The sequence below is a fragment of the Pseudomonas sp. UBA6753 genome (assembly GCF_002453565.1).
Classification (GTDB): Bacteria; Pseudomonadota; Gammaproteobacteria; order Pseudomonadales; family Pseudomonadaceae; genus Aquipseudomonas; species Aquipseudomonas putida_Z.
This window is the reverse complement of record NZ_DKHD01000033.1, coordinates 56,791-99,888: the sequence shown is the minus strand read 5'-3', so window position 1 is coordinate 99,888 and position 43,098 is coordinate 56,791. Positions and strand designations below refer to the sequence as shown.

37 protein-coding genes and 1 tRNA gene (1 of these 38 only partly in view) are annotated in these 43,098 nt (G+C 64.0%); 15 read left to right on the top strand and 23 right to left on the bottom strand.

Features of this window, described 5'->3' with window-relative positions; genetic code table 11:
• Window positions 1-82: 82 nt before the first annotated feature.
• The 5 genes from B2790_RS14265 to B2790_RS14245 form a co-directional block, all read right to left on the bottom strand.
• On the bottom strand, window positions 83-2,518 hold the full coding sequence (locus tag B2790_RS14265; protein ID WP_286919039.1) for a TonB-dependent siderophore receptor: 2,436 nt from the start codon (window positions 2,516-2,518) through the stop codon (window positions 83-85).
• A 220-nt stretch (window positions 2,519-2,738) separates the two neighbouring features.
• Complete coding sequence (locus tag B2790_RS14260; protein WP_025337419.1) at window positions 2,739-3,695, bottom strand: FecR domain-containing protein; 957 nt, start codon at window positions 3,693-3,695, stop codon at window positions 2,739-2,741.
• Window positions 3,692-4,210 carry an RNA polymerase sigma factor gene (locus B2790_RS14255; RefSeq protein ID WP_286919038.1) on the bottom strand — a complete coding sequence of 173 codons (519 nt, stop codon included), beginning with the start codon at window positions 4,208-4,210 and terminating at the stop codon, window positions 3,692-3,694. Before B2790_RS14255 ends, B2790_RS14260 begins: the two co-directional genes overlap by 4 nt.
• A gap of 227 nt (window positions 4,211-4,437) precedes the next feature.
• Entirely contained in the window at window positions 4,438-5,148 is a 711-nt protein-coding gene (locus B2790_RS14250; RefSeq protein ID WP_075044380.1) for a 3'-5' exonuclease, read from the bottom strand.
• Window positions 5,145-7,082: a DUF294 nucleotidyltransferase-like domain-containing protein gene (locus B2790_RS14245; RefSeq protein ID WP_286919037.1), complete on the bottom strand. Its 1,938-nt coding sequence runs from the start codon at window positions 7,080-7,082 to the stop codon at window positions 5,145-5,147. Before B2790_RS14245 ends, B2790_RS14250 begins: the two co-directional genes overlap by 4 nt.
• Before the next feature lie 116 nt (window positions 7,083-7,198).
• Between B2790_RS14245 and B2790_RS14240 the strand changes: the two genes are divergently transcribed.
• Window positions 7,199-7,738, top strand: coding sequence for a response regulator (locus B2790_RS14240; RefSeq protein WP_286919036.1), 540 nt, complete (start codon window positions 7,199-7,201; stop codon window positions 7,736-7,738).
• 139 nt (window positions 7,739-7,877) lie between these two features.
• Here B2790_RS14240 and B2790_RS14235 read toward each other — a convergent pair whose 3' ends face one another.
• The gene (locus B2790_RS14235; protein ID WP_286919035.1) at window positions 7,878-10,055 is read right to left on the bottom strand and encodes a malate synthase G; all 2,178 of its coding nucleotides are present in this window, start codon (window positions 10,053-10,055) and stop codon (window positions 7,878-7,880) included.
• Between the two features lie 451 nt (window positions 10,056-10,506).
• On the opposite strand from B2790_RS14235, the gene B2790_RS14230 reads away from it, so the two are divergent.
• Entirely contained in the window at window positions 10,507-11,025 is a 519-nt protein-coding gene (locus B2790_RS14230) for a glycine cleavage system protein R (protein ID WP_286100891.1), read from the top strand.
• Window positions 11,026-11,374: 349 nt separating this feature from the next.
• On the opposite strand, the gene rarD is transcribed toward B2790_RS14230, so the two are convergent.
• The 4 genes from rarD to B2790_RS14210 all read right to left on the bottom strand — a co-directional run bounded on the left by rarD (window position 11,375) and on the right by B2790_RS14210 (window position 15,034).
• The gene (gene rarD, locus B2790_RS14225) at window positions 11,375-12,262 is read right to left on the bottom strand and encodes an EamA family transporter RarD (protein WP_286919034.1); all 888 of its coding nucleotides are present in this window, start codon (window positions 12,260-12,262) and stop codon (window positions 11,375-11,377) included.
• Window positions 12,263-12,326: 64 nt separating this feature from the next.
• A complete protein-coding gene (locus B2790_RS14220; RefSeq protein ID WP_075044386.1) occupies window positions 12,327-13,301 on the bottom strand; it encodes a serine/threonine protein kinase in 975 nt (324 codons plus the stop codon).
• A 155-nt stretch (window positions 13,302-13,456) separates the two neighbouring features.
• Window positions 13,457-14,221, bottom strand: coding sequence for a TOBE domain-containing protein (locus B2790_RS14215; RefSeq protein WP_286919033.1), 765 nt, complete (start codon window positions 14,219-14,221; stop codon window positions 13,457-13,459).
• A gap of 81 nt (window positions 14,222-14,302) precedes the next feature.
• A complete protein-coding gene (locus B2790_RS14210; RefSeq protein WP_286919032.1) occupies window positions 14,303-15,034 on the bottom strand; it encodes a ComF family protein in 732 nt (243 codons plus the stop codon).
• Window positions 15,035-15,123: 89 nt separating this feature from the next.
• On the opposite strand from B2790_RS14210, the gene bioB reads away from it, so the two are divergent.
• The 9 genes from bioB to B2790_RS14165 all read left to right on the top strand — a co-directional run bounded on the left by bioB (window position 15,124) and on the right by B2790_RS14165 (window position 25,687).
• Window positions 15,124-16,182: a biotin synthase BioB gene (gene bioB / locus B2790_RS14205; protein WP_013970556.1), complete on the top strand. Its 1,059-nt coding sequence runs from the start codon at window positions 15,124-15,126 to the stop codon at window positions 16,180-16,182.
• A gap of 1 nt (window position 16,183) precedes the next feature.
• Complete coding sequence (gene bioF / locus B2790_RS14200) at window positions 16,184-17,356, top strand: 8-amino-7-oxononanoate synthase (RefSeq protein ID WP_286919031.1); 1,173 nt, start codon at window positions 16,184-16,186, stop codon at window positions 17,354-17,356.
• Window positions 17,349-18,080: an alpha/beta fold hydrolase gene (locus B2790_RS14195; protein WP_054573687.1), complete on the top strand. Its 732-nt coding sequence runs from the start codon at window positions 17,349-17,351 to the stop codon at window positions 18,078-18,080. The genes bioF and B2790_RS14195 overlap by 8 nt, the downstream gene beginning before the upstream one ends.
• A complete protein-coding gene (bioC, locus tag B2790_RS14190) occupies window positions 18,073-18,891 on the top strand; it encodes a malonyl-ACP O-methyltransferase BioC (protein WP_075044392.1) in 819 nt (272 codons plus the stop codon). Before B2790_RS14195 ends, bioC begins: the two co-directional genes overlap by 8 nt.
• Before the next feature lie 10 nt (window positions 18,892-18,901).
• The gene (gene bioD / locus B2790_RS14185; RefSeq protein ID WP_286919030.1) at window positions 18,902-19,582 is read left to right on the top strand and encodes a dethiobiotin synthase; all 681 of its coding nucleotides are present in this window, start codon (window positions 18,902-18,904) and stop codon (window positions 19,580-19,582) included.
• 230 nt (window positions 19,583-19,812) lie between these two features.
• Complete coding sequence (locus tag B2790_RS14180; protein WP_003258614.1) at window positions 19,813-20,109, top strand: hypothetical protein; 297 nt, start codon at window positions 19,813-19,815, stop codon at window positions 20,107-20,109.
• A 290-nt stretch (window positions 20,110-20,399) separates the two neighbouring features.
• A complete protein-coding gene (locus B2790_RS14175; protein ID WP_137162829.1) occupies window positions 20,400-22,205 on the top strand; it encodes a phenylacyl-CoA dehydrogenase in 1,806 nt (601 codons plus the stop codon).
• 296 nt (window positions 22,206-22,501) lie between these two features.
• Window positions 22,502-23,785 (top strand): GGDEF domain-containing protein, encoded by a 1,284-nt coding sequence (locus tag B2790_RS14170; protein ID WP_025337436.1) that lies wholly within the window; start codon window positions 22,502-22,504, stop codon window positions 23,783-23,785.
• 123 nt (window positions 23,786-23,908) lie between these two features.
• A complete protein-coding gene (locus B2790_RS14165; protein ID WP_286919029.1) occupies window positions 23,909-25,687 on the top strand; it encodes an acyl-CoA dehydrogenase C-terminal domain-containing protein in 1,779 nt (592 codons plus the stop codon).
• Between the two features lie 377 nt (window positions 25,688-26,064).
• On the opposite strand, the gene B2790_RS14160 is transcribed toward B2790_RS14165, so the two are convergent.
• On the bottom strand, window positions 26,065-26,988 hold the full coding sequence (locus B2790_RS14160) for a LysR family transcriptional regulator (protein WP_004375209.1): 924 nt from the start codon (window positions 26,986-26,988) through the stop codon (window positions 26,065-26,067).
• Window positions 26,989-27,197: 209 nt separating this feature from the next.
• Between B2790_RS14160 and B2790_RS14155 the strand changes: the two genes are divergently transcribed.
• Together B2790_RS14155 and B2790_RS14150 are read left to right on the top strand one after the other, a co-directional pair.
• Window positions 27,198-28,478, top strand: a complete 1,281-nt coding sequence (locus B2790_RS14155) for an aspartate aminotransferase family protein (protein ID WP_085591364.1) — start codon at window positions 27,198-27,200, stop codon at window positions 28,476-28,478.
• Between the two features lie 153 nt (window positions 28,479-28,631).
• Window positions 28,632-28,790 carry a YqaE/Pmp3 family membrane protein gene (locus B2790_RS14150; protein ID WP_009681539.1) on the top strand — a complete coding sequence of 53 codons (159 nt, stop codon included), beginning with the start codon at window positions 28,632-28,634 and terminating at the stop codon, window positions 28,788-28,790.
• 123 nt (window positions 28,791-28,913) lie between these two features.
• Here the strand turns inward: B2790_RS14150 and B2790_RS14145 are convergent, their stop codons facing one another.
• The 9 genes from B2790_RS14145 to B2790_RS14105 form a co-directional block, all read right to left on the bottom strand.
• Window positions 28,914-30,737, bottom strand: a complete 1,824-nt coding sequence (locus B2790_RS14145) for a S9 family peptidase (protein ID WP_286919028.1) — start codon at window positions 30,735-30,737, stop codon at window positions 28,914-28,916.
• Window positions 30,703-31,863 (bottom strand): pyrroloquinoline quinone biosynthesis protein PqqE, encoded by a 1,161-nt coding sequence (gene pqqE / locus B2790_RS14140; RefSeq protein ID WP_084785119.1) that lies wholly within the window; start codon window positions 31,861-31,863, stop codon window positions 30,703-30,705. Before pqqE ends, B2790_RS14145 begins: the two co-directional genes overlap by 35 nt.
• A complete protein-coding gene (pqqD, locus tag B2790_RS14135) occupies window positions 31,835-32,110 on the bottom strand; it encodes a pyrroloquinoline quinone biosynthesis peptide chaperone PqqD (protein WP_004375207.1) in 276 nt (91 codons plus the stop codon). The genes pqqE and pqqD overlap by 29 nt, the downstream gene beginning before the upstream one ends.
• Window positions 32,107-32,862 (bottom strand): pyrroloquinoline-quinone synthase PqqC, encoded by a 756-nt coding sequence (gene pqqC / locus B2790_RS14130; RefSeq protein ID WP_003255592.1) that lies wholly within the window; start codon window positions 32,860-32,862, stop codon window positions 32,107-32,109. The genes pqqD and pqqC overlap by 4 nt, the downstream gene beginning before the upstream one ends.
• A 156-nt stretch (window positions 32,863-33,018) precedes the next feature.
• Complete coding sequence (gene pqqB, locus B2790_RS14125) at window positions 33,019-33,930, bottom strand: pyrroloquinoline quinone biosynthesis protein PqqB (protein WP_075044397.1); 912 nt, start codon at window positions 33,928-33,930, stop codon at window positions 33,019-33,021.
• Window positions 33,931-34,008: 78 nt separating this feature from the next.
• Window positions 34,009-34,080, bottom strand: coding sequence for a pyrroloquinoline quinone precursor peptide PqqA (gene pqqA, locus B2790_RS14120; protein ID WP_003243383.1), 72 nt, complete (start codon window positions 34,078-34,080; stop codon window positions 34,009-34,011).
• Between the two features lie 158 nt (window positions 34,081-34,238).
• Window positions 34,239-36,539 carry a pyrroloquinoline quinone biosynthesis protein PqqF gene (gene pqqF / locus B2790_RS14115; RefSeq protein WP_286919027.1) on the bottom strand — a complete coding sequence of 767 codons (2,301 nt, stop codon included), beginning with the start codon at window positions 36,537-36,539 and terminating at the stop codon, window positions 34,239-34,241.
• Between the two features lie 144 nt (window positions 36,540-36,683).
• Entirely contained in the window at window positions 36,684-37,478 is a 795-nt protein-coding gene (locus B2790_RS14110) for a carbon-nitrogen hydrolase family protein (RefSeq protein WP_286919026.1), read from the bottom strand.
• 14 nt (window positions 37,479-37,492) lie between these two features.
• A complete protein-coding gene (locus B2790_RS14105; protein ID WP_286919025.1) occupies window positions 37,493-39,175 on the bottom strand; it encodes a flavin monoamine oxidase family protein in 1,683 nt (560 codons plus the stop codon).
• Window positions 39,176-39,799: 624 nt separating this feature from the next.
• Between B2790_RS14105 and B2790_RS14100 the strand changes: the two genes are divergently transcribed.
• Window positions 39,800-40,090, top strand: coding sequence for a hypothetical protein (locus tag B2790_RS14100; RefSeq protein ID WP_286919024.1), 291 nt, complete (start codon window positions 39,800-39,802; stop codon window positions 40,088-40,090).
• Window positions 40,091-40,103: 13 nt separating this feature from the next.
• On the opposite strand, the gene B2790_RS14095 is transcribed toward B2790_RS14100, so the two are convergent.
• Window positions 40,104-40,565: an Lrp/AsnC family transcriptional regulator gene (locus B2790_RS14095; protein WP_015268712.1), complete on the bottom strand. Its 462-nt coding sequence runs from the start codon at window positions 40,563-40,565 to the stop codon at window positions 40,104-40,106.
• 534 nt (window positions 40,566-41,099) lie between these two features.
• Here B2790_RS14095 and nicB point away from each other — a divergent pair.
• Window positions 41,100-42,038 (top strand): 6-hydroxy-3-succinoylpyridine 3-monooxygenase, encoded by a 939-nt coding sequence (gene nicB / locus B2790_RS14090; RefSeq protein WP_286919023.1) that lies wholly within the window; start codon window positions 41,100-41,102, stop codon window positions 42,036-42,038.
• A 74-nt stretch (window positions 42,039-42,112) separates the two neighbouring features.
• Here the strand turns inward: nicB and B2790_RS14085 are convergent.
• Together B2790_RS14085 and B2790_RS14080 are read right to left on the bottom strand one after the other, a co-directional pair.
• Window positions 42,113-42,189 (bottom strand) — tRNA-Ile (locus tag B2790_RS14085).
• Between the two features lie 16 nt (window positions 42,190-42,205).
• Window positions 42,206-43,098, bottom strand: the 3' portion of a protein-coding gene (locus B2790_RS14080; protein WP_286919022.1) for a bifunctional diguanylate cyclase/phosphodiesterase. The gene runs 2,851 nt beyond the window's last position; 893 of the gene's 3,744 nt are visible here — the last part of the coding sequence; the start codon falls outside the window, past its right edge; it ends in the stop codon at window positions 42,206-42,208.

Here is a 43,098-nt window from a genome sequence, read left to right as displayed (position 1 = left end):
GCGAGTCCATCGATTACAGGGGAGCACGTTTTCCTGGAGCGGCCTTGTGTCGCGAAAGGGCCGCAAAGCGGCCCCCGTTCACTCAGAACTTGTAATTGACACTGGCCACCACGTTGCGCTCGTCGCCGTAGTAGCAGTAGTACCCGTCACAGGTAGACAAGTAGTCCTTGTTGAACAGGTTCTTCGCATCCACGGCTACGGTCACTCCCTTGAGGGTGCTGTTCAGGCGGCCCAGGTCGTAGTGCACCGATGCGTCGTAGACGGTGTAGGACCCCACATGGCCCCAATCGGTGTTAGTGGTATTACCGTAGGTATCGCCCACGTAGCGCACGCCAACGCCGACCCCAAACCCATCCAGTGGTCCGCTGTGCCAGGTGTAGTCAGCCCAGGCAGTGGCCTGGTTGCGCGGCACCTGCGCCATGCGCTTGCCTTTCTCGTCACTGGTGCCTTTGATGATCTCGCTGTCGTTGTAGGTGTACGAGCCCACCAGTTTGAGGTTCTCGGTCACATCCGAGGTAGCCTCCAGCTCCAGGCCTTTGACACGCACTTCGCCAACCTGGCGGGTTACACCACCCTCGGTCACCGACATGTTCTCCTGCGTCAGGTCGAACACAGCAGCGGTGAACAGGCTATTGCTGCCCGGAGGCTGGTACTTGATGCCCAGTTCGTATTGCTTGCCTTCGGTCGGTTTGAAGGCATCGGTGCTGTTGACGGTGGAGCCGGTGGCGGCCTGGAAGGACTCGGCATAGGAGATGTAAGGCGTCAGGCCGTTATCGAATACATAGCTGAGTGCTGCGTTACCACTGAATTTCTTGTCGCGTTGGGTGTTGGTGGCGTCGCCTTTGTTGTGGAAGGTGGTGCCGGTGTGCACCCAGTCCTCACGGCCACCAAGGGTCAGGCGCCAGTTGTCCAGAGCCATCTGATCCTGGATATACAGGCCGGTCTGCTGGGTTTTCTGGTCGTAGTCGTACATGTCGAAGTACTGAACGTTCGAGAAATCCTGACCGTAGATTGGGTTGTGGATATTGCTCGGTGGCACACCAGCCGAGCCCCAGCGCCAGCGGGCATTGCTGTCCGAGCGCTGGTGGTCGAGACCCAGCAGCAGGGTATGGGCAACCTGGCCGGTCTGGAAGTCGGCCTGGAAGTTGTTGTCCAGGGCGAACTGAGAGATGTCCTCCTCGACGATACCGGCGGTGCGTTGCACGGTGCCATCGGCGCTGACAGCTTCGTCCGGGCCGTCTGGCCAGATCGAGCCACCGGCGGTAATGCCCTTGAAGTCCAGTTCGTTACGCGCGTAGCGCAGGTTCTGACGGAACTGCCAGGTATCGTTCAGGCGGGTCTCGAACGCATAGCCCAGGTGGTAGTAGGTGCGGTCGTAGGACTCCCAATCCGGGTCGCCCAGGTTCTTGTGGTGCGAAATCTTGCCTGCGGGGCTATCCAGCTTGGTGCCTTGCAGTGGCAGGAACTGGCCGGTGATGCCGGTGTCATCGCGGGTGTACTGGCTGATGAACGTCAGCTTGGTATCGTCGTTGATGTTCCAGGTCAGGCTGGGCGCGATGTTGTAGCGCTTGTCCGGGATGTGGTCTACCGGCGCACCGCTGTCACGCACGGTGCCGCTCACTCGGTACAGGAACTGGCCTGCATCGTCGAGCTTGCCGGTGCTGTCGAAGTTGATCTGCTTGTGGTTGTTGCTGCCAACCTGGGCTTCGACTTCGTGGCTGCTTTCCAATTGCGGCCGACGGCTGGTCATGTCCAGCAGGCCGCCTGGTGGAGTCTGGCCGTAGACCGAAGAAGCCGGGCCGCGCAGCACGGCGATGCGCTCCAGGTTCCAGGGCTCGATCTTGGGGGTGGCGTAGTTGCCCTTGGGCAATGGCAGGCCATCGAGGAACTGGGTAGGCTCAAAACCACGTACCAGCAACCAGTCGCTGCGCGAGTCGGAGCCATAGCCGCTGCTTTGCACGCCAGCGGTGTAGCGAAGGGCATCGTTCAGGCTGAGCACCGGCCGGTCTTCCATCTGCTGGCGGGTGATCACGCTTACCGAGCGGGGGAGTTCGGCGATGGCGGTGTCGGTCTTGGTGCCAGCTGCTGTCCGGGTCGCGGTGTAACCCTCTACCGGCCCCCAGGCGCTTTCATAGTTGGAAGTCGCATTGATCGCAGTCTCCGGCAACGCCAGTGTCCCTTCTGGCGTAGCCACCAGGCTGTAGCTGCCCATGCTGCTTTGCAGCAGCTGCAGGCCGGTGCCGCGCAGGGCGGCCTGCAGGGCACCAAGGCCATCGTACTGCCCGCTCACCGGGGCGGAGGTGCGGCCGCTGACCAGTGCCGGGTCGATGGCCAAGGCGATGCCGGCCTGGCTGGCGATCTGGTTGAGAGTGGTGGCCAGCGGGGCGCTGGGCAGGTCGTAGGCGCGCTGAGCGGATTGCTCGGCGGCGAACAGGGCAGGGCTGGCCAATGGCGCGGCCACGGCGATGGCCAGGGCCATCAGGCTGGGGCGCAGGATACGATCAACAGCACAGGACATGCAGCGGCTCCTCGACGGATAAGTGCTTTCTGCTTCCTTGCCGAGCGAGATTTGAAAAGTGACAGGGCGAATCTGAAAAAAATTGAGAATTATTTGAGGTTGGTTTTTGCCTGTACCGGCCATTTCGCGGGCTTGCCCGCTCCCACAGGTACCACACAGGTTTCAAGCACGGTGGGGTACTTGTGGGAGCGGGCGAGCCCGCGAAGAGGCCGGTACAGGTTTATTTGGGAACGACGGTCACCCACCACGGCGTATGCCGCTCGACCTTCACTGGCAGTGCCGGCACCAGCGACGACAGTGCCAGGTCGGTGTCGGTCAGCGGGAAGCTGCCGGTCACCCGCAGGTCGGCGACTTGGTCGTCCACCCCGAGGTAACCGCTGCGGTACTGGCCGAGCGCGGCCAGCAGGTCAGCCAGGCGCACGTTGTCCACCACCAGCATGCCGCGGGTCCAGGCGTCGGCACCGGCTGGCACCGTGCCGATCCGGCCAAGGCCGTTGGCGTTCATCAGCACCTGCTGGCCTTCGCGCAGCACCTGTTCGTCGCCGCTGTTCAGCGGCATGGCGGCGACCGAGGCTTGCAGCACTTCCAGGCGCGTGCCGTCGTCCTCGCGGCGTACCAGGAAGCGCGTGCCCAATGGGCGCAGGCGGCCATCGTCGGTGCGCACCAGCAGCGGGCGCGGGTCCTGATGGCCGGTTTCGACCGAAATCTCGCCCTGGTGCAGCACGATCACCCGTTGCTCGCCGGCGTAGTCGATATCCACGGCAGTGTGGCTGTTCAGGCTCAGCAAGGTGCCGTCTTCCAGGCGCAGGGTACGCAGTTCGCCGGTGGCGGTACGCTGGTCGGCCAGCCAGTAGCTCGGTGCCAGCGATGGTGCGCCGACCCAGGCCAGCAGTGAGCCCAAAAGAAACATGCCGGCCAGCCCGCCGCCGACCTTGCCGATGCGTCGGCGCAGGCCGGCGCGCGATTGCAGCAGGGCCTGGCGTGCGGGGCCGGCAGCGGCGCTCACACGCTGGTCCATGGCGCCGAGCTGGCGCCAGGCGCGGGCGTGCTCCTCGCTGGCGGCATGCCAGCGCATGAATTCGCTGCGCTCGTCGGGTGTGCCGCTGCCGTTGTCGAGGCTGAGTTTCCAGGCAATGGCGGCTTCCAGCACCCGGGACGAAACCGGTGCGCTGCTCACGTCGGCTCCCCGTACAGGGCCACGTAGCACTGGCGCATGCCCTGGGCGATGTACTGGCGCACCCGCGACACCGAAACCCCCATGCGCTCGGCGATTTCGGCATGGTTCATACCGTCCAGGCGATTGTGCAGGAATGCTGCACGGGCTTTGCTCGACAGCTTGCCGAGCAGGCGGTCGATGGCCTTGAGGTCTTCGAGGATCAGGTGCTGTACTTCCGGGGAAGGTTGTTCGGCTTCCGGCATCAGGGCCAGTTCGGCCAGGTAGGCCTGTTCCAGCGCGGCGCGGCGGAAGTGGTCGAACATCAGGCCCTTGGCCACGGCGGCCAGGAACGCGCGTGGTTCGCGGGGCGTATCCAGTTGCTCACGGTCGAGCAGGCGCACGAAGGTGTCCTGGCTCAGGTCTTCGGCACGTTGGCGGCAGGCCATGCTGCGTTGCAGCCAGGCGAGCAGCCAGCCGCGGTGGTCGCGGTACAGCGCACCGACCAGATCGGCGTGTGGGCTCTGTGCAGAAGACAAGCAGCGTCCCCCCGGAACGAATGCATTAACTAACGATAATTATTCGCGATTGTTGCAGAGGGGAGGGGGTGGGTGCAATGGACGCTTATCGGATGGCCATCATGGAACAGGCAGGTGGCCAATCGCCGGCAAGCCAGCTCCCACAGGAAACGCGTTGATTCTGGAATTTGTGCAGTACCTGTGGGAGCTGGCTTGCCGGCGATTGGCCCTGTCAGGTCAATACAAATCTACAGGCCGTGGTTGTGCACCTTGCGCCTGCGCCACCCGCGCAAGCGCTGCTCCAGCTGCAGCGGGCTGTCCAGCTGCTGGCGCCGGGCCTGGCTGAACAGGATCAGCGCCAGCTCGGCGGTAACCAGGGCATCGGCGCTGGCATGATGGCGCTCCTCTACCTGCAGGCCAAACCGCGCCACCCAGTCATCCAGCCCGGCCTCGCGCAGCACTGTGTCGGGGTTGAGCATCGGTGCCAGTTCGGCAACATCCAGGAAGGGCGAGTGCAAGCGATAGCCCAGGCTTTCCTTCAATGCACGGGCCAGCATGCGCTGGTCGAACGGCGCGTGGAATGCCAGCACCGGGCTATTGCCAATGAAGTCGAGCAGGTCGAGCAACGCCTCGGCCGGGTCGCAACCGGCAGCCAGGGCACTCGGGCCCAGGCCATGGATCAGAACGCTGGCGTTGGTCTTCTGCAAAGGCCGGTGCAGGGTGCGTTCGAACTGCTGGGCAAAGTCGATGGCGCCATCTTCGATGGCCACGGCGCCAACCGACAGCACCTGGTCACGGTTGGGGTTCAGGCCGCTGGTCTCCAAATCGAGCACCACCCAGCGCTGCTCGCGCAGGGTACACACCCCCAGGGGCGCGGCCTTGGGCAGCCGGGCCAGGCGCTGGCGCGTGGCATGGTCCAGTTCGGGCGCACTGGGGCGCAACCAGGCGAACAGGCTCATAGCTGGTACCGCAAGGCCAGGCTGCTTTGCAGGCGCTGGGCCTGGCGCAGAGACTCGCGCAGGATGCGCCGGTCCAGGTGGTTGAGGCTGTCCGGATCCAGGCGGTTGGAGTAGGGCAGGTTGTCGCGGGTCTGGCGCTGGTGCTGCTGCATGCGGGTTTGCTGGATGAAGTGGTAGGCCTCTTCATACGCTGCGCCGTCCAGTGCCTCGATCACGCCCTTGGCCACCAGCTGGCGCAGGCGTTCCAGGGTATTGCAGGCACCGATGCCGTTGGCCAGGGCCAGCAGCCGGGCACCATCGACGAAGGGCGTCAGGCCCTGGACCTTGAGGTCGAGGGTGGCGGCCTTGTCGTTGCCCTGGCGGGTCAGCACGAACTCGCGCAGGCGGCCCACCGGTGGGCGCTGGCGCAGGGCGTTGTCAGCCATCATGCGCTGGAAGATGCGGTTGTCGGCCACCTGGTCCAGCAGGCCTTGGCGCAGCTGCTCGCAACCTTGCTCGTCGCCCCACACTACGCGCAGGTCGAAATAGATGCTCGAGCCCAGCAGGTTCTCCGGGCTGGCTTCCCGGACAAAACCGGCAAAACGCCGCGCCCACTCACTGCGCGACAGGCACAGCTCGGGGTTGCCGGCCATGACGTTGCCCTTGCACAGGGTGAAGCCACACTGGGCCAGGCACTGGTTGATGTATTGCGCCAGCGGCAGCAGGCGTGCGCGGATGGCGTCGGCTTCGGCGCTGTCGGCGGCTTCGAAGAGGATGCCGTTGTCCTGGTCGGTGTGCAGGGTTTGTTCACGTCGCCCTTCGCTGCCAAAGCACAGCCAGCTGAACGGCACGCCCGGGTCACCGCGCTCGGCCAGCGCCAGTTCGATCACCCGGCACACGGTGTGGTCGTTGAGCAGGGTGATGATCTGGGTGATCTGCGTGGATGACGCGCCATGGGCCAGCATGCGCTCGACCAGTTGGCTGATTTCGCCGCGCAGCGAGACCAGTGTATCCAGGCGTGGCGCATGGCGGATGGTGCGCGCCAGGTGCACCAGATCGACCCGTTGCAGGGAGAACAGGTCGCGCTCCGAAACCACACCGCACAGGCGTCGGTTTTCCACCAGGCATACGTGGGCGATATGCCGCTCGGTCATGGCCATGGCTGCGTCGAAGGCGCTGGCCTGGGGGCTGAGGTAGAACGGCTGGGCGGTCATGTGCCGCGCGATGGGCGCGCCCAGGTCGGCATCGGCCGCCGCCACCACCTGGCGCAGGTCGCGCAGGGTGAAGATTCCGGTGGGGTAGCGCTGCGGGTCGACCACCACGATGCTGCCGACCTGCTGCTCGTGCATCAGCCGCACGGCGTCGCGCAGGGGCGTGTCGGGGCTGCACACCACCGGGTGGCGCATGGCCAGTTCACCCAGTGGCGTGTTCAGCGAATACTGGGTGCCGAGGGTTTCCACCGCGCGCTGGCGTACCTGCTGGTTGACCTGGTCGAGCAGGCTGCTGACCCCGCGCAGGGCAAAATCCCGAAACACTTCCGACATCGAGAACACACGGATGAACGCGGCCTTGTTCAGCTGCAGGCAGAAGGTGTCCTCACCGGCCAGGTGCTCGGTACGGGTCGCTCGCTCGCCGAGCAGGGCAGCCAGCGGGAAGCATTCGCCGCTGGTAATTTCGAAGGTGGTCTCCACACCGGGCTTGACCAGGTGCTGGCGCTCACCCACCACGCGGCCCTGCTTGACGATGTAGAAGTGCTCGACCGGCCCGTCGGCAGGTTTGACGATGCTTTCGCCGCTGGCATAGAAGCGCAGCTGGCACTGTTCGACCAGGTAGGCCAGGTGGCTGTGTTCCATCTGGTTGAACGGCGGAAAACGCTGCAGGAACTGCAAGGTGCCCTGGATGTTCTGCAGCACTGCTGTCCTGCCCGCCTGGGTGTAGGCGTCCTTTTTGCTCATGAAACTGACCGTATCGCTATGCCGAACTATATATATCTATATATAGGTGCCGGCCATGTTGTTCTCTGCCTCCATGGTCGGCTTGCGGCGGGGTGGTGCCCATTGGACGTAAGTCTATGAGCGCCCCTGTCAAAGACCCGACGAAAGGCCAGCCGGGTTACGCAAGTTCTGCGGTCCTAATGCTGAAGCGGAATTTTTTTGACGAGATGAGCATGCCTGAGCAACACGACATCCTGAGCGACGCCGAGCGCGAGGCATTGGCAGTCGTAAGTGCGCCTGTGGCAGCCAAGCCGTTGGTGCTGGTGGTGGATGACAATGCAGTGAACCGTGAGGCGCTGATCATGTACCTGAAAAGCCGGGGGATCGACTGTGTCGGAGCGGATGGGGCCAAGGAAGCCAGGCTATATCTGCACTACCAGCAACGAATCGGCTTGATGATCACGGATTTACGCATGCAGCCCGAGGATGGCCTGGACCTGATCCGGCAGATTCGCGAGTCGGAACGGGCGGCGTTGTCGATCATCGTGGTGTCGGGCGATACCGATGTGAAAGAGGCGGTGGACGTGATGCACCTGGGGGTTGTGGATTTTCTTCTGAAACCGGTCGACCTGGACAGGCTGCTGGAGCTGGTTAAGAAAGAACTGCAGATCGCTTAGCTGAGGAGCCTGTTCCGGCCTCATCGCCGGCAAGCCAGCTCCCACAGGGACCGCACAGCCTTTGAGGCCTGTGCAGTCCCTGTGGGAGCTGGCTTGCCGGCGATTGGGCCGCAAAGCGGCCCCCTGTTGCAGATGTCGCTTACAGCCCGTTACGCGCCTTGAACTCGCGGCGACGGCGGTGCAGTACCGGCTCGGTATAGCCGTTCGGCTGCTTGCCACCTTCCACCACCAGCTCTACCGCAGCCTGGAACGCGACGTTGTCGTCGAAGTTCGGTGCCATCGGGCGATACAGGGCGTCGCCGGCGTTCTGCTGGTCGACCACCACGGCCATGCGCTTGAGGCTTTCCAGCACCTGCTCCTGGCTGACCACGCCATGGCGCAGCCAGTTGGCCAGCAGCTGGGCCGAAATGCGCAGGGTGGCGCGGTCTTCCATCAGGCCGACGTTGTTGATGTCCGGCACCTTCGAGCAACCCACACCCTGGTCGATCCAGCGCACCACGTAGCCGAGGATGCCCTGGGCGTTGTTGTCCAGTTCGTTGCGGATCTCTTCGGCCGACCAGTTGGTGTCGGCGGCCAGCGGGATGGCCAAGATGTCGTCCACCGACGCCGGGGTACGCGAAGCCAGTTCACGCTGACGCGCCTGTACGTCCACCTTGTGGTAGTGCAGGGCATGCAGGGTGGCGGCGGTCGGCGACGGCACCCAGGCGGTGTTGGCACCGGCCAGCGGGTGGGCGATCTTCTGCTCGAGCATGGCCGCCATCAGGTCGGGCATGGCCCACATGCCTTTGCCGATCTGCGCACGGCCTTGCAGGCCGGTGGCCAGGCCGACATCGACGTTGTTGTTCTCGTAGGCACCGATCCACTTCTCGTTCTTCATGGCGCCCTTGCGCACCACGGCGCCGGCTTCCATCGAGGTGTGGATTTCATCGCCGGTGCGGTCGAGGAAGCCGGTGTTGATGAACACCACGCGCTCGGCTGCGGCCTTGATGCACGACTTGAGGTTGACCGTGGTACGGCGCTCCTCGTCCATGATGCCGACCTTGACGGTGTTGCGCTTCATGCCCAGCAGGTCTTCGACCTGGCTGAAGATTTCGGCGGCGAAGGCTACTTCCTCCGGGCCGTGCATCTTCGGCTTGACGATGTATACGCTGCCGGTGCGGGTGTTCTTGCGGCTGGTGTTGCCATTGAGGTTGTGCAGGGCGATCAGGTTGGTGAACAGACCGTCCTGAATGCCTTCGGGGATTTCGTTGCCTTGTGCGTCGAGGATCGCCGGGTTGGTCATCAGGTGGCCAACGTTGCGCACGAACAGCAGCGAACGACCGTGCAGGGTCACGCTGCCGCCGTTGGGCGCGGCGTACTCGCGGTCCGGGTTCATGGTGCGGGTGAAGGTCTTGCCACCTTTGCTCACGCTTTCGGCCAGGTCGCCTTTCATCAGGCCCAGCCAGTTGCGGTAGACGATCACCTTGTCGTCGGCGTCGACGGCGGCAACCGAGTCTTCGCAGTCCATGATGGTGGTCAGCGCCGATTCCATCAGGATGTCTTTCACGCCGGCGGCGTCGGTGCTGCCGACCGGGGTGCTGGCATCGACCTGGATTTCGAAGTGCAGGCCGTTGTGCTTGAGCAGCACGGCAGTCGGCGCGGCGGCATCGCCATGGAAGCCGATCAGCTGGGCGTCGTCACGCAGGCCGCTGTTGCTGCCACCTTTCAGGGCAACTACCAGCTTGCCGCCTTCGATGCGGTAGCCGGTGGAGTCGACGTGCGAGCCGGCCGCCAGTGGCGCGGCTTCGTCGAGGAAGGCGCGGGCGAAGGCAATGACCTTGTCGCCACGTACCTTGTTGTAGCCTTGGCCTTTCTCGGCGCCGCCTTCATCGCTGATGGCATCGGTGCCATACAGCGCGTCGTACAGCGAACCCCAACGGGCGTTGGCGGCGTTCAGGGCGAAGCGGGCGTTCATCACCGGTACGACCAGCTGCGGGCCGGCCATGTGGGCGATTTCTTCGTCCACGTTCTGGGTGGTGGCCTGGAAATCGTCGGCTTGTGGCAGCAGGTAGCCGATTTCCTGGAGGAAGCTTTTGTAGGCTACGGCGTCGTGGGCCTGGCCTTTGCGTGCCTGGTGCCAGGCGTCGATCTTGGCTTGCAGCTCGTCGCGCTTGGCGAGCAGGGCTTTGTTTTTTGGAGCGAGGTCATTGATGATCTTCTCTGCACCCGCCCAGAACTGCTCGGCGACGATGCCGGTCCCTGGGATGGCTTCGTTGTTCACGAAGTCGTACAGGACCTTGGCGACCTGAAGGCCACCGACTTGAACGTATCCAGTCATTGCTTGCCTCACTCTGCTCAGCTATTTCGCTCTTCTGTATTAAGCCTGTAGCGCTTCTCTAAACACGGCACCAGTGCATGCCCCCGAGTAAAGCCCCGAGCGCGGCTGGGTGCGGCCTGCCAGACCGGCTGGCAGACAGTGTGCGTATTTTCACAGGCGCCTTGGCAGACATCCAAACGACGTTTTGTAGTCCGCGCCACGGGATACTACATGAAGCAGTAGGCGGGGCAAAATCAGACTAAAAGCGCCGTTATGCGACCCGTTGGTCGCGTATGGTCACGCTGGGAGTGAGTATGTTCGCAAAAAACAGGTGGATTGTTCCAGATAAATCTTGAAACAGTACACGATTCGTTATGCGGATTGCCCTGCGGCAGGTTGCCGCGCCTTGCCTATACTGAGTCGATCCCCCGATTTTCTGCCGCACGGCGCGGTCCGACACGAGGAAGGGCTTGTGGATCATCTTGTACTGACTGTGATTGCCCCTGACAAGGCCGGCCAGGTCGAGCGCATTGCCCAGTGCATCGCCGACCACAGTGGCAACTGGCTGGAAAGCCGCATGTCGCGCATGGCCGGGCAGTTTGCCGGCATCCTGCGGGTGGCGGTGCCGGCGGAAAACTATGACGAGCTGGTGGCTTCGCTGCAGGGGTTGGTTCGATATGACATTCGCGTGCTCATCGCCGAGAGCGGCATCGAGCCGTCGTGTACCTGGAAGCCGATTGCCATGGAGCTGGTAGGTAATGACCGGCCGGGGATCGTGCGTGATATCACCCGCTTGCTGGCTGAATTGCAGGTGAACGTCGAGCGGTTTTCAACAGAAGTGCGGCCGGCACCGATGAGCAGCGAGCCGTTGTTTCATGCAGATGCGTTGTTGGCTTTGCCGTTGACTCTGCCGCTCGAAGAACTGCAGCAGAAGCTGGAGAGCCTGGCGGACGACTTGATGGTGGAGTTGAAGCTGCGGCCGGAGGATTGATCCGAGATTGCCGGGGCCGCGTTGCGGCCTTTTCGCCGGCAAGCCAGCTCCCACCTCGACCGCATTGACCTCAAGCCATGCGCTATCCCTGTGGGAGCTGGCTTGCCGGCGAAAGGGCTGCAAAGCAGCCCCCTGCGGTTATCCCGATATCACGGGGAAGGCCCTGTGGATAACCTGGGGGTTCCCCTCTCCAGCCCAGGCGGCGCGCGCCTTACACGGCTTTGATCAAAAAACACCCAAAAATCAGCAGCTTGTGCACAAAGCACGGGGACGAGGGTGTGGATAACCTTTGGAGATGTCTCTGCAGGCCACGAATCATAAGGCCTGCAGAGTTATGGTCATTTTTTGATCAGCTGCGCTTGCGCAAACTGACCCACGCATCGACGCTGTAAATCGCCAAACCCGCCCAGATGAACATGAACGCCACCAAGTTGCTCGACGACAAGTGCTCATCGAACAGCAGCACCGCCTGCAGCAGCACCAGGGTCGGCGCCAGGTACTGCAGGAAGCCCAGCGTGGTGTACGGCAAGTGCCGCGCGGCAGCGTTGAAGCACACCAGCGGCACCAGTGTCACCGGCCCCGCAGCCATCAGCCACAACGCTTCGCTGCTGCTGTAGAACGCGCCCTGGGCACTTGTCGCCGCCGGGTGCAGCAACAGCCAGCCAAGGGCCAGCGGTACCAGCATCCAGGTTTCCACCACCAGGCCCGGCAGTGCCGCGACCGGTGCCTGTTTGCGAATCAGCCCATAGAAGCCGAAGCTCAGCGCCAGTACCAGCGACACCCATGGCAGGCTGCCCACCTGCCACACCTGCTGGGCCACACCCACGGCGGCCATGGCCACGGCCAGCCACTGCAGGCGGCGCAGGCGCTCGCCGAGAATCAGCATGCCCAGCAGCACATTGATCAGTGGGTTGATGTAGTAACCCAGGCTGGCCTCGAGCATGCGCCCGTTGTTCACCGACCATACGTAGGTCAGCCAGTTGCCGGCGATCAGCGCCCCGCTCAGGGCCAGGATGCCCAGCCGGCGCGGGTTGTCACGCAGTTCACGCCACCAGCCTGGGTGTTTCCACACCAGTAGCAGCAATGAGCCGAACAAAGCCGACCAGAGCACCCGGTGGACAATGATCTCCACCGCCGGGACGCTCTGGATTGCCTTGAAGTACAGGGGGAACAGCCCCCAGATGATGTAGGCGCTGAGGCCCAGTAGGTACCCGCGACGCGGGTTTGCGGCGTGCATGCAGAATCCTTGCTTAGGTAGCTAAATAAAGCGACGCCTATTGTAGACAGAGGCGGGCGTGCTTCTAGAACAATTTCAGCGGCGCTTCATCCAGTGCGGCCATTTGCTCGCGCAAGGCGAGGATCTGGTCTCCCCAGTAGCGTGGCTGGCCGAACCAGGGGAAGCTCGGCGGGAATGCCGGGTCGTCCCAGCGCCGCGCCAGCCAGGCGCTGTAGTGCAGCTGGCGCAGGGCGCGCAGGGGCTCGATCAGGGCCAGCTCGCGCGGGTCGAAGTCGTGGAACTCGTTGTAGCCGTCGATCAGTTCGGCAAGTTGCCCCAGACGCTCCTCGCGGCTGCCGGCCAGCATCATCCACAGGTCCTGCACCGCCGGGCCCATGCGGCAGTCGTCGAGGTCGACCACGTGGTACACCTCGTCGCGGTGCATCAGGTTGCCGGGGTGCAGGTCGCCATGCAGGCGGATGAGCTGGTGCGGCGTGCGGGCATAGATGTCCTCCACCCGCTTGAGCAGGTCGCGCGCCACCGATTCGAACGCAGGCAGCAGTTCGCGGGGGACGAAGTCGCCTTCCAGCAGGGTATTCAGCGATGCATGGCCGAAATTGTCCACAGCCAGCGCTTCGCGGTGCTCGAACGGTTTGCTGGCGCCCACGGCGTGCAGGCGGCCGAGCAACTGGCCGAGGCGGTAGAGCTGGTCGAGGTTGCCCGGCTCTGGCGCGTGGCCGCCGCGGCGGGGGAACAGGGTGAAGCGGAAGCCCTGGTGTTCGAACAGGGTGCGGCCGTCGTGCTGCAGCGGTGCGACCACCGGCACTTCGCAATCGGCCAGTTCGGCGGTGAAGCTGTGCTCTTCGAGGATGGCCGCGTCGCTCCAGCGGCCTGGGCGGTAGAACTTGGCGATCAGCGGTTGCGCGCCCTCGATGCCCACCTGGTAGACGCGGTTTTCGTAGCTGTTCAGCGCCAGCACCCGGGCATCGCTGAGAAAGCCCAGGCTTTCCACGGCGTCCAGGACCAGGTCGGGGGTGAGGGTGTCGAAGGGGTGGGACATGGTGGCTCCGGGGGTAGGCGGCGTGGGGGCCATGGTAACCCGTTATGCCTGTACCGGCCTCTTCGCGGGTAAACCCGCTCCCACAGGTTTCCCTGGCGGCTGCGCGGTCCCTGTGGGAGCGGGCAAGCCCGCGAACCGCGCAAAGCGCGGCCTGGCTATGCAGGAACCCCAAGCAATACATAAGAGGGATGAAATTGAACCCGCACCGAACTGCCTGCTGCCACCCGCTGCCCAGCCAACCAATCCGTCTCGGCAAACGCACACAACGTCTGCCCATTCCCCAACGCCAACCGGACCTCACCAGGCCCATCAGCCTCCGCCAGCACCTCCTCCACCGTCGCCCGCAGGCAATTGCTACCCACTTCGGCCTTTTCCTCGTCGGCCAGCAACCTCACCCACCCTGCCTTGAGCAGCGCCACTACCGTCGTCCCCAGCGTCAACTCCAGCCGTGCGGTGCTGTCGTGGGTGATCAGCGCCTCGATCTCCAACCCTCCGCCCAACGCCAGGCTGACGCGATCATGCCGTCCCTCGCGGCGCAGGCCGCTGACCTGGCCCTGCAACTGGTTGCGCGCGCTGGTACGCAGCATCAGCCGGCCGAGCAGGTCGAGGTCGCTGGACTCCTCGGCCGCTTCGAGGATTTGCGCCTGAAGGGCCTGCAGCCTCTGATACAGGCGCAGCACCCGCTGGCCTTCTGGCGACAGACGGGCACCACCGCCACCACGCCCGCCGGTACTGCGCTCGACGAGGGGCTGGCTGGCCAGGTTGTTGAGTTCGTCGATGGCGTCCCAGGCGGCCTTGTAGCTGATGCCCGCAGCCTTGGCGGCGCGGGTGATCGAACCTTCTTCGGCAATGTGCTGCAGCAGCGCGATGCGCTGGGGGCGGCGGGCGATATGCTGGGTGAGGTGGGGGGGCAGGGGCATGGGCATTCGGTCATTGTAAGTGGCAGCGAAGTGTAGCTTGTGTGGGAGCGGCCTTGTGTCGCGAAAGGCCGCTCCCACACGTCATACATACCCCGGCTTGGGCGTGCGCGCCAGGCAATACACATCCACCCGCCGCGCACCGGCCTTGCGCAGCACTTGGGCAACCGCCTGCGCGGTCGCACCGGTGGTCAACACGTCATCGACAATGGCGACGTGCTTGCCCGTCAGCTTGCCCGTGACGGTAAACGCCTGGCGCAAGTTGCGTCGCCTGGCCTTGGCGTCCAGTTGTTGCTGCGCAGGTGTCTCCCGTGTACGCAACAGTAGCCGCTCGTCGCAACGTACCCCCAGGTGCGACGACAGCCAGCGCCCGAGCATCCCCGCCTGGTTGAACCCCCGCTCCCGAAGTCGACGTTTGGCCAAGGGTACAGGCAACAACAGGTCGGGGCGCGGCAGCCCTTCGGTAAAGCGGTGCAGCAGCCCATGCGCGAGCAATTCGGCCATCAGGCGCCCCAAGGGCCACTGGCGGTTGTGCTTGAAACGGCTGATCAGCGTGTCCACCGGAAAGCCGAAATGCCACAGTGCAAGCACCTGCTCGAAGGCCGGTGCGCGGCGCTGGCACTGGGCGCAAGTCAGGCCGGCCATGGGCAACGGCAGGGCGCAGCGCAGGCAATGATCGCCCAGCCAGGGCAGTTCCTGCTCGCAGGCGACGCACAGCGGGTAGGCCTGCTCGGCAGGTTCATCGCACAGTAAACATGATTGGTTAATAAGTGAGCACTTGTAAACCAGTCTTTTCCAGTGTGGTTGACAGTTCATAGGCCTTCCATGACTATGCGAGTTATCCGTGATGCGCTGGCGGGCTTTCCTGTCCCGGCGCCTGCTTCAGCCTAAACAAGGAAACGCCAATGAGCGCCAGCACAACTGCAACAACACGTCACGACTGGTCCCTGGCCGAGGTCAAGGCGCTGTTCCAGCAACCGTTCAATGACCTGCTGTTCCAGGCGCAGACCGTGCACCGCGCGCATTTCGACCCGAACCGCGTGCAGGTTTCGACCCTGCTGTCGATCAAGACCGGCGCCTGCCCGGAAGATTGCAAATATTGTCCACAGTCCGGCCACTACAACACCGGGCTGGAAAAACAGAAGCTGATGGAAGTGCAGAAGGTGCTGGAAGAAGCTGCCCGCGCCAAAGCCATCGGTTCTACCCGCTTCTGCATGGGCGCGGCGTGGAAGCACCCGTCGGCCAAAGACATGCCCTACGTGCTGGAGATGGTCAAAGGCGTCAAGGCCATGGGCCTGGAAACCTGCATGACCCTCGGCAAGCTCGACCAGGAGCAGACCAAGGCCCTGGCCCAGGCTGGCCTGGACTACTACAACCACAACCTCGACACCTCGCCGGAGTTCTACGGCAGCATCATCACCACCCGCACCTACAGCGAGCGCCTGCAGACCCTGGCCTACGTGCGCGATGCCGGGATGAAGATCTGCTCCGGCGGCATCCTCGGCATGGGCGAGTCGCTGGACGACCGCGCCGGCCTGCTGATCCAGCTGGCCAACCTGCCCGAGCACCCGGAATCGGTGCCGATCAACATGCTGGTCAAGGTGGCCGGCACGCCGCTGGCAGAGGAAGAGGACGTCGACCCGTTCGACTTCATCCGCATGCTGGCCGTGGCCCGTATCCTCATGCCCAAGTCCCACGTGCGCCTGTCCGCCGGCCGCGAGCAGATGAATGAGCAGATGCAGGCCCTGGCCTTCATGGCTGGCGCCAACTCGATCTTCTACGGCGAAAAACTGCTGACCACCGCCAACCCGCAGGCCGACAAGGACATGCAGCTGTTCGCACGCCTGGGCATCAAACCCGAAGCGCGTGAAGAGCACGCCGACGAAGTGCACCAGGCGGCCATCGAGCAGGCGCTGGTCGAGCAGCGCAGCAGCGAGATGTTCTACAACGCCGCGACAGCCTGAAATGGCCTTCGACCTGGCAGCGCGCCTGGCCGAACGGCGCGCCGCAGACCTGTATCGGCAGCGGCCACTACTGGAAAGCCCGCAGGGGCCGGAAGTGGTGGTCGATGGCCAGCGCTTGCTGGCCTTCTGCAGCAATGACTACCTGGGCCTGGCCAACCACCCCGAGGTGATTGCCGCCTGGCAGGTCGGCGCCGAGCGCTGGGGTGTCGGTGGCGGTGCCTCGCACCTGGTGATCGGCCACAGTACACCGCATCACCAGGTGGAAGAGGCCCTGGCCGAACTCACCGGGCGCCCGCGCGCGCTGCTGTTCTCCACCGGCTACATGGCCAACCTGGGCGCCATCACCGCGCTGGTGGGGCAGGGCGACACGGTGCTGCAGGACCGCCTGAACCACGCTTCGCTGCTGGATGGCGGGTTGCTCAGCGGCGCCCGTTTCAACCGCTACCTGCACAACGACCCGGCCAGCCTGGCCAGCCGCCTGGACAAGGCCGTCGGCAATACCCTGGTAGTGACCGATGGCGTGTTCAGCATGGACGGCGACCTGGCCGACCTGCCGGCGCTGGCCGATGTCGCCCGCGCCCGCGGTGCCTGGCTGATGGTCGATGATGCCCATGGCCTGGGCACCCTCGGCACCCAGGGTGGCGGTATCGTCGAGCACTTCGGCCTGGGCGTTGAAGATGTGCCGGTGTTGATCGGTACGCTGGGCAAGGCCTGTGGTACCGCTGGCGCCTTTGTGGCTGGCAGCGAAGAACTGATCGAGGCGCTGGTGCAGTTCGCCCGCCCGTACATCTACACCACCAGCCAGCCACCGGCGCTGGCCTGCGCCACCCTCAAGAGCCTGGAACTGCTGCGCCGCGAGGCCTGGCGCCGCGAGCACCTGGCCGCGCTGATCCGCCAGTTCCGTGAAGGCGCACAGCAGATCGGCCTGGCATTGATGGACAGCCCGACGCCGATCCAGCCGATCGTCATCGGCGACAGCGCACAGGCCCTGCGCCTGTCACGCATGCTGCGCGAGCGCGGCTTGCTGGTGACGGCCATCCGCCCGCCCACCGTGCCGGCGGGCAGCGCACGCCTGCGGGTGACATTGAGCGCCGCGCACAGCGAGGCGCAGGTGCAGCTATTGTTGAATGCATTGGCCGAGTGTTATCCACAGTTGGAGAGCGCCGATGCGTAATCGACTTGTTCTGTTGCCCGGCTGGGGGCTGGGCACTGCTTCCCTGGAGCCGCTGGCCGCCAGCCTGCGTGCCCAGGACGCCCGCCTGCAGGTAGAGCTGATGCCCTTGCCGGAACTGGCCCACAGCGATGTGCAGGCCTGGGTCGACCATCTCGACCGCAAGCTGCCGAGCGATGTCTGGCTGGGCGGCTGGTCGTTAGGCGGCATGCTGGCCAGCGCGCTGGCGCACAAGCGCGGCGACCATTGCTGCGGCCTGCTGACCCTGGCCAGCAACCCCAGTTTCGTTGCTCGCCCCGACTGGCCCCACGGCATGGCGGAAGACACTTTCGGCACCTTCCTCGACGGCTGCCGCAGCCATACCCAGGTTACCCTGAAGCGCTTCCGTACCTTGTGCAGCGACGGTGCCCTGCAACCGCGTACCCTGCTGCGCCAGCTGGGTGTCGGCGTGCCGGACACCGACCCGCTGTACCTGGCCACCGGCCTTGAGGTGCTGGCCAAGCTGGACACCCGCGAAGCACTGCAGGCCTACGGTGGCCCGCAGTTGCACCTGTTCGCCGGCAGCGATGCGCTGGTGCCGGCAGAGGCGGCAAAAGCGCTGAGCGAGCTGCTGCCCGATGTGGAAGTGGGCCTGGTCGAAGACAGTTCCCACGCGTTCCTGCTGGAGTACCCGCAGGAACTGGCGGCGGGCATCAAAAGTTTCCTGCATGAGAGTGGCGATGACTGACCTTTCCCGTCCGACCCTGCCCGGCGCGCTGCCCGACAAGCGCCAGGTAGCGGCCTCGTTCTCCCGCGCCGCAGCCAGCTACGACAGCGTGGCAGCCTTGCAGCGCGCGGTGGGTTCGAGCTTGCTGGAGCAGTTGCCGGAAGGCCTGCAGCCGTCACGCTGGCTGGACCTGGGCAGCGGCACCGGCCATTTCAGCCGGGCGCTGGCCGAGCGTTTCACCCAGGCCAGCGGTGTGGCGGTGGATATCGCCGAGGGCATGTTGTGCCATGCCCGCAACGAACAGGGCGGGGCGCTCTATCACGTGGCCGGTGACGCCGAGCGTTTGCCGCTGCGTGATGCCAGCGTCGACCTGGTGTTCACCAGCCTGGCCGTGCAGTGGTGCGACCAGTTCGCCAGCGTGCTGGCAGAAGCGCTGCGAGTGCTGCGCCCGGGCGGCGTGCTGGCCTTCAGTAGCCTGTGTGTGGGTACCCTCGATGAACTGCGCGCCAGTTGGCAGGCGGTGGATGGCCTGGTGCATGTGAACCGCTTCCGCCGTTTCGAGGACTATCAGCGCCTGTGCGCAGCCAGCGGCTTCGAACAGCTGGGGCTGCAGCGCTGCCCGCACGTGTTGCACTACCCGGATGTACGCAGCCTGACCCATGAACTCAAGGCCCTCGGCGCCCACAACCTGAACCCTGGCCGGCCTTCCGGGCTTACTGGTCGGGCACGCATGCAGGGCCTGCTGCAGGCTTATGAGGCATTTCGCCAGCCTGAGGGGCTGCCAGCCACCTATCAGGTGGTCTATGGTTTGTTGCGCAAGCCACAGGTGTAAGGGGAGCGAGATGAGCCAGGCCTATTTCATTGCCGGTACCGATACCGATGTTGGCAAGACCACCATCGCTGCCGGGCTGTTGCATGCGGCACGGTTGCAGGGCATGAGCACGCTGGGGGCCAAGCCGGTGGCCTCCGGTTGCACGATGACACCGAAAGGCTTGCGCAACAGTGACGCCCAGGCGCTGATCGATGAAAGCACGATCAAGCTGCCCTACGAACAGGTCAACCCGTTTGCCTTCGAACCGGCTATCGCACCCCATGTGGCAGCGCGCGAGGCGGGAGTAACGCTTGCCGTGCCGGAGCTGTTGGCGGCGATGCGCAATGTGCTGCAACAAAATGCCGACTTCACCCTGATCGAGGGGGCCGGTGGCTGGCGCGTGCCGTTGTCGGGGCAGGCCAACTTGTCCGATCTGGCCATTGCCTTGAAGCTGCCGGTGATCCTGGTGGTGGGGGTGCGACTGGGGTGCATCAGCCACGCCTTGCTCAGCGCCGAAGCGATTGCCCGTGACGGGCTGCAATTGGCGGGATGGGTGGCGAACATCATCGAGCCGCGTACTTCGCGCCTGGAAGAGAACCTGGCTAGCCTGGCCGAGCGTTTGCCGGCGCCATGCCTGGGGCGGGTGCCCAAATTGAAGCAGGCCAGTGCCGACATGGTGGCTGAACACCTTCAGCTGGATCTGCTGGATTAGCCGTTTCCAGGCCAGGCCCTTTCGCGGGCTTGCCCGCTCCCACAGGTACAGCGCAGGGTCCAGCTATTGTGCGGACCCTGTGGGAGCGGGCAAGCCCGCGAAGAGGCCGGTACAGGAATACCCAAGGCCTATCAAATGGCACCAGGCCATTAGGGATTTAAACGGGCCTTTTCACCCCTGGCCTGCTTTAATTGGGCCTGTTCGTCATCCAGCGTCAATGGAGTCCTGACATGGAAATCACCGGTAGCTCCGCCTACTACGCGGGCCTGAGCGCAATCCAGACCGGCCAGAACCGCGTCGATCAGGCCGCCAGCCAGATCGCCAGCACCACCGCCGAACGTAGCGCCACCAGCCAGTCCAGCGATTTTCAGGCCGAACGCCTGCGCGCGGTCGACCGCAGCCAGCAGATGGACCTGGCCACCAGCACCGTGCAGCTGGCCGTGGGCAAACTCGAAGTCGAGCTTGGCGCAAAGGTCGCCAAGGCATCCGACGAAATGCTCGGCCGGATCATCGACACCTACGCCTGACAGGGCGCTCACCCGATTTACACGCAGCCCCTGTGGGAGCGGGCGTGCCCGCGAATGCGTCAGATCAGGCACCTCTACTGCCTGGCCTGACCCTTTCGCGGGCACGCCCGCTCCCACAGGGGCGTCTTTATTTTTCAAGGCTTGGCATGAATGCCATTTTTCGTGGCGTAAATGGCACCATAGTCCATCCTTGACATAAGGCGGAGCTAAACGTAAGTTTCAAACAACTGTTTGATCGACGGCCGCCAAGTGCGGGTCACCCCACAGAACTCACCTAGAGGTTCATCGCAATGCCTGATTACAAAGCCCCCTTGCGTGATATCCGCTTCGTTCGCGACGAGCTGCTCGGCTATGAGGCGCACTATCAGAGCCTGCCGGGTTGCCAGGACGCCACGCCCGACATGGTCGACGCGATCCTCGAAGAAGGCGCGAAGTTCTGTGAGCAGGTGCTGTCGCCGCTGAACCGCGTGGGTGACCAGGAAGGTTGCACCTGGAGCGAATCGGGCGTGAAAACCCCTACCGGCTTCAAAGAGGCCTACCAGCAGTTCGTCGAAGGCGGCTGGCCGAGCCTGGCGCATGACGTCGAGCACGGCGGCCAAGGCCTGCCGGAGTCGCTGGGCCTGGCCCTGAGCGAAATGGTCGGCGGTTCGAACTGGTCGTGGGGCATGTACCCGGGCCTGTCGCACGGCGCGATGAACACCATCTCTGCGCACGGTACTGCCGAGCAGCAGCACACCTACCTGACCAAGCTGGTATCCGGCGAGTGGACCGGTACCATGTGCCTGACCGAGCCGCACTGCGGTACCGACCTGGGCATGCTGCGCACCAAGGCCGAGCCACAGGCCGACGGCAGCTACAAGGTGTCGGGCACCAAGATCTTCATTTCTGCCGGTGAGCACGACATGGCCGACAACATCGTCCATATCGTCCTGGCCCGCCTGCCGGACGCACCGGCCGGCACCAAGGGCATCTCGCTGTTCATCGTGCCGAAGTTCCTGCCCAACGCCGAAGGCGGTGTGGGCGAGCGCAATGGCGTGAGCTGCGGCTCGATCGAACACAAGATGGGTATCCACGGCAACGCCACCTGCGTGATGAACTTCGACGGCGCTACCGGCTACCTGATCGGCCCGGCCAACAAAGGTCTGAACTGCATGTTCACCTTCATGAACACCGCTCGCCTGGGTACCGCGCTGCAAGGCCTGGCCCACGCCGAAGTAGCGTTCCAGGGTGGCCTGAAGTACGCCCGTGAGCGCCTGCAGATGCGTTCCCTGACCGGCCCGAAAGCACCGGACAAGGCTGCTGACCCGATCATCGTCCACCCGGACGTGCGTCGCATGTTGCTGACCATGAAGGCCTTCGCCGAAGGCAACCGCGCGATGGTGTACTTCACTGCCAAGCAGGTGGACATCGTCAAGTACAGCCAGGATGAAGAAGAGCGCAAGAAGGCCGATGCCCTGCTGGCGTTCCTGACCCCGATCGCCAAGGCGTTCATGACCGAGGTCGGCTTCGAAGCCGCCAACCATGGCGTGCAGATCTACGGTGGCCACGGCTTCATCGCCGAGTGGGGCATGGAGCAGAACGTGCGCGACAGCCGCATTTCCATGCTGTACGAAGGCACCACCGGCATTCAGGCCCTGGACCTGCTCGGCCGCAAGGTGCTGATGACCCAGGGCGAAGCGCTGAAGGGCTTCACCAAGATCGTGCACAAGTTCTGCCAGGCGCAGGAAGGCAACGAAGCGGTCAAGGAGTTCGTCGAACCGCTGGCGGCGCTGAACAAGGAATGGGGCGAGCTGACCATGAAAGTGGGTATGGCCGCCATGAAAGACCGCGAAGAAGTGGGTGCGGCCTCGGTCGATTACCTGATGTATTCCGGCTACGCCTGCCTGGCCTACTTCTGGGCCGACATCGCCCGCCTGGCGGCCGAGAAACTGGCTGCCGGCACCAGCGATGAAGCGTTCTACACCGCCAAGCTGCAGACCGCGCGCTTCTACTTCCAGCGCATCCTGCCGCGTACCCGTACCCACGTGGCGACCATGCTGTCGGGTGCCAACAACCTGATGGCGATGGACGAAGAGCACTTCGGCCTGTCGTACTGATCCTGCCGCTGTAAACGAAACCCGCCTGCCCTTACCGGCGGGCGGGTTTTTGCATTTGGGGCTGCACGCGATCCCTGTGGGAGCGGGCGTGTCGAGGCGTCGAACCGCCGCGAACACCGGCAAAGCCGGTGCCAGCCACCGCGTCGCCTGTTTCGCGGGCATGCCCGCTCCCACAAGAGATAGCGTGCACGCCGGAATTTCCTGTTCATTCCATCCGCATATTCAACTGTTCATGTGCACTGCCGATGAAGTAAGGGCACAATGCCACCATTGATCTGCCGGGTTGGAGATTACCCTTGTTTCGTTTTAACGCTGTTCGCGCGAGCCACTTCCTGCCTTCGCTGATTCTTTTGCTGGCAGGCCTCGCCGCGGCCTATGTGAGAGACCTCAGTGTCTTTTTCACATCGCTGTTCAACGTCCTGCCCACCTTGGTCCTGCTGCTGGGCGGAGCCTACTGTGCGGTGTACCGTCGCCAGCGCGAGCTGTTCCTGATGCTCACGGTGTACATCGCCTACTACCTGCTCGACACCCAGACCGACTTCTACCGTGACCATGGCCGCGTGCGCGAGGACGCGGCGGTGATCTTCCACCTGGTGTGCCTGCTGCTGCCCACCCTGTTCGGGCTGTATGGTGCCTGGCAGGAGCGCACCCACCTGCTGCAGGACCTGGTCGCCCGTGGCGCCGTGCTGTTTGCCGTGGGCAGCGTGGCAGTGGCCCTGGAGCAAAGCTACCCCGAAGCGCTGCTGACCTGGTTGGCGGAAATCCGCTGGCCAACCTTGCATGGCCAGTGGATGAGCCTGATCCAGATGGTCTACCCGCTGTTCCTCGGCGTATTCATCCTGCTGGTGGTGCAATACCTGCGTGCGCCACGGCCGCTGCACGCTGCGCAGGTGATGGGCCTGCTGGGCATCTTCTGGATGCTGCCGCAAACCTTCATCCTGCCGTTCACCCTGAACATCATGTGCAGCCAGGTGATGCTGATGATCGCCGCAGCGGTGGCGCACGAGGCCTACCAGATGGCCTTCCGCGACGAGCTGACCGGCCTGCCGGGGCGCCGAGCGCTGAACGAGCGCATGCAGCGCCTGGGGCGCAACTATGTGATCGCCATGACCGATGTCGACCACTTCAAGAAATTCAACGACACCCACGGCCACGACGTCGGCGACCAGGTGCTGCGCCTGGTTGCCAGCCGCCTGTCCAAGGTCACCGGGGGTGGCCGCGCCTACCGCTATGGCGGCGAGGAATTCGCCTTGGTGTTTGCTGGCAAGACCGCCGAGGAATGCGTGCCGCACGTGGAGGCCGTGCGCGAAGTGATCGCCAACTACGTGATGCACCTGCGCGACCAGCACAACCGCCCGCAGGACGATACCACCGGGCGCCAACGGCGGGCGGGCAGCAGTGGCGGCACGGTGTCGGTCACCATCAGCATCGGCGTGGCCGAGCGCCAGGCCGATCATCGTAACCCCGAAGCCGTGCTGAAATCCGCCGACCAGGCGCTGTACAGCGCCAAGGGCGCGGGGCGCAATTGTGTCATGGTGCATGGGCAACAATCGCAGCGAGGGGCAGTACGCACGGCGTGACCGAAATAGACTGTACGGTCTAGTGATGACCCTATGTCTCGTAAAAGTTGTTCGGTTACACTGCCTGCAACCCAGTGTCGCGGTTCCCCGAGACCGCCCCGACCCGACTAGCGAGAGGTTGTCATGGCTGAATATAAAGCGCCCCTGCGCGACATGCGCTTCGTACTGAATGAAGTGTTCAACGTGGCCGAGCAGTGGGCGCAGTTGCCTGGGCTGGCCGAGGTTGTCGATGCCGACACGGCCATGGCGGTGCTGGAAGAAGCCGGCAAGGTCACTGCCAGATCCATTGCGCCGCTCAGTCGCGCCGCGGATGAAGAGGGTTGCCACTGGGACAACGGCGCGGTGCGCACACCGGCCGGTTTCATCGAGGCCTACAACACCTACGCCGAAGGCGGTTGGGTGGGCGTTGGCGGCGACCCGCTGTTCGGCGGCATGGGCATGCCCAAGGTCATCTCGGCCCAGGTCGAGGAAATGGTCAACGCCTCCAGCCTGTCCTTCGGCCTGTACCCGATGCTGACTGCCGGCGCCTGCCTGTCGATCAATGCCCACGCCAGTGAAGCGCTGAAGGAAAAGTACCTGCCGAACATGTACGCCGGCGTGTGGGCCGGTTCCATGTGCCTGACCGAGCCGCACGCCGGTACCGACCTGGGCATCATCCGCACCAAGGCCGAGCCCCAGGCCGACGGCAGCTACAAGGTCAGCGGCACCAAGATCTTCATCACCGGCGGCGAGCACGACCTGACCGAGAACATCATCCACCTGGTGCTGGCCAAGCTGCCGGACGCACCGGCGGGGCCGAAAGGCATTTCGCTGTTCCTGGTGCCGAAGTACCTGGTCAATGAAGACGGCAGCCTGGGGGCGCGCAACCCGGCCACCTGTGGCTCGATCGAGCACAAGATGGGTATCCAGGCCTCGGCCACTTGCGTGATGAACTTCGACGAAGCGGTCGGCTATATCGTCGGTGAGCCGAACAAGGGCCTGGCGGCCATGTTCACCATGATGAACTACGAGCGCCTGGGTGTTGGTATCCAGGGCCTGGCCTCGGCCGAGCGCTCCTACCAGAATGCCGTGGAGTACGCCCGCGACCGCCTGCAAAGCCGCGCCCCGACCGGGCCGCAAGCCAAGGACAAGGCCGCTGACCCGATCATCGTCCACCCGGACGTGCGCCGCATGCTGCTGACCATGAAGGCGCTGATCGAGGGTGGCCGTGCCTTCTCCAGCTACGTGGCCATGCAGCTGGACAGTGCCAAGTACAGCGAAGACCCCGCCGTGCGCAAGCGCAGCGAAGAGCTGGTGGCACTGCTGACGCCGGTGGCCAAGGCCTTCCTCACCGACCTGGGCCTGGAGTGCGCGGTGCACGGCCAACAGGTATTCGGCGGGCATGGCTACATTCGCGAATGGGGGCAAGAGCAACTGGTGCGCGATGTGCGTATCACGCAGATCTACGAAGGCACCAACGGCATCCAGGCCCTCGACCTGATGGGGCGCAAGGTGGTGGCCAGTGGTGGGGCGTACTACCGGCTGTTCTCCGACGAGATTCGCCAGTTCATTGCCAGCGCGGGTAGCGAGCTGGAGGAGTTTGCCAAGCCGTTGGCTGCCGGTCTCGATCAACTCGACGGGCTGACCGAGTGGGTGCTGGAACAGGCCAAGGGCAACCCGAACGAGATTGGCGCGGCTTCGGTCGAGTACCTGCATGCCTTTGGTTATGTCGCCTATGCCTACATGTGGGCATTGATGGCGCGGGCGGCGCAGGCGGGTGAGGGGGATGAAGCGTTCTATGCGGGCAAGCTGGGTACGGCGCGGTTCTACTTTGCGCGGTTGCTGCCGCGGGTGAATTCGCTGGTGGCTTCGGTGAAGGCGGGGAGTGAGTCGTTGTACCTGCTGGATGCCGAGCAGTTCTGACATTTTTGGGGCTGCTACGCAGCCCTTTCGCCGGCAAGCCAGCTCCCACCTCGACCGCATTGGCTTCAAGTCATGTGCAGTACCTGTGGGAGCTGGCTTGCCGGCGAAAGGGCCGGTACAGGCGACAGATTTGCCAAATTTGGGAATGAATCCCCTTTGTAAGCTTTTTCCTACACGACGCGATGACTTTTCACCACTGTTCTCAGATTGGATCCACGGCTATTCTTTACCACATGGACGTTGCGCAGGAAGCGCAAAGGACAGATCAAGGATGACGACGAAGGACCACCTGCCAGGATGGCGGGGCGATACGGATGTCACAGGGAAACAGTCTGGAAAACCCCGCTTCGGCGGGGTTTTCTTTGTGCGCGTGTTTTTCAGCCCAGCACATCCAGCGGTGATGCACCCAACAGGCGGGCATCCGTCTCTTCCTCCAGCAGCGTGCGCAGCAGCTCTACAGAGGCCTGCTGGCGCTGGGCATCGCGGAACACCAAGCCAACCTTCAGCGGTACCCGCGGCTCGCTCAACGGCTTCCACAGCAGCCCCTGATCATCCTCGGCGGCCTCCTTGGCCCGCCCCGGCAGGATGGTGGCCAGCGCGGTATGGGCCAGGCTGTCGAGAATCCCCGCCATGTTGTTCATCTCTGCCTGCACCTGCGGCCGACGCCCCTGGCTGGCCAGCTGCGCCTGCCAGATCTGGCGGATCTGGAACTCCTCGCCCAGCATCAGCATGGGCAGCTCGGCGGCCTGGCGGATGGACACCTTCTTGAAGTCCTTCAGCGGGTGGGTAGCGGGGATGACCAGTTGCAGCTCATCTTCGTACAGCAACAGACCATGCAGCCCCGGCTGGCGTGGCGGCAGGTAGCTGATACCGATGTCCAGGCTGCCATTGAGCAAGCGCCGTTCGATCTCCAGCCCCGACAATTCGTAGATCTGCACCACAAGGTGCGGCTGTGCCCTGCGCAGGCGTTCGAGCAGCTGCGGCACCAGGCTCGGTCGCACGGTCTGCAGCACGCCGATGGCCAAAGTACGCAGCGACTGGCCCTTGAAGTTGCGCATGGCCTCGTGGGCTCGCTGCAGGCCGTCGAGCAGCGGCAGGGCGTGGTTGTACAGGGTGTGGGCGGCCAGAGTCGGCAGCAGGCGCTTGTTGCTGCGTTCGAACAGGCTCAGGTCGAGGCTGTGCTCCAGCTGGCGGATCTGCTGGGAAAGCGCTGGCTGGGACAGCGACAGGCGCTCGGCGGCGCGGCCCACGTGGCCTTCTTCATACACCGCGACGAAATAACGCAGTTGGCGGAAATCCATAAGTGACACTTATCGAAAATGCTGGAAAAACGAAATGGTCGAAAACCCTCTCGAGGCCTAGTCTATCGCCGTATTCCAACGGGTTACAGCGATGAATCGATCGATTGTTACCCCGGATGAAAAACACTTTTGATAGGAAAGGCAAGATATCGAGTGCCGGCACCCAGACCGCACCGTGGCCGCCCCTGTCGTGATTGGTTGGAGCCCTGATGAACCTGTTCAACCTGCGCCGCCCGGCCCCTGCCGCCGTCGCCGAGCCCAAGCGTGCGCCGGTGATCGTGCCGGAAGCGCCGCAGCTGTCGCGTGAGCGCCTGATGCCCAGCACCGAACGCGCAGCGCAGGTGTTCGTGCGTGGCCAGGGCTCCTGGTTGTGGGACAACGAAGGGCATGCCTACCTGGACTTCACCCAGGGAGGTGCAGTCAACAGCCTGGGCCACAGCCCCAGTGTGCTGGTGAAGGCACTGGGCAACCAGGCCCAGGCGCTGATCAACCCGGGCTCGGGCTTCCACAGCCGTGGCCTGCTGGGGCTGGTCAACCGCCTGTGCCAGAGCACCGGCAGCGACCAGGCCTACCTGCTCAACAGCGGTGCCGAAGCTTGCGAAGGTGCGATCAAGCTGGCGCGCAAGTGGGGCCAACTGCACCGCAACGGCGCCTATCACATCATTACCGCCAGCCAGGCCTGCCATGGCCGCAGCCTGGGCGCGTTGTCGGCGTCCGACCCGCTGCCATGCAACCGCTGCGAGCCGGGCCTGCCGGGCTTCAGCAAGGTGCCGTTCAACGACCTGGCGGCGCTGCACGCCGAGGTGGACTCGCGCACCGTGGCGATCATGCTCGAGCCGATCCAGGGCGAGGCAGGTGTCATCCCGGCCACGCAGGAATACCTCAAGGGTGTGGAAACGCTGTGCCGCGAACTGGGCATCCTGCTGATCCTCGACGAGGTGCAGACCGGCATTGGCCGCTGTGGTGCGCTGCTGGCCGAGGAAACCTACGGCGTGCGCGCCGACATCATCACCCTGGGCAAGGGCCTGGGCGGTGGCGTGCCGCTGGCGGCCTTGCTGGCCCGGGGCACGGCGTGCTGCGCCGAGCCTGGCGAACTGGAAGGCAGCCACCATGGCAACGCGCTGATGTGCGCCGCCGGCCTGGCCGTGCTGGATACCGTGCTGGAGCCTGGCTTCTTCGTTCAGGTACAGGACAACGGCCGCCACCTGCGTGAAGGCCTGAGCCGGCTGGCCGGGCGCTATGGCCAGGGCGAAGTGCGCGGGCAAGGCCTGCTGTGGGCCCTGCAGATGAAAGAAAACCTGGCCCGCGAGCTGGTGGCGGCAGCCCTGCACGAAGGCCTGTTGCTCAACGCACCGCAGGCGGATGTGGTGCGTTTTTCGCCAGCGCTGACCGTGAGCAAGGGCAACATCGACGAAATGCTGCTGCGCCTGGCCCGTGCCTTTGCCCGCCTGCACGCCCAGCAGCAGGCCCGCCGCGAAATGCCAGCCTAGCGGCCTGGTGACATCGAGAATTCTACGAACCGTCTGGCGTTCCTGCGCATCGCCCTTGGCCTGTTTCATTCGGCCCGGGGCGTTTTTTTTTGCCTGTTGAACCTCTGTGGCGGGCGGCTAGTCTCTGATGTAACCCCTTCAGGAGAGACTCGCATGGACTTTATACGCATCATCATCGCCATCATCCTGCCACCGCTGGGCGTGTTCCTGCAGGTGGGGTTTGGCGGGGCGTTCTGGCTGAATATCTTGCTGACCTTGCTGGGGTACATTCCGGGGATCGTGCATGCGGTGTATATCATCGCCAAGCGTTAGCCTAAACAGGGCCTCATCGCCGGCAAGCCGGGCTCCCACAGGACTGCGTAGCGCTCAAGGCCTGTGTAATACCTGTGGGAGCTGGCTTGCCGGCGATTGGGCTGCAAAGCAGCCCCAAGATGCTCAGCCCCCCAACACCCGGCAATAGAATTTCCATTCTTCTTCCAGCGCATGCGCCAGGTTCTCCGCCTTGCGGAACCCATGACGCTCCCCCGCATAGAAGTGCCCTTCGGCCTCTATCCCGTTAGCCTGCAGCGCCGCCAGCATCGACCGCGTCTGCTCCGGCACCACCACCGCATCCAGTTCGCCCTGGAAGAAAATCACCGGCACCTTGATCTGCCCCGCATGCAGCAGCGGTGTACGCTGGCGATAGCGCTCGGCATCCTGCAGCGGGTCGCCGATCAGCCAGTCGAGGTAATCCCCTTCGAACTTGTGGGTGGCCCGGCCCAGGGCAACCGGGTCGCTGACCCCGTACAGGCTGGCGCCGGCGCGGAACACATCATGGAACGCCAGGGCGCACAGGGTGGTGTAGCCGCCCGCGCTACCGCCGCGGATGAACGCCTTGCGGCTGTCGATCAGCCCACGTCCGGCCAGGTATTCCACCGCCGCGCAAGCATCGGCCACATCGCTTTCGCCCCAGCGCAGATGCAAGGCCTGGCGGTATTCACGGCCATAGCCGGTGCTGCCCCGGTAGTTCAGGTCGGCGACGGCGAAGCCGCGTTGGGTCCAGTACTGGATGCGCGGGTCGAGCACGGGATAACAGGCCGAAGTCGGCCCGCCGTGGATGAACACCACCAGCGGTGCGGCCCCTTGCGACCGGGCTGCTGGGTAGAAGAAGCCATGGGCGCGCTGGCCGTCACTGCCGTAGTGGATCGACTGCGGCAGGCTGATATGCCTTGCCGGCAGCACTTCGGCGCCACCAGCCAATACGCTGACCTCGTGGTTGCTGCGGGCGATGGCGATGATCGCCGGCGGGCTGATCGGCGAGGCGGCAATCGCGTACAGGTGTTCGGCATCCATGGCCAGGCTGCGAAAGCGCGTGTAGGCGCTGGCGAAACGCTCCAGGCGGCCATCGGCAGTACGCAGCCCCAGTTGCCCGAAGCCGTCTTCGAACCAGCTCGCCAGATAGCTTTGTGGCCCCAGCGCCAACCAGGTACTGGCGCCCAGTTGCCAGGGTGCCGCGGCGTGGTCCGCGGGCTCGGCAGGCAGGGCCTGCCAGCAGCCATCGACCTCGCCCCAGGGTTGCCAGAAGCCATTGCGGTCAGACAGGCAGTAGAGTCGGCCTTCGCTATCGAAGCGCGGCTGCTGCAGCGATTCGTCAGCGCCGGCCACACATTGCGCGGGCCCCCAGTGGCCACTTGCATCACGTGTGCGGCACATCAGCCTGGTGACGGTCCAAGGTTGTGCCGGGCGGTCCCATTCGATCCACGCCAGGCGCTGGCCGTCGGTACTCACCGTAGGCGAAGCATAGAAGTCGGCACCCTCGGCGAGCACTTCGCGGGCTTGTTCACCCAGGGCGACCAAGCGATGCTCGACCCGTTCGCCATGCTGCTCCTCGACCGCCAGCACCAGGCCGTCGTGCCACTGCACATCGCCGTAGCGGCAGCTGGCATCATCGGTCAGTGCGCGCGGTGCTGTGCCTTCCAGGGCCTGGGTATAGACCTGCTGGTCCTTTTCGTTGACGAACAGCAGGCCGTCACCACCCAGGCAAAAACTGCCACCGCCGTATTCGTACACCCGGCTACGCACACTGAAGCCATCGGGGGTCAGGCAGCGGGCCTGCTGGTGCTGCCAGTGCCAGATGCGACAGGCACCATCGGCCGGGCGAAACTCGTTCCAGAACAGCCCCGCGGCGCTGACCTTGAGTTCGGCGAAGTCGGTGCCGGCGGCAACTGCCTGGGCCGCGCTGAACTCAGCCGCGGACGATGACACGGGAGTTTCGTTCATTGCGGAAGGTCATCTCTTCAATGGTGAGCTGGGCGCTTTCCGCCTCCTCGCGGGCCTTGAGGATGATGCCGTGGTCGGCCGACTTGGCGCACACCGGGTCGGCGTTGCTGGCATCGCCGGTGAGCATGAAGGCCTGGCAGCGGCAGCCGCCGAAGTCCTTTTCCTTCTCGTCGCAGGAACGGCAGGGTTCGGGCATCCACTCATAGCCGCGGAAGCGGTTGAAGCCGAACGAGTCGTACCAGATGTGGTGCAGGTCGTGGTCGCGCACGTTGGGGAACTGCACCGGCAGCTGGCGCGCGCCGTGGCAGGGCAGGGCGGTACCGTCCGGGGTGATGGTGAGGAAAAGGCTGCCCCAGCCATTCATGCAGGCCTTGGGGCGCTCCTCGTAGTAGTCCGGGGTGACGAAGATCAGCTTGCACGGGTTGCCCTCGGCCTTGAGCTTGTCCCGGTACTCGTTGGTGATGCGTTCGGCCCGTTCCAGCTGCGCGCGGGTCGGCAGCAGGCCCAGCCGGTTGAGGTGGGCCCAGCCGTAGAACTGGCAGGTGGCAAGCTCGACGAAGTCGGCTTCCAGGGCGATGCACAGCTCGATGATGCGGTCGATCTTGTCGATGTTGTGCCGGTGGGTGACGAAGTTGAGCACCATCGGGTAGCCATGGGCCTTTACCGCACGGGCCATTTCCAGCTTTTGCGCAAAGGCCTTCTTCGAGCCGGCCAGCAGGTTGTTGACCTGCTCGTCGCTGGCCTGGAAGCTGATCTGGATATGGTCCAGGCCGGCCTTCTTGAAGTCGGCGATGCGCGCCTCGGTCAGGCCGATGCCCGAGGTGATCAGGTTGGTGTAGTAGCCCAGCCGGCGGGCCTCGCCGATCAGTTCGGCGAGGTCCTGGCGTACCAGCGGTTCTCCGCCGGAAAAGCCGATTTGCGCGGCACCCATTTCCCGGGCTTCGGCCATCACCTTGAACCACTGCGCGGTGCTCAGCTCCTGGCCCTGGGCGGCGAAGTCCAGCGGGTTGGAGCAGTACGGGCACTGCAGCGGGCAGCGGTAGGTCAGCTCGGCCAGCAGCCACAGCGGCAGGCCGACTGCGGGCATGGGCGGTAACTCAGGCGAGGACGATCCAGTGTTCGGCACGGGCCACCTCCATGAACTGCTCGATGTCATCGGCCACTTCCGGGACACCGGGGAACTGTTGTTCGAGTTCGCTGATGATCGCGGCAACGTCGCGTTGGCCGTCGATCAGGCCACCGATCAGGGCCGCGCTGTCGTTGAGCTTGATCATGCCCTCGGGGTACAGCAGCACATGGCCCTTTTGCGCCGGCTCGTACTGGAAGCGGTAGCCGGGGCGCCAGGCTGGCACTTGATTACGGTCGAAACTCATAGGGTGATCCCTTTGTGCCACACCCGTTCCTGGGTGACGGAGTGATAGGGCGGGCGGTTCAGCTCGTAGGCCATGCTCATGGCGTCGAGCATGCTCCAGAGAATATCCAGCTTGAACTGCAGTATCTCCAGCATACGCTCCTGGCCCGCGCGGGTGGTGTAGTGCTGCAAGGTAATCGCCAGGCCGTGCTCCACGTCACGCCGGGCCTGGCCCAGGCGGGTGCGGAAGTATTCGTAGCCGGCGGGGTCGATCCACGGGTAATGCTGCGGCCAGCTGTCCAGGCGCGACTGGTGGATCTGCGGTGCGAACAGCTCGGTCAGCGAGCTGCTGGCTGCTTCCTGCCAACTGGCCCGGCGGGCGAAGTTGACGTAGGCGTCCACGGCAAAGCGCACACCGGGCAGTACCAGCTCTTGGGAGCGCAGCTGGTCCGGGTCCAGGCCCACGGCCTGGCCCAGGCGCAGCCAGGCTTCGATACCACCGTCCTCGCCGGGCGCGCCATCGTGGTCGAGCAGGCGCTGGATCCACTCGCGGCGCACTTCACGGTCCGGGCAGTTGGCCAGGATCGCGGCATCCTTCATCGGGATGTTGACCTGGTAGTAGAAGCGGTTGGCTACCCAGCCCTGGATCTGTTCGCGGGTGGCGCGACCCTGGTACATCGCCACGTGGTACGGGTGATGAATGTGATAGTAGGCGCCCTTGGCGCGCAGGGCCTGCTCGAATTCGGCAGGGGACATTGGCAGTGCGTCGCTCATTCGGCTGGCTCCTGTATAGCTGAGTCTCGGCTCACCTCGCCCCCTGTGGGAGCGGGCGTGCCCGCGAACACCGGCGAAGCCGGTGCCATACACCGTGTTGGATTTTTCGCGGGCATGCCCGCTCCCACAGGGGGTTGTGTCAACTCGCAGACCTTTTTACAACTCGATACTCATGCCATCGAAGGCCACTTCCACACCCCGGCGCAGCACTTCGGCACGCTCGGGCGAGTCTTCGTCGAGAATCGGGTTGGTGTTGTTGATGTGGATAAGTACCTTGCGCTGGCGCGGGAAGCCATCCAGCACTTCCAGCATGCCGCCGGGGCCGTTCTGAGCCAGGTGGCCCATCTCGCGGCCGGTGCGGGTGCCCACGCCACGGCGCTGCATTTCATCATCTTCCCACAGGGTGCCGTCGACCAGCAGGCAGTCGGCGTCGTGCATCATCGTCAGCAGCTTGTCGTCCACCTGGCCCAGGCCCGGGGCGTAGAACAGCTTGCCGCCGGTGCGGGTGTCCTCGACCAGCAGGCCAAGGTTGTCGCCCGGGTGCGGGTCGAAGCGGTGCGGCGAGTAGGGCGGCGCGGCGCTGCGCAGGGGGAACGGGGTGAAGCGCAGGTTGGGGCACGCGTCGATGACGAAGCTGCCTTCCAGCTCGATGCGGTTCCACTGCAGGCCGCCGTTCCAGTGGCTGAGCATGTTGAACAGCGGAAAGCCCGTGGTCAGGTCCTGGTGGACCATGTCGGTGCACCACACCTGGTGCGGGCAGCCTTCGCGCAGGCTGAGCAGGCCGGTGGTGTGGTCGATCTGGCTGTCCAGCAGGATGATGGCGTTGATGCCGGTGTCGCGCAGGGCGCGGGCCGGCTGCATCGGCGCAAAGGCCTGAAGCTGGGCGCGAATGTCGGGCGAGGCATTGCACAGCACCCAGTGCACGCCGTCGTCGGACAGGGCGATGGACGACTGGGTGCGTGGCGTGGCCCGCAGGGTGCCGTCACGCAAGCCCTTGCAGTTGACGCAGTTGCAGTTCCACTGTGGGAACCCGCCGCCGGCGGCGGAACCGAGAACCTGGATGTACATGGCCACTCTCTCTGCAGAAACCGTAGCGAAAAAACGAAAACGCCCCGGCAGGCCGAGGCGTTGAACCGTAAGCCGGGCTTAGCGGTTGGCGAAGTACATGGTGACTTCGAAGCCGATGCGCAGATCAGTGTATGCAGGTTTGGTCCACATGGAATTACTCCTTCCGGATGAGGGGGTGGGTTTGTCAGCTACTACTTGGGTACCGCCATTGGCTGGAGGTTCCCATGGCTGGGATTGCGCTATCTTACAAGAAAAATTTGTACCGAAAGGTTAATTATTCGAAAACTCCGTTGCGGTTTTCGTAACAATCATGGGGTTGAACCCAGCCAGGAAGCATCTGGTGCGGCAGCGTTGGCAAGGCATAGCCAAGTGGAGCCCTTATCGAGCAAGTGGCTCAGCAGCTGGTCCAGATCCGTCTGCCGCGTTTTCAGGATAGACCTGCGCAGCGAATCCAGCCTGCCGGGTTGTGTGGCCAGGAATGTCTGCCACGCCCATTCGGCGACTTCGGCGTTGCCCATCGCCGGTTCATCGAATTGCCCGGCCAGGGCCTGACCAGCGGCAGGGGCCAGGGTGACGCCCTGGCGCAGCAAGGTGAGCAGGTGGTCGAGGATCTGTACCTGGCTGGCATGAGGCGACTGGACCCCGAACAGCAGGCCGCCGACCCCCTCGACCTGACGAAAGGTACTGAATACCGCATAGCCGAGTTGCAATTCTACCCGCAGCCGTTGATAAACCGGCCCTTGCAGCAACTGGGCGAGCAGGCGACCAGCGGCTTCCATGGCCGCCGGCAGTGGGCAGAACAGCAGCAGGGCATGCTCACTGCCAGGTACTTCGGCATGTTGCCAACGGTGGCTGGCCCAGGCGGGCAGAGGGCCAGGCGCCGAGCCTTGGCCAGGGCAGTGCTGCAGCACGGTGCCCAATGCGTTCAGGACGGCATCGTCGAAGCCGGCAGCCAGGCCGTGCCAGCGTGCTTGCTGCCACAGGCTGTCGAGATGCGTCTGTGCCAGGGTGCAGGCCGGAGCAGGTGCAGGCGCGGCGCCCAACACGGCGTCGGGCAGCTGCTTGAGCAGGGCCCGGATGGGGATCAGTGCCGGAGGCTGCGTCGAACTCGGCAGCCAGCTGCCTGCCGGGGGCTGGAGCATCAGTGCCAAGGCCTGTTCCACAGTGCGCAGCACCGCTGCCGGCAGCCCTGCGCAGCGCAGTTGCCAATATTCGCCAGCGGCACTGAACTGCAACTGCACCGATACGCGCTCGCAGCGCTCTTGCATGGGGTGCAGGGCACGTTCGAGCAGCGCGTGCAGGCGCTGGCGCAACGGTGAAGGGACATGCCAGCGCAGGTACAGCGCCGCGTACTGACGAGCGCCAGGCAGCTGGTCGCTGACCTTCAGTGCCGCTGGCAGCGGCTGCGGCCTGGCATCAGGCAAGTCTGCCAGGAGCAAGGGGTCGACGGCGGGCAGTTGCCAATGCCCATGGGCGCGGCCCGGCAGGCCTTCCAGCAGGGCACGAAGGGCCTGCAAGCCTTGTGTGTCCAGGCCGGCGAACGGCTGGCCGGCGCTGTCCCGGCGGGCCAGCTCAAGCGCACTGGAACTGCGTTCGCGACTTTGCTGCAGCAGCTCGAACTCGGCACTCAATTGCTCAGGGGCGGCCTGGCGGATGAAGCCGAACCAGCCCTGCAACAGGGCATCGGCTTCCTCTGGGCAGGCGTCCTCGCTCAGCTTCAGATCAATGTGCCACAGCAACTGCCCGGCGAAGGCATACAGCGCCTCGGCCTTGAAGCCTTGCAGCCAGCCACGCTGGCGAAGCGCATCCAGCCAGGTGCCCGGGCGGCTATCGCCGAGGCAGGCGATCAGCAACTCAAGGGCCTGGTCGGCACCTGCCGGCAGGTTTTCGTGGCTGAACAACAGGTGCGTGTCGGTCGTCGATAAAGGCGGTGGCAGAGCTTGTGGCACCCGTTCACCCGTTGCGAACAGCTTGGCATGCTGCCGGCCCAGCAATTCCAGTTCATCCAGCGATTGCGGGCCGCACAGGCTCAGGGTGACCTGGCCGCCTTGGTAGAAGCGCTGGTGAAAGCCACCGAGCGCTTGCTGGAAGGCAGGATCCTGCAAGGCCAGGGTGTGCCGGTTACCGGCATGAAAAGCGCCCAATGGATGGCCGGGCGCTGCCGATTGCAGCAAGGCGAACTGCTGCTGGGCCTGAGGGCTGCGCGACCAGGCAATGAACTCGGCATGGATTACTTCGCGTTCGCGGCGTTGGCGCTCGATGCCCAGGTCTGGTTCGGCCAACATCTGGCACAGGCGCTCCAGCCCCCCGGTCAGGGCGCTGGGCGGGACCTCGAAGAAGAAGTCGGTGGTGCGTTCGCGGGTGCTGGCATTGACCTGGCCGCCGTGGGCCTGCACGTAGCGCATCAGGCCGTCGTCCAGAGGGAAGCGGGAGGTGCCGAGGAAGAACAGGTGCTCCAGAAAGTGGGCCAGGCCGGGCCAATTGGTCGGCGCGTCGTGGCTACCCGCGTGCACCCGCAGGGCGGCGGCCGAGCGCTTCAGGCGCGGGGCGTGGCGCAGGGTCAGCTGCAGGCCGTTGGCGAGGGTGAGGTGGCGGGTGGCGTCAGGCATGGGGGCTCCGGTAACTGCTGTCCATGCTAACCCATTTGTTTGCAGGCCCGGCCTCTTCGCGGGCACGCCCGCTCCCACAGGAGTGGCGCAGGTATGAAAGGCAGCGCAGACCCTGTGGGAGCGGGCGTGCCCGCGAAAGGGCCATCAGCCCTTACGCAGATGCAACTCCTGGCGCAAATCGGTGAGGTAAGGAAACGCCCTGCGCCCCTGCACCACCCGCTCATGCTCCAGCTCCGCAAGCAACTGGCACTCGTCCCGCCCGGCCATGGCCAGCAGGCTGCCATCCGGGCCGATGATGCTGCTCTGCCCGCAATACTGGATCTCGCCTTCCGAGCCGCAGTAGTTGGCATACACCAGGTAGCACTGGTTCTCCTGCGCCCGCGCCCTCACGGTCACCTGGCAGATGAAGTCGTACGGCGACATGTTCGCCGTCGGCACCAGGATCAGCTCGGCACCGTCCAGCGCCAGGCGTCGCGCGTTTTCCGGGAACTCGATGTCGTAGCAGATCAACAGGCCGACCTTCCAGCCATCCAGCTCCACCACCGGGAAGTGATCGGAACCTGCGCTAAACATCGAGCGGTCCAGTTCGCCGAACAAGTGGGTCTTGCGATAGTTGCTCAGGCTGCGGCCGTGCGCATCGATCAACTGCACACTGTTGTAGATGGCGCCATCATCGCCACGCTCCGGGTAGCCATAGACGATTGCGATGCGGTGCGCCTGGGCGATCTCCACCACCTCCATGGCCGCCGGGCCATCGACGGCCTCGGCCAGGCGCTCGACCTGGGCCAGGCCGATGTTGTAGCCGGTCAGGAACATCTCCGGGCACACCAGCAAACTGGCGCCGCGTTCGGCCGCCAGTTGCGCCTGGTGGCGCAACCGTTGCAGGTTGCCGGGCACGTCCAGTGGCTTGGGTGCGCCCTGGAACAGAGCGATGCGCATGCTGCCTCCTTGTCTCAGTCCGGCAGGGCGATCGGGCCGATTTCGTCGAACACGTCGCCTGGACCGGGGTTGTCCGGGTGGGTGCGGCCACCGAAGTGATTCATGATACCCCACACCGCATTCAGCGATGTCTGTACCGCGCCTTCCACCCAGGCCGGCGTCCACGACACATCGTCACCGGCGATGAACATGCCGCGCTGCTCGGCAGGCATGTCCTGCTGCATGAAGTGCGCGTACATGCGTTGGTTGTAGCGGTAGTGCCCAGGCAGCGCGCCCTTGAAGGCGCCGAGGAAGTGCGGGTCGGCTTCCCAGGAAACGGTGATCGGGTCGCCGATGATGTGCCCGGCGATGTCGGTCTTCGGGTAGATCTTCTTCAGTGCATCCAGGGCCAGTTGCACGCGTTTTTCCACCGGGTGCGGCAGCATCTTCAGCGCGTCGCTCATCCACGAGTAGGACAGGCAGATCACCCCCGGCTTGTCGTCACCGTTGTCGAACAAGTAGGTGCCACGGGTGAGGCGATCGGTGAGGGTCATGCTCATCAGGTCGCGGCCGGTTTCCGGGTCCTTGTCCTTCCAGAACGGCCGGTCGACCATGACGAAGGTCTTCGACGACTGCATGTAGCGGGTGCGGTCCAGGGCCATCCACATCTTTTGCGAGAACAGCGATTCCTCGCAGTCGATCTGGGTGGTCAGCAGCCAGGTCTGGCAGGTGGCGAGCACGGCACTGTAGTGACGGGTGTCGCCCCAGTTGTCGGTGACCGCCAGGCGGCCATCGGCAGCGCGGGCGATGCGCTTGACCCCGGTACGCGGTGCGCCGCCATGCAGCCCGCTCAGGCTGGTGCCTTCCGGCCAATGCACGCAGCGCTCCGGTACATGGCGCCAGATGCCTTGTGGTACCTGCTCCACACCGCCGACCACCAGGTGTTGGTGGTCGTCGCAGTTGGTCATCACCACGCGGAAGATTTCCAGCATCGAGTTGGGAAAGTCCGAGTCCCAGCCGCCGGTGCCGAAGCCGACCTGGCCGAACACTTCGCGGTGCTGGAAGCTCAGCTGGGCGAACGAGCGCGAGGTGGCGACGAAGTCGTAGAACGTGCGGTCGTCCCACAGCGGTACCAGCTTGTTCCACAGCTCTTTCAGGCGCGGTACGTCACGGTCGCGGATGGCCTGCTGGATGTCGGCGAACCGGGCACCGCTTTCCAGCGCGTCGGCCCAGGCATCGGCCACTTCGTGGAACAGCTTGGGCAGGTCGGTGGGTTTTTCGGCGTAGTAGGTCTGGCCTTCCAGGTCGATCACCGTGCTGCCCGAGGCCGGGGTCAGCGGGTTGGGGAACGGTTTGGTCTCCAGGCCCAGCTTGTCCACGTAGTGGTAGAAGGCAGTGGATGACACCGGGAAGCGCATGCCACCCAGTTCGGCGATGATCCCGTCGGTGCCGTTGAAGGTTTGCGAGCGCAGCCGGCCACCCAGCTTGGATGCTTCGTACACCACCGGCTTGAGGCCCAGCTTCATCAGCTCGTAGGCCGCCACCAGGCCGGCGATACCGGCGCCCACGATTGCCACTTCCTCACCATGGCGCTCGGCCGGGATGCTGCCCAGGCCTGCGGGGTGTTCCAGCCAGTCGTCGAAGGCGAAGGGGAAATCCGGACCGAAGATGGTGACGGGTTTTTTACCATCGGCGGGGTGGCGGTTTTTCTTTTTCATGAAGTGACCTTGCCAGAGAGGCTGCGCAGCGGGCGGAGCCTGAGTATAGGAGATGCCTGGGGGCCATTTTAGGGAGTGGGGTGTTCGTTATTAAGGTGCAGAGTGTTGTCTGAATGTAGCTTGTGTCGTCGAAATGTATAAAAAATATAGCTTTATGACGAACAGGAAGCCTACCCATCTCAAGCACAGCATCGGCCCCCTGTGGGAGCGGGCGAGCCCGCGAAGAAGCCCCCGCGCTGTATGGCACGGGCTGCGCCCGTGTTCGCGGGCACGCCCGCTCCCACAGGGTCTGCGGCGGGCTTACCAGGGTGTGATCAGATAGTTCCTACACCCATGCCGGGAAATAAAGAATTACCCTACGCCCCCTATCGCCTCGGTCTGGCATCGCGGGAATCGCTTCATCGTTAACTTCACTGGGTCGCCGGAAATTCGGCGATCGGGCGTGAGAACCCGCGGACCATTCTGGAGGCGCACTGCTATGGCAGCTGTGCGCGGGCAGGCTTTGCCTGGCCGGGTACGCGCCTCCAAGTTCGCCGGTTCTCACCTCGTGCATGGCTGCCACCCAATTCCCGTGAGAAGGATGCGATTGGCCGCCGATCACCCTTGTGATTTGGAGGCTATACCATGACCAAACGCTTACCCGAGCAACCCGAAAAACTGAAACCCACCGCAGAAAAAACCTTCTGCAACTGCGAATCCAGCCACCCGCCATTATTTGCCATACGCCCCGACATCGACGCCGCAGACGCCTTGGTCCACGCCTGCCTGCTGGCCCGTGGCCTCAATCAGATCGCCACCGACTACGCCCAGCATCACGCCCCCGAGCGTAGCCGTGACATTGTCTGGTCGATGCAGCATTCCGCCGAAAGCCTTTCGGCGATTCTGGAAGGCCTGCTCGACGGCCAGGAAGCCTGACCGCCAGCCAGGTTCAGAGCGGCTGCCCGCGGTCCACCTTGCTGCTGAGAATGATCGACGTGGTGGTCTTCTCCACCCCGTCGACACTGCCGATCTGGTCAAGCAGCTGGTCCAGTTGCTCGGGCGAATCCGTACGCAGCCAGGCCACATAGTCGAACTCGCCGCTCACTGCGCACAGCTGCTGCACCTGGCCCATGGCACTCAGGCGCCGCACCACCTCCTTGCCCGAGCGCGGCTGCACCTTGATCCCCACATACGCCTGCAGCCCGCCACCCATCACCCGCTGGCCCAGGCGTACGCCATAGCCGGAGATGACCTTGTTCTTCTCCAACCGCTCCAGGCGCGAGTTGACGGTGGTGCGAGCGATGCCCAACTGACGGGCGAGGGTGGCGACGCTTTCGCGGGCGTTTATCTGCAGCAGGGCGATCAGCTGGCGATCGATTTCATCCAGCGTGATGGAGCGGGAATCCGACATGGCGAGTCTCTACGGTTGACCCGCTAGCCTAGCCAGCCAGGGCTGGCCAGAGCAAGGGCAGTCACAGCAGGCTGCGCTGACGCCGTCCCTTGTGGGAGCGGCCTTGCGTCGCGAAAGGGCTGCGCAGCAGCCCCAACAATATTTGCATCAGCGCTGAAATCCCAGGGCCGCTTTGCGGCCCTTTCGCGACACAAGGCCGCTCCTACAGTCGCCGCGCCGGCATGTAAGCATCGGGCGCAATGGCAGAACTGCTCGATTGGTGCGGCAGGTCGAGGTGCGGTCCAGGGTGGGATAGGGCTCACAAAATCTAACGATTTATCGCTGTCTAGATAGCCATGCCTGAGCAGAGAATGGCCCTCTCACGAACGTTGTGTTTCGGAGGACGAGGATGCCAGCCTACCACCTTGCATCAGCTCCCTCATTGCGCAATACTGCCGACAACAACTAACCCTCACGACCGGCGTGGCATGACCATCTGGTTGGAGGGGGAAAAAGCCGGCTAAAGCCGGTTTTTTCGTTTCTGGAGTGCAAAAAATGCAGAGAAAGCTTGATTCTGAGCCTCTGCGCACTCGTATCTATATCGACGGCTACAACTTCTACTACGGCTGCTTGCGCGGCACTCCGTACAAGTGGCTCGACCTGTTGCCTCTCTTTGAAAAGCACATCTTGCCTTCCATACTGGTCACGGACAGCCATGGCCAGATCAGGGCATCGCGGCTCCTGAAATCCCCCTCGATCAAATATTTCACGGCAAAGATTATCGAGTCGGTCGCCCGTGCCGGCGATTCGGTATCGTCACAAGCTCGCTACCACACCGCTTTGCGCAAGCTGCATGACGGTCGAATAGAGCTCATCGAAGGTTATTACGCCGTCAATAAAATGAAGGTGAAGATCGTCGACCCTGAAGATCCGGACAAGGCTCCGCGTGAGTGCCAGGAAATCCAGGCCTGGAAGGTGGAGGAGAAACAGAGCGACGTGAATCTGGCCCTCCAGGCTTACCATGATTCGATCACGGGGCAGATTGACCATGCCGTCATCGTTACCAACGATACTGACATCGCTCCTGCACTTGAGATGATTCGTGCTCACACAGATGTGCGGATTGGCGTGGTTGTGCCGACGTCGGGGCAAAACCGCTCGGCGAATACCGACCTGATCAAGTTTGCGCACTGGAAGCGAGAGCACATCAATTCAGGCGAGCTTGCGGCCTGTCAGCTACCGAGAGTGATTCCAGGGAGGAAACCAACCATTAAGCCGGAGTCTTGGTATGGGCAACCTGAACTGCTGCACGAAATTCTGGATCTGGCCATTCCTGTACGCGGAAGCAGGGCGGCAGCGTTCAAGTGGATGGAGCAGCCCAATCAGTTCCTCAGTGGTGAGCGGCCGATAGAGCTGGTGGAAACTGCCGAAGGTGCGACACGGGTTCTTCAGTACATACACAGCTGGATAGCCCAGCAAGAGGAGTTGCCCTAGTCAGGAGAACATGGCTACTGCTGACCCTGAAATGACAAAGGCCTACGTTCTGCAACGTAGGCCTTTGAGTTTTCTGGTGGGCCCACACGGACTCGAACCGTGGACCAAAGGATTATGAGTCCTCTGCTCTAACCGACTGAGCTATAGGCCCTCAGTAAGTGGCCGGATTATAACGAGGGTTTCGCACCTGTGCCATCTGAAAGATCCGATAGTGCTATGCGAAGAAACGTCGCCGCGAAGTCGTCCGGGGGCAGGGGCAGGCTGACGATGTAGCCCTGGATCTGCTCACAGCCTTCAGCCGCCAGGAAGCGTTGCTGGGCCTGGTTTTCCACACCCTCGGCAATGATGGTCAGCTGCATGCTGCGGCCCAGGGCGATGATCGCGCGGGCGATGGCGGCGTCGTGGGGGTCGTCGGGCAGGCCGCGGATGAACGACTTGTCGATCTTGAGGATGTCCAGCGGCAGGCGCTTGAGGTAGCTCAGCGATGAATAACCGGTGCCGAAGTCGTCGATGGCCAGCTGCACGCCCAGCTTCTTCAGCTGGTACAGCACGGCCAGGGCTTCCTCTGCCTGGCTCATGATGAAGTTTTCGGTGATTTCCAGCTGCAGGTCGCCGGCCTTGAGCTGGTAGTGCTTCAGCAACTGTTCGATGCGCCGGGCAAGGTGGGGGTGGCGCAGCTGGGCGCCGGCGAGGTTTATCGACAGCGGGCCGAAGGGGTCGTAGTGCATCTTCCAGGCATGCATCTGCCGGCAGGCCTGTTCCAGTACCCAGTCGCCGATCTGGAGGATGGTGCCGTTCTCTTCCGCCAGGTGGATGAAGTGCTCTGGCGGCACTTCACCAAAGGTCGGGTGGCTCCAGCGGATCAGCGCTTCGGCGCCGACCAGGCTCTGGGTCTTGAGGCTGAGCTTGGGCTGGAAGCACAGGCTCAGTTCGTTGCGCTCGATGGCGCGGCGCAGTTCGTGCTCCAGGGCGATGCGTTCGCTGGCCTGGGCGGTGAGGTCGAGGGTGTAGGCTTCGACGCGGTTGCGGCCCTTGGCCTTGGAGCGGTACATGGCTGCGT

What these genes read in the sequence shown, in the direction of transcription:
- B2790_RS14180 (WP_003258614.1), top strand. Translation starts at nt 19,813, where the DNA reads ATGGAAATCACCGGTAGCTCCGCCTACTACGCGGGCCTGAGCGCAATC.
- B2790_RS14215 (WP_286919033.1), bottom strand. Translation starts at nt 14,221, where the DNA reads ATGCCCCTGCCCCCCCACCTCACCCAGCATATCGCCCGCCGCCCCCAG.
- B2790_RS14145 (WP_286919028.1), bottom strand. Translation starts at nt 30,737, where the DNA reads ATGAACGAAACTCCCGTGTCATCGTCCGCGGCTGAGTTCAGCGCGGCC.
- B2790_RS14100 (WP_286919024.1), top strand. Translation starts at nt 39,800, where the DNA reads ATGACCAAACGCTTACCCGAGCAACCCGAAAAACTGAAACCCACCGCA.
- B2790_RS14220 (WP_075044386.1), bottom strand. Translation starts at nt 13,301, where the DNA reads ATGTCCCACCCCTTCGACACCCTCACCCCCGACCTGGTCCTGGACGCC.
- pqqC (WP_003255592.1), bottom strand. Translation starts at nt 32,862, where the DNA reads ATGAGCGACGCACTGCCAATGTCCCCTGCCGAATTCGAGCAGGCCCTG.
- B2790_RS14240 (WP_286919036.1), top strand. Translation starts at nt 7,199, where the DNA reads ATGAGCGCCCCTGTCAAAGACCCGACGAAAGGCCAGCCGGGTTACGCA.
- B2790_RS14110 (WP_286919026.1), bottom strand. Translation starts at nt 37,478, where the DNA reads ATGCGCATCGCTCTGTTCCAGGGCGCACCCAAGCCACTGGACGTGCCC.
- B2790_RS14160 (WP_004375209.1), bottom strand. Translation starts at nt 26,988, where the DNA reads ATGGATTTCCGCCAACTGCGTTATTTCGTCGCGGTGTATGAAGAAGGC.
- bioB (WP_013970556.1), top strand. Translation starts at nt 15,124, where the DNA reads ATGAGCGCCAGCACAACTGCAACAACACGTCACGACTGGTCCCTGGCC.
- B2790_RS14175 (WP_137162829.1), top strand. Translation starts at nt 20,400, where the DNA reads ATGCCTGATTACAAAGCCCCCTTGCGTGATATCCGCTTCGTTCGCGAC.
- B2790_RS14195 (WP_054573687.1), top strand. Translation starts at nt 17,349, where the DNA reads ATGCGTAATCGACTTGTTCTGTTGCCCGGCTGGGGGCTGGGCACTGCT.
- B2790_RS14265 (WP_286919039.1), bottom strand. Translation starts at nt 2,518, where the DNA reads ATGTCCTGTGCTGTTGATCGTATCCTGCGCCCCAGCCTGATGGCCCTG.
- B2790_RS14095 (WP_015268712.1), bottom strand. Translation starts at nt 40,565, where the DNA reads ATGTCGGATTCCCGCTCCATCACGCTGGATGAAATCGATCGCCAGCTG.
- B2790_RS14210 (WP_286919032.1), bottom strand. Translation starts at nt 15,034, where the DNA reads ATGAACTGTCAACCACACTGGAAAAGACTGGTTTACAAGTGCTCACTT.
- bioF (WP_286919031.1), top strand. Translation starts at nt 16,184, where the DNA reads ATGGCCTTCGACCTGGCAGCGCGCCTGGCCGAACGGCGCGCCGCAGAC.
- bioD (WP_286919030.1), top strand. Translation starts at nt 18,902, where the DNA reads ATGAGCCAGGCCTATTTCATTGCCGGTACCGATACCGATGTTGGCAAG.
- pqqD (WP_004375207.1), bottom strand. Translation starts at nt 32,110, where the DNA reads ATGAGTTTCGACCGTAATCAAGTGCCAGCCTGGCGCCCCGGCTACCGC.
- B2790_RS14165 (WP_286919029.1), top strand. Translation starts at nt 23,909, where the DNA reads ATGGCTGAATATAAAGCGCCCCTGCGCGACATGCGCTTCGTACTGAAT.
- pqqB (WP_075044397.1), bottom strand. Translation starts at nt 33,930, where the DNA reads ATGTACATCCAGGTTCTCGGTTCCGCCGCCGGCGGCGGGTTCCCACAG.
- B2790_RS14235 (WP_286919035.1), bottom strand. Translation starts at nt 10,055, where the DNA reads ATGACTGGATACGTTCAAGTCGGTGGCCTTCAGGTCGCCAAGGTCCTG.
- nicB (WP_286919023.1), top strand. Translation starts at nt 41,100, where the DNA reads ATGCAGAGAAAGCTTGATTCTGAGCCTCTGCGCACTCGTATCTATATC.
- B2790_RS14250 (WP_075044380.1), bottom strand. Translation starts at nt 5,148, where the DNA reads ATGAGCCTGTTCGCCTGGTTGCGCCCCAGTGCGCCCGAACTGGACCAT.
- B2790_RS14105 (WP_286919025.1), bottom strand. Translation starts at nt 39,175, where the DNA reads ATGAAAAAGAAAAACCGCCACCCCGCCGATGGTAAAAAACCCGTCACC.
- pqqF (WP_286919027.1), bottom strand. Translation starts at nt 36,539, where the DNA reads ATGCCTGACGCCACCCGCCACCTCACCCTCGCCAACGGCCTGCAGCTG.
- B2790_RS14150 (WP_009681539.1), top strand. Translation starts at nt 28,632, where the DNA reads ATGGACTTTATACGCATCATCATCGCCATCATCCTGCCACCGCTGGGC.
- rarD (WP_286919034.1), bottom strand. Translation starts at nt 12,262, where the DNA reads ATGCACGCCGCAAACCCGCGTCGCGGGTACCTACTGGGCCTCAGCGCC.
- B2790_RS14245 (WP_286919037.1), bottom strand. Translation starts at nt 7,082, where the DNA reads ATGAGCAAAAAGGACGCCTACACCCAGGCGGGCAGGACAGCAGTGCTG.
- bioC (WP_075044392.1), top strand. Translation starts at nt 18,073, where the DNA reads ATGACTGACCTTTCCCGTCCGACCCTGCCCGGCGCGCTGCCCGACAAG.
- B2790_RS14155 (WP_085591364.1), top strand. Translation starts at nt 27,198, where the DNA reads ATGAACCTGTTCAACCTGCGCCGCCCGGCCCCTGCCGCCGTCGCCGAG.